The 54,313-nt window shown below is 69.5% G+C and carries 60 protein-coding genes, 1 tRNA gene and 1 pseudogene (2 of these 62 running past the window's edge); 40 read left to right on the forward strand and 22 right to left on the reverse strand.

The window, feature by feature from the left end:
* A pseudogene (locus tag GGR88_RS11115) lies at window positions 1-1,206 on the reverse strand (flagellin N-terminal helical domain-containing protein); its annotated part reaches 18 nt to the left of the window's first position; the annotation flags it as partial.
* Between the two features lie 269 nt (window positions 1,207-1,475).
* Between GGR88_RS11115 and GGR88_RS11120 the strand changes: the two are divergent.
* From GGR88_RS11120 to GGR88_RS11215, 20 genes are all read left to right on the forward strand, one after another.
* Window positions 1,476-2,762, forward strand: a complete 1,287-nt coding sequence (locus GGR88_RS11120) for a sigma-54 interaction domain-containing protein (protein ID WP_167954962.1) — start codon at window positions 1,476-1,478, stop codon at window positions 2,760-2,762.
* A complete protein-coding gene (gene fliE / locus GGR88_RS11125) occupies window positions 2,759-3,133 on the forward strand; it encodes a flagellar hook-basal body complex protein FliE (RefSeq protein ID WP_209023379.1) in 375 nt (124 codons plus the stop codon). The genes GGR88_RS11120 and fliE overlap by 4 nt, the downstream gene beginning before the upstream one ends.
* A gap of 3 nt (window positions 3,134-3,136) precedes the next feature.
* On the forward strand, window positions 3,137-4,858 hold the full coding sequence (fliF, locus tag GGR88_RS11130; protein ID WP_167954964.1) for a flagellar basal-body MS-ring/collar protein FliF: 1,722 nt from the start codon (window positions 3,137-3,139) through the stop codon (window positions 4,856-4,858).
* On the forward strand, window positions 4,858-5,871 hold the full coding sequence (gene fliG / locus GGR88_RS11135; RefSeq protein ID WP_167954966.1) for a flagellar motor switch protein FliG: 1,014 nt from the start codon (window positions 4,858-4,860) through the stop codon (window positions 5,869-5,871). The genes fliF and fliG overlap by 1 nt, the downstream gene beginning before the upstream one ends.
* Window positions 5,864-6,595 carry a FliH/SctL family protein gene (locus GGR88_RS11140; protein ID WP_167954968.1) on the forward strand — a complete coding sequence of 244 codons (732 nt, stop codon included), beginning with the start codon at window positions 5,864-5,866 and terminating at the stop codon, window positions 6,593-6,595. Before fliG ends, GGR88_RS11140 begins: the two co-directional genes overlap by 8 nt.
* Window positions 6,589-7,914, forward strand: a complete 1,326-nt coding sequence (locus GGR88_RS11145) for a FliI/YscN family ATPase (protein ID WP_167954970.1) — start codon at window positions 6,589-6,591, stop codon at window positions 7,912-7,914. The genes GGR88_RS11140 and GGR88_RS11145 overlap by 7 nt, the downstream gene beginning before the upstream one ends.
* Complete coding sequence (locus tag GGR88_RS11150) at window positions 7,911-8,351, forward strand: hypothetical protein (RefSeq protein ID WP_167954972.1); 441 nt, start codon at window positions 7,911-7,913, stop codon at window positions 8,349-8,351. Before GGR88_RS11145 ends, GGR88_RS11150 begins: the two co-directional genes overlap by 4 nt.
* Window positions 8,352-8,377: 26 nt before the next feature.
* Window positions 8,378-10,297, forward strand: a complete 1,920-nt coding sequence (locus tag GGR88_RS11155; protein WP_167954975.1) for a flagellar hook-length control protein FliK — start codon at window positions 8,378-8,380, stop codon at window positions 10,295-10,297.
* Between the two features lie 26 nt (window positions 10,298-10,323).
* Window positions 10,324-10,869 (forward strand): flagellar basal body-associated FliL family protein, encoded by a 546-nt coding sequence (locus tag GGR88_RS11160; protein ID WP_167954977.1) that lies wholly within the window; start codon window positions 10,324-10,326, stop codon window positions 10,867-10,869.
* Between the two features lie 30 nt (window positions 10,870-10,899).
* Window positions 10,900-11,832, forward strand: coding sequence for a flagellar motor switch protein FliM (locus GGR88_RS11165; protein ID WP_245196873.1), 933 nt, complete (start codon window positions 10,900-10,902; stop codon window positions 11,830-11,832).
* Entirely contained in the window at window positions 11,829-12,128 is a 300-nt protein-coding gene (gene fliN, locus GGR88_RS11170; protein ID WP_167954981.1) for a flagellar motor switch protein FliN, read from the forward strand. Before GGR88_RS11165 ends, fliN begins: the two co-directional genes overlap by 4 nt.
* Window positions 12,125-12,391 carry a flagellar biosynthetic protein FliO gene (locus GGR88_RS11175; protein WP_167954983.1) on the forward strand — a complete coding sequence of 89 codons (267 nt, stop codon included), beginning with the start codon at window positions 12,125-12,127 and terminating at the stop codon, window positions 12,389-12,391. The genes fliN and GGR88_RS11175 overlap by 4 nt, the downstream gene beginning before the upstream one ends.
* Window positions 12,381-13,214: a flagellar type III secretion system pore protein FliP gene (gene fliP / locus GGR88_RS11180; protein WP_167954985.1), complete on the forward strand. Its 834-nt coding sequence runs from the start codon at window positions 12,381-12,383 to the stop codon at window positions 13,212-13,214. The genes GGR88_RS11175 and fliP overlap by 11 nt, the downstream gene beginning before the upstream one ends.
* A 6-nt stretch (window positions 13,215-13,220) precedes the next feature.
* Complete coding sequence (locus GGR88_RS11185; RefSeq protein WP_167954987.1) at window positions 13,221-13,490, forward strand: flagellar biosynthetic protein FliQ; 270 nt, start codon at window positions 13,221-13,223, stop codon at window positions 13,488-13,490.
* A gap of 19 nt (window positions 13,491-13,509) precedes the next feature.
* The gene (gene fliR, locus GGR88_RS11190; RefSeq protein ID WP_167954989.1) at window positions 13,510-14,289 is read left to right on the forward strand and encodes a flagellar biosynthetic protein FliR; all 780 of its coding nucleotides are present in this window, start codon (window positions 13,510-13,512) and stop codon (window positions 14,287-14,289) included.
* The gene (locus GGR88_RS11195) at window positions 14,289-15,419 is read left to right on the forward strand and encodes an EscU/YscU/HrcU family type III secretion system export apparatus switch protein (RefSeq protein WP_167954991.1); all 1,131 of its coding nucleotides are present in this window, start codon (window positions 14,289-14,291) and stop codon (window positions 15,417-15,419) included. The genes fliR and GGR88_RS11195 overlap by 1 nt, the downstream gene beginning before the upstream one ends.
* Before the next feature lie 50 nt (window positions 15,420-15,469).
* On the forward strand, window positions 15,470-17,464 hold the full coding sequence (fliD, locus tag GGR88_RS11200) for a flagellar filament capping protein FliD (RefSeq protein WP_167954993.1): 1,995 nt from the start codon (window positions 15,470-15,472) through the stop codon (window positions 17,462-17,464).
* Window positions 17,464-17,859: a flagellar export chaperone FliS gene (locus tag GGR88_RS11205; protein ID WP_245196875.1), complete on the forward strand. Its 396-nt coding sequence runs from the start codon at window positions 17,464-17,466 to the stop codon at window positions 17,857-17,859. Before fliD ends, GGR88_RS11205 begins: the two co-directional genes overlap by 1 nt.
* A gap of 68 nt (window positions 17,860-17,927) precedes the next feature.
* Window positions 17,928-18,215, forward strand: a complete 288-nt coding sequence (locus GGR88_RS11210; RefSeq protein WP_167954484.1) for a hypothetical protein — start codon at window positions 17,928-17,930, stop codon at window positions 18,213-18,215.
* Window positions 18,216-18,219: 4 nt separating this feature from the next.
* Window positions 18,220-19,365 (forward strand): serine hydrolase domain-containing protein, encoded by a 1,146-nt coding sequence (locus GGR88_RS11215; protein ID WP_245196877.1) that lies wholly within the window; start codon window positions 18,220-18,222, stop codon window positions 19,363-19,365.
* Here GGR88_RS11215 and GGR88_RS11220 read toward each other — a convergent pair.
* Window positions 19,288-19,866, reverse strand: a complete 579-nt coding sequence (locus GGR88_RS11220) for a TetR family transcriptional regulator (RefSeq protein WP_167954997.1) — start codon at window positions 19,864-19,866, stop codon at window positions 19,288-19,290. The two genes, GGR88_RS11215 and GGR88_RS11220, sit on opposite strands and share 78 nt — an antisense overlap.
* A gap of 48 nt (window positions 19,867-19,914) precedes the next feature.
* Here GGR88_RS11220 and GGR88_RS11225 point away from each other — a divergent pair, with 48 nt between their 5' ends.
* Window positions 19,915-20,811, forward strand: coding sequence for a metal-dependent hydrolase (locus GGR88_RS11225; protein ID WP_167954999.1), 897 nt, complete (start codon window positions 19,915-19,917; stop codon window positions 20,809-20,811).
* Window positions 20,812-20,817: 6 nt separating this feature from the next.
* Here the strand turns inward: GGR88_RS11225 and GGR88_RS11230 are convergent, their stop codons facing one another.
* The 3 genes from GGR88_RS11230 to rplU all read right to left on the reverse strand — a co-directional run bounded on the left by GGR88_RS11230 (window position 20,818) and on the right by rplU (window position 22,432).
* On the reverse strand, window positions 20,818-21,624 hold the full coding sequence (locus GGR88_RS11230) for a DUF1206 domain-containing protein (RefSeq protein ID WP_167955001.1): 807 nt from the start codon (window positions 21,622-21,624) through the stop codon (window positions 20,818-20,820).
* A 103-nt stretch (window positions 21,625-21,727) separates the two neighbouring features.
* Complete coding sequence (rpmA, locus tag GGR88_RS11235; RefSeq protein ID WP_167955003.1) at window positions 21,728-21,997, reverse strand: 50S ribosomal protein L27; 270 nt, start codon at window positions 21,995-21,997, stop codon at window positions 21,728-21,730.
* A 6-nt stretch (window positions 21,998-22,003) separates the two neighbouring features.
* On the reverse strand, window positions 22,004-22,432 hold the full coding sequence (gene rplU / locus GGR88_RS11240; RefSeq protein WP_167956166.1) for a 50S ribosomal protein L21: 429 nt from the start codon (window positions 22,430-22,432) through the stop codon (window positions 22,004-22,006).
* Between the two features lie 186 nt (window positions 22,433-22,618).
* Here rplU and GGR88_RS11245 point away from each other — a divergent pair, with 186 nt between their 5' ends.
* Window positions 22,619-23,026 carry a DUF2147 domain-containing protein gene (locus GGR88_RS11245; RefSeq protein ID WP_167955005.1) on the forward strand — a complete coding sequence of 136 codons (408 nt, stop codon included), beginning with the start codon at window positions 22,619-22,621 and terminating at the stop codon, window positions 23,024-23,026.
* A gap of 132 nt (window positions 23,027-23,158) precedes the next feature.
* Window positions 23,159-25,792 (forward strand): TonB-dependent receptor plug domain-containing protein, encoded by a 2,634-nt coding sequence (locus GGR88_RS11250; RefSeq protein ID WP_167955008.1) that lies wholly within the window; start codon window positions 23,159-23,161, stop codon window positions 25,790-25,792.
* A 44-nt stretch (window positions 25,793-25,836) separates the two neighbouring features.
* Here GGR88_RS11250 and hspQ read toward each other — a convergent pair whose 3' ends face one another.
* Window positions 25,837-26,229, reverse strand: coding sequence for a heat shock protein HspQ (hspQ, locus tag GGR88_RS11255; protein WP_167955017.1), 393 nt, complete (start codon window positions 26,227-26,229; stop codon window positions 25,837-25,839).
* An 89-nt stretch (window positions 26,230-26,318) separates the two neighbouring features.
* Between hspQ and GGR88_RS11260 the strand changes: the two genes are divergently transcribed.
* Window positions 26,319-26,408, forward strand: a tRNA-Ser gene (locus GGR88_RS11260).
* Window positions 26,409-26,508: 100 nt separating this feature from the next.
* Window positions 26,509-26,871 (forward strand): thiol-disulfide oxidoreductase DCC family protein, encoded by a 363-nt coding sequence (locus GGR88_RS11265; protein ID WP_167955019.1) that lies wholly within the window; start codon window positions 26,509-26,511, stop codon window positions 26,869-26,871.
* A 21-nt stretch (window positions 26,872-26,892) separates the two neighbouring features.
* Here the strand turns inward: GGR88_RS11265 and GGR88_RS11270 are convergent, their stop codons facing one another.
* The 8 genes from GGR88_RS11270 to GGR88_RS11305 form a co-directional block, all read right to left on the reverse strand.
* On the reverse strand, window positions 26,893-27,639 hold the full coding sequence (locus tag GGR88_RS11270; protein ID WP_245196879.1) for a sigma-70 family RNA polymerase sigma factor: 747 nt from the start codon (window positions 27,637-27,639) through the stop codon (window positions 26,893-26,895).
* Between the two features lie 26 nt (window positions 27,640-27,665).
* Window positions 27,666-29,756, reverse strand: coding sequence for a flagellar biosynthesis protein FlhA (gene flhA, locus GGR88_RS11275; protein WP_167955023.1), 2,091 nt, complete (start codon window positions 29,754-29,756; stop codon window positions 27,666-27,668).
* Between the two features lie 3 nt (window positions 29,757-29,759).
* Window positions 29,760-30,566, reverse strand: coding sequence for a lytic transglycosylase domain-containing protein (locus tag GGR88_RS11280; RefSeq protein WP_167955025.1), 807 nt, complete (start codon window positions 30,564-30,566; stop codon window positions 29,760-29,762).
* 78 nt (window positions 30,567-30,644) lie between these two features.
* A complete protein-coding gene (locus GGR88_RS11285; RefSeq protein WP_167955027.1) occupies window positions 30,645-30,959 on the reverse strand; it encodes a flagellar protein FlgN in 315 nt (104 codons plus the stop codon).
* Window positions 30,956-31,264: a flagellar biosynthesis anti-sigma factor FlgM gene (flgM, locus tag GGR88_RS11290; RefSeq protein ID WP_167955029.1), complete on the reverse strand. Its 309-nt coding sequence runs from the start codon at window positions 31,262-31,264 to the stop codon at window positions 30,956-30,958. The genes GGR88_RS11285 and flgM overlap by 4 nt, the downstream gene beginning before the upstream one ends.
* 78 nt (window positions 31,265-31,342) lie before the next feature.
* Complete coding sequence (locus GGR88_RS11295; protein ID WP_167955031.1) at window positions 31,343-31,852, reverse strand: flagella basal body P-ring formation protein FlgA; 510 nt, start codon at window positions 31,850-31,852, stop codon at window positions 31,343-31,345.
* 3 nt (window positions 31,853-31,855) lie between these two features.
* On the reverse strand, window positions 31,856-32,320 hold the full coding sequence (locus GGR88_RS11300) for a flagellar motor protein MotB (protein WP_167955033.1): 465 nt from the start codon (window positions 32,318-32,320) through the stop codon (window positions 31,856-31,858).
* Window positions 32,317-33,000: a motility protein A gene (locus tag GGR88_RS11305; RefSeq protein WP_167955035.1), complete on the reverse strand. Its 684-nt coding sequence runs from the start codon at window positions 32,998-33,000 to the stop codon at window positions 32,317-32,319. The genes GGR88_RS11300 and GGR88_RS11305 overlap by 4 nt, the downstream gene beginning before the upstream one ends.
* A 263-nt stretch (window positions 33,001-33,263) precedes the next feature.
* Here GGR88_RS11305 and GGR88_RS11310 point away from each other — a divergent pair, with 263 nt between their 5' ends.
* The 11 genes from GGR88_RS11310 (at window position 33,264) to GGR88_RS11360 (ending at window position 42,343) form a co-directional block, all read left to right on the forward strand.
* Window positions 33,264-33,620, forward strand: coding sequence for a flagellar basal body rod protein FlgB (locus GGR88_RS11310; RefSeq protein WP_167955037.1), 357 nt, complete (start codon window positions 33,264-33,266; stop codon window positions 33,618-33,620).
* On the forward strand, window positions 33,617-34,030 hold the full coding sequence (gene flgC / locus GGR88_RS11315) for a flagellar basal body rod protein FlgC (RefSeq protein ID WP_167955039.1): 414 nt from the start codon (window positions 33,617-33,619) through the stop codon (window positions 34,028-34,030). The genes GGR88_RS11310 and flgC overlap by 4 nt, the downstream gene beginning before the upstream one ends.
* A complete protein-coding gene (locus GGR88_RS11320; RefSeq protein ID WP_342449787.1) occupies window positions 34,027-34,725 on the forward strand; it encodes a flagellar hook assembly protein FlgD in 699 nt (232 codons plus the stop codon). Before flgC ends, GGR88_RS11320 begins: the two co-directional genes overlap by 4 nt.
* Before the next feature lie 23 nt (window positions 34,726-34,748).
* Window positions 34,749-36,029 carry a flagellar hook protein FlgE gene (locus GGR88_RS11325; protein ID WP_167955041.1) on the forward strand — a complete coding sequence of 427 codons (1,281 nt, stop codon included), beginning with the start codon at window positions 34,749-34,751 and terminating at the stop codon, window positions 36,027-36,029.
* 23 nt (window positions 36,030-36,052) lie between these two features.
* A complete protein-coding gene (flgF, locus tag GGR88_RS11330) occupies window positions 36,053-36,796 on the forward strand; it encodes a flagellar basal-body rod protein FlgF (RefSeq protein WP_167955044.1) in 744 nt (247 codons plus the stop codon).
* A 12-nt stretch (window positions 36,797-36,808) separates the two neighbouring features.
* Entirely contained in the window at window positions 36,809-37,597 is a 789-nt protein-coding gene (gene flgG / locus GGR88_RS11335; protein WP_167955046.1) for a flagellar basal-body rod protein FlgG, read from the forward strand.
* A gap of 77 nt (window positions 37,598-37,674) precedes the next feature.
* Complete coding sequence (locus GGR88_RS11340) at window positions 37,675-38,364, forward strand: flagellar basal body L-ring protein FlgH (protein WP_425338492.1); 690 nt, start codon at window positions 37,675-37,677, stop codon at window positions 38,362-38,364.
* Window positions 38,365-38,374: 10 nt separating this feature from the next.
* A complete protein-coding gene (locus GGR88_RS11345) occupies window positions 38,375-39,469 on the forward strand; it encodes a flagellar basal body P-ring protein FlgI (protein ID WP_167955048.1) in 1,095 nt (364 codons plus the stop codon).
* A complete protein-coding gene (locus tag GGR88_RS11350; protein WP_342449788.1) occupies window positions 39,466-39,795 on the forward strand; it encodes a rod-binding protein in 330 nt (109 codons plus the stop codon). Before GGR88_RS11345 ends, GGR88_RS11350 begins: the two co-directional genes overlap by 4 nt.
* Window positions 39,792-41,402, forward strand: a complete 1,611-nt coding sequence (locus tag GGR88_RS11355; RefSeq protein WP_167955050.1) for a flagellar hook-associated protein FlgK — start codon at window positions 39,792-39,794, stop codon at window positions 41,400-41,402. Before GGR88_RS11350 ends, GGR88_RS11355 begins: the two co-directional genes overlap by 4 nt.
* Window positions 41,402-42,343: a flagellin N-terminal helical domain-containing protein gene (locus GGR88_RS11360; RefSeq protein ID WP_167955052.1), complete on the forward strand. Its 942-nt coding sequence runs from the start codon at window positions 41,402-41,404 to the stop codon at window positions 42,341-42,343. Before GGR88_RS11355 ends, GGR88_RS11360 begins: the two co-directional genes overlap by 1 nt.
* Here GGR88_RS11360 and GGR88_RS11365 read toward each other — a convergent pair.
* Window positions 42,340-44,427, reverse strand: a complete 2,088-nt coding sequence (locus tag GGR88_RS11365) for a prolyl oligopeptidase family serine peptidase (RefSeq protein WP_167955054.1) — start codon at window positions 44,425-44,427, stop codon at window positions 42,340-42,342. The genes GGR88_RS11360 and GGR88_RS11365 overlap by 4 nt on opposite strands.
* Before the next feature lie 229 nt (window positions 44,428-44,656).
* Between GGR88_RS11365 and motA the strand changes: the two genes are divergently transcribed.
* The gene (gene motA / locus GGR88_RS11370; protein WP_167955056.1) at window positions 44,657-45,520 is read left to right on the forward strand and encodes a flagellar motor stator protein MotA; all 864 of its coding nucleotides are present in this window, start codon (window positions 44,657-44,659) and stop codon (window positions 45,518-45,520) included.
* Window positions 45,521-45,524: 4 nt separating this feature from the next.
* Complete coding sequence (locus GGR88_RS11375; protein WP_167955058.1) at window positions 45,525-46,577, forward strand: flagellar motor protein MotB; 1,053 nt, start codon at window positions 45,525-45,527, stop codon at window positions 46,575-46,577.
* Here GGR88_RS11375 and GGR88_RS11380 read toward each other — a convergent pair.
* Together GGR88_RS11380 and GGR88_RS11385 are read right to left on the reverse strand one after the other, a co-directional pair.
* Window positions 46,484-47,539: an LLM class flavin-dependent oxidoreductase gene (locus GGR88_RS11380; protein WP_167955060.1), complete on the reverse strand. Its 1,056-nt coding sequence runs from the start codon at window positions 47,537-47,539 to the stop codon at window positions 46,484-46,486. The genes GGR88_RS11375 and GGR88_RS11380 overlap by 94 nt on opposite strands.
* A complete protein-coding gene (locus GGR88_RS11385) occupies window positions 47,487-47,888 on the reverse strand; it encodes an Mpo1-like protein (RefSeq protein WP_167955062.1) in 402 nt (133 codons plus the stop codon). Before GGR88_RS11385 ends, GGR88_RS11380 begins: the two co-directional genes overlap by 53 nt.
* A 53-nt stretch (window positions 47,889-47,941) precedes the next feature.
* Here GGR88_RS11385 and GGR88_RS11390 point away from each other — a divergent pair, with 53 nt between their 5' ends.
* Window positions 47,942-48,223: a hypothetical protein gene (locus GGR88_RS11390; protein WP_167955064.1), complete on the forward strand. Its 282-nt coding sequence runs from the start codon at window positions 47,942-47,944 to the stop codon at window positions 48,221-48,223.
* Between the two features lie 3 nt (window positions 48,224-48,226).
* Here GGR88_RS11390 and murA read toward each other — a convergent pair whose 3' ends face one another.
* Window positions 48,227-49,510, reverse strand: a complete 1,284-nt coding sequence (gene murA / locus GGR88_RS11395) for a UDP-N-acetylglucosamine 1-carboxyvinyltransferase (protein ID WP_167955066.1) — start codon at window positions 49,508-49,510, stop codon at window positions 48,227-48,229.
* Between the two features lie 177 nt (window positions 49,511-49,687).
* Here murA and GGR88_RS11400 point away from each other — a divergent pair, with 177 nt between their 5' ends.
* Entirely contained in the window at window positions 49,688-50,392 is a 705-nt protein-coding gene (locus tag GGR88_RS11400; protein WP_167955068.1) for a Crp/Fnr family transcriptional regulator, read from the forward strand.
* A 36-nt stretch (window positions 50,393-50,428) separates the two neighbouring features.
* Here GGR88_RS11400 and clpS read toward each other — a convergent pair whose 3' ends face one another.
* The 4 genes from clpS to GGR88_RS11420 form a co-directional block, all read right to left on the reverse strand.
* A complete protein-coding gene (clpS, locus tag GGR88_RS11405) occupies window positions 50,429-50,764 on the reverse strand; it encodes an ATP-dependent Clp protease adapter ClpS (RefSeq protein ID WP_245197067.1) in 336 nt (111 codons plus the stop codon).
* Window positions 50,765-50,939: 175 nt separating this feature from the next.
* A complete protein-coding gene (locus GGR88_RS15370; protein WP_245196881.1) occupies window positions 50,940-51,761 on the reverse strand; it encodes a phasin family protein in 822 nt (273 codons plus the stop codon).
* Window positions 51,762-51,853: 92 nt separating this feature from the next.
* Window positions 51,854-53,515, reverse strand: coding sequence for an ATP-binding protein (locus GGR88_RS11415; RefSeq protein WP_167955082.1), 1,662 nt, complete (start codon window positions 53,513-53,515; stop codon window positions 51,854-51,856).
* A 77-nt stretch (window positions 53,516-53,592) separates the two neighbouring features.
* Window positions 53,593-54,313, reverse strand: partial view of a TIGR02186 family protein gene (locus tag GGR88_RS11420; RefSeq protein WP_167955084.1) — the 3' portion only. It continues 32 nt past the right edge of the window; the window shows 721 of its 753 coding nt (coding positions 33-753); its start codon lies off the right edge, out of view — the gene reads right to left on this strand; its stop codon occupies window positions 53,593-53,595.

Here is a 54,313-nt window from a genome sequence, read left to right on the forward strand (position 1 = left end):
GGCGTCGTCCAGGACGGACGCCGACACGCCGGTTTCGGCCGACTTGGCGTTGATCGCAGCGGCGAATGCCGTGGCGTTCTGCGCCGCGGTGCCGGCATCGGCGATCGCGCCGATGTTGACGCCGTTGATGGTCAGCTGGCCATCGGTGACCGCGGAGGCATCGGTGAGCGCCGCGCCGACATAGCCGGCGCCGTTATACTCGGTGAGGCCGGTGTTGGTGAGCGTGCCGCCGACGGTGAAGTTCTTGCCGTCGCTGCTCTTCAGCGAGACATAGCCGTCGGTCGATGCGATCGTCGAGAAGCCGGTCGTCGAGATGGCTTCACCGGTCTTGTTGGCGAAGCTGATCTTGTTGTCCGTGCCGAGCGAAGCCGTGACGCCATATTCGGCGGAGTTGCGGTTGACGAGGTCGACGAACTCAGCCGCAGTTGCCGCAGAACCGACAGCCTTGCCGTTGATGGTGCCGCCAACGACGGCGCCGGTGAAGGCGGCCGAGGTGGTGACGCTGTTGAACGCGGTGGCGGTGATGCCGGTGCGCGAGCTGTTGCCGTTGACGAGCGAGGCGAGCTCCTTGGCATTGTTCCAGCTGACGTTGGCGGTGCCGGCGAACGCCGCAACGCCGTTCAGCGTGACCGAATTCGGAGCAACGGGCCCGCCGTCACCGACGCGACCGGACACGACGCCGCCGGTGCCGGTGGTCAGGCCCAAATCATCGGCCGACATGCTGGTGAGGTTCACGGCGATCGTGTCGCCCGAGTTCACGCCGGTCTGCAGGTTCAGCGACTTCACCGAACCGTCGAGCAGCTTCAGGCCGTTAAAGTTGGTGGTCTTCGAAATGTCGTTGATCTGCTCGACCAGCTGGTTGGTCTCGGCCTGCAGAGCGCTGCGCTCCGACGTGCCGAGCGTGGCGTTGGCCGACTGCACCGCCAGCTCCTTGACGCGCTGGAGCATGTTGGTGACTTCGCCGAGCGCGCCTTCTGCGGTCTGCGTCATCGAGATGCCGTCAGACGCGTTGCGGACCGCGACAGCGAGGCCGCGGATCTGGCTGGTCATGCGGCTCGAGATGGCGAGGCCGGCGGCGTCGTCCTTGGCCGAGTTGATGCGCTGGCCGGTCGACAGGCGCTCCATCGCCGTCTGCAGCTGGGTCTGTGCCGTGCGCGAGCCCGCCTGGGCGCGCAGTGCGGCGACGTTGGTTCCGATCATGGTCATCTTTGGGGTCTCCGTTCAGATCTGGCTGCCGCTCCTTCCTCGCCTCGTTTCCGAAACCGGAACGGAGCCAGAGCCGCCACAGCCTGAAACGGCCGTCGACCCGGCGACTTAAGCCCGATTTTGACTGCCCCTCACGTGGGCGTGCCCGCGTCGCGCGCGATCTTTTTGACCGTGCGGTCAGGATCGGGCGGGGCCTTAACCCGTCGTTTACTCCGTTAACCAGATAAGCGCCGGACCGGCCGAGGCTTTGCCGGTGACACGGGGGTTCGATGCCGACGATTCACACCAGCAAGACGGCCCAGGCGCGCTACCCGCTGCTGGGATCGTGGCTGCGGGGCCTCGGCCTCGACGTCGCCCCCGCCGGCACCGCGCGGGCGGAGGCCGGGGACATCCACCTCCATGCCGACGACGAGCCGATGCCCGCCGCGCGCGGTGTCGTCGCGCTCGGCGACACGGCCACCCGCATCGTGCAGACCGGCGGCGACGGCATTGCCGCGCGCCTCGCCTTCGGGGCGGACGACATGCTGTTCGGCCACGCCTTTGCCGCCGCGCTGGTGCGCGGTGCCGATCGCCCGACCGCGGCCGACCCCGCCAGCCTGGCGCTGCTCGCCCTGGCCGAGCGCGTTGCGGCCAGCGACATCACCGTGCTGGTGAACGGCCCGACCGGCACCGGCAAGGAAGTGCTCGCCCGCCACATCCACATCCATTCGTCGCGCGCCGCCGGGCCGTTCGTGGCCGTGAACTGCGCCGCCTTGCCCGAAGCGATGCTGGAAGCGCTGCTGTTCGGCCACACCAAGGGTGCCTTCACGGGCGCGACCGGCGCCGCGCAGGGCTTCTTCCGCGCGGCCAACGGCGGCACGCTGCTCTTGGACGAGATCGCGGAAATGCCGCTGGCGCTGCAGGCGAAGCTCCTTCGCGTGCTGCAGGAGCGGGAGGTCGTTCCGCTGGGCGCGACCGCGCCGGAGTCGGTCGACGTTCGCGTCATCGCCTGCGCCAACCGCGACCTGCCGGGCGAGGTGGCCGAGGGCCGCTTCCGCGCCGATCTCTACTACCGCCTGTCCGTGTTCCCGCTGTCCACCGTGGCGCTTGCCGATCGGCGGCAGGATGTCGCCGCGCTCACCGCAGCGATGATCCTGCGTCATGCGCCCGCCGGCAAGCCGGCGCCGTGGCCGACGCTCGACGCGCTCGACAAGCTCTTGGCCCATGACTGGCCGGGCAATGTCCGCGAGCTGGAGAATGTGGTTCAGCGCGCGCTGCTGCTCGCCCCCGGCGACCGCATCGATGCCGACCACATCCTGTTCGACCAGGCCGCGCGCATCCCCGTGCAGCCGACCACCGTCACGCCGATCGACGCCGGGCTCGACCCCTCGCTCGGCGGGCGCGTCAGGATGACCGAATATCAGGCGATCCGCGACACGCTGGCGGCGTGCGGCGGCAACCGCCTGGAAACTGCACGCCGGCTCGGCATCTCGGAGCGCACGCTCCGTTATCGCCTCGCCCGCATCCGCGCCGACGGCGGTGAGCTGCCGGCGCCCACTCGGAGCATGTTCGGATGAGCATTTCTGGCATCGGCGGCGGCGGCGCGATGGGCGTCGACCGTGTCATGGCGCTGCGCGCCCAGATCCTGGAGCGCAACGAAGCGCTGCAGCGCGCCAACAGCGTCCAGCCCGGCGGCACTGCGGGCGTCCAGCCGCAGGCCCCGCGCGAGGGCGGCTTTGCTGCCACGATGGAGGCCGCGCTCGCCAAGGTGAACGACAGCCAGAACGCCGCGCAGGCGGCGTCCGCCGCCTATGAGCGCGGCGAGACGATCGACGTCGCCCGCGTGATGCTGGCGCGTCAGGAAGCCTCGATCGGGTTCGAGGCGACCTTGCAGGTCAGGAACAAGCTGCTGACCGCGTACAAGGACATCATGAGCATGCCGGTCTAATCCATGGCATCCCAGGCCCTCACCCCGGCGGACGGAACCGCCCTTGTCGCCCAGCCCGCGCCGGCCGCACCGGCGCGTTTCGGCGCGCTTGCGCCCTTGCAGGGCTTTCTGAAGCAGCCGGCGGTGAAGCGCAGCCTGCCGCTGCTCGCCGCCCTGGCGCTGCTCGGCATCGCCGCGCTCGCCTGGTCGATGCTGGCCTCGCCGCCGCAGAAGATCCTGTTCTCCGGCCTCGCGGATGCGGACAAGGCCGCCGTCAGCGAGGCGCTGACGCAGGGCGGTATCGCCAACACGGTTGATCCGTCCACCGGCACGCTCACGGTGGCCGAGGACGATTATTACCGCGCCCGCATGCTGATGGCGCAGCAGGACCTGCCCAAGGCGGCGCCCGGCGGCTATGCGATCCTCGATCAGCTGCCGATGGGCGTCAGCCGCGCGGTGGAAGGCGAGCGCCTCCGCCAGGCGCGCGAAACCGAGCTCGCCCGGTCGATCGAGGAGATCGATTCGGTTGCGGACGCGCGCGTCCACCTCGCGATGCCGGAAGCCAGCGTCTTCGTGCGCGAGGCCGCCGCGCCATCCGCGTCCGTGATCGTGCGGCTGAATGCCGGACGCTCGCTGACGGAGGCGCAGGTCCGCTCCATCGTCAACCTGGTCGCGTCGTCCGTGCCGGGCATGCAGCCCGATGCCGTCACCATCGTGGACGGCGCGGGCCAGCTGCTGACCCGCCGCGCGGGCGATCCGGCCGCAGGTGCCAGCGACGAGCGCATCGAGTTCCAGGCCCGCGTGGAGGACAAATATCGCGCCCAGCTGACCCAGCTGCTGACACCGCTGGTCGGCGCCGGTAACTTCACCGCGGAGGTTCAGGCCGACGTCAATCTCGACCAGAGCGAGTTGGCGCGCGAAAGCTTTCAGCCCCAGGGCACGGTGCGGGCTGAGCAGGAAAGCTGGACCGCGAACGGCCAGGGCGACCCGAGCGGCATGGGCATCCCCGGCACGCTCGCCAACCAGCCGCCAACCGCGACCCAGGTGCGTGCCGACGGCGGCGCCGTGACCCCGACCGCACCGGGTGCGGAAGGCGCCGCGCAGGCGGCAGCCGGCGGTCGCACCTCCAGCCAGATGTCGCGCAACTACGAGGTCGGAAAGGAAGTCAGCGTCACCCGGGCCGCACCCGGCGGTGTCCGCCGCGTGTCCGTCGCGGTGGTGCTCCGCGATCCGGAAGGCGCCAAGCCGCGGAGCGCGCAGGAACTGCAGCAGCTTACCAATCTGGTTCGTGCAGCCGTCGGCTTCGATCCGGCCCGCAACGATCAGGTGACGGTGATCTCCAGGCCCTTCCAGGGTGCCGCCGCCGCCGAGGAGAACGCTGCGCCTTGGTACGAGGCCGGCTGGGTGCCGCTTGTCGCGCGCAACGCCACCGCGCTCGTCATCGCGCTGCTGATCCTGTTCCTGGGCATCCGGCCGCTGGTCAAGTCCATGACCCGCAAGAAGGATCCTGCGGCCATGACTGTCGGCGCAAACGAATCGATCCGGCTGGAGGACGGCACCGTGGTTCCCGCGGCCGCCTTTGCCGGTGGCGAGCGTCCGCCGGTCAGCATCGAGATGCTCGACAGCGCCCGCGGCTATGACGACAAGGTGTCGCTGGTCCGCGACTTCACCCGCGACAACCCGGCGCGCGCCGCGCTTGCCGTGCGCGACATGATCCAGAACGCGCAGCCCACGGGAGCCCGCTGATGGACGCCGCAGCCGAGGTGAAGCCGATGAGCGGCGTCGAGCGCGCCGCCGTGCTGATGATGCTGGTGGGCGAGGAGGAGGCCGCCGCCATCCTCCAGAAGCTTGAGCCCGATGAGGTCCGCCAGCTCGGCACCGCCATGTTCGCGGTGGCCGATGTGGCCGAGCCGCAGGTGGCGGGCGTGCTCGACGATTTCGTCGCCAAGGCCAAGGATCGCACCGCGATTGGCTTCGATCCGCGCCCGAAGATCCAGGGCATGATGACCCGCGCGCTGGGGCCGGACAAGGCGGACAGCGTGCTCGCCCGCATCACCCCGCGCGAGGAGGCGTGCGCGATCGACCTGCTCGACTGGATGGAGGCCGGCGAGATCGCGGCCATCGTCGCGGCCGAACATCCGCAGGTCGCCGCCGTGATCGTCGCCAACCTCGATCCGGCAGTCGCCGCCGACGTGCTGCAGGCACTGCCGGACGCGCAACAGCCCGACATCCTCCACCGGGTGGCAAAGCTCGGCCCCGTGCCGAACGACGCGATCGACCTTTTGAAGACCGTGCTGGCCGGACGTGCGGGCCAGGCGCGCACCCCGGCGGCGATCCCGCTGGGCGGCACGCGCGAGGCGGCGGCGATCATGAACAACGCGCGCCGCGCGACCGAGCAGAAGGTGATGCCCAAGCTCCACAAGCTGGACAAGGACGTCGCCCGGGCGATCGAGGAGGAGATGTTCGTGTTCGAGAACCTGCTCGACATGGACGACAAGAATCTCGGCACGCTCATCCGCGGCATCTCCGCCGACACGCTCGGCCTCGCGCTCAAGGGCGTGGAGGAAGCGCAGCGCGGCCGGTTCCTGGGCTGCATGTCGGCGCGCGCCGCCGACGGCATCCGCGACGAGATGGAAGCGCGCGGTCCGGTCCGCCTGTCCGAAGCGCTGGAAGCGCAGAAGGCGATCCTCGTCACTGCCCGCCAGATGGCGAAGGACGGGCTGATCATGCTGTCTTCGAAGGACGACGATTTTGTCTAAGGGGTTTGCGGCGGGGCTTGCCGCCCGCACGGTCGACGCGTCCACCATCGGGCAGATCATGGCCGGCATGCGCGGCTTCGCGCCCGTGTCGCCCGGCGGATCCGCGCCAGCTACCGCGGCCGAGCCGCGCCACTTCCAGCCGGCCGCGCCGGGCACCAACCCGACAGCGGGCTGGGACATGTTCGATGCCGACGCCGACGGTCATGCCGTCGAGATGCCGGACGCCGCGGAGATCGCGATCGAGGCCGCGCGCGCCGAGGGCTATGCGCTCGGCATCGCCGCCGGCGAGGCCGCCGCGCACGCCGCGCATAGCGCGAACGACGAGGCGACCGCCATGCTGACGGCAGCGCTGTCCCGCCTGCGCCCGTTCGACCAGGAACAGCTGGCGCAGCGGCTCGGCCGCACCGTGCTCCATCTGGTCAGGCAGATGGTGGGCGAAGCCGCGGTCGATGCCGATCGGCTGGCGGCGCGCATCAAGGCGGCGGCGGCGCTGCTGTCCGACAGCGCCGGCGCCGGCATCCTCCACCTCAACCCGGCGGACCTGCCGCTGGTGGAGGGCCTGGTGCCCGAGCCGCTGTTCGCGATCGCCGATCCGGCCCTGCCGCGCGGCGGCCTGCTGCTCGAAAGCCGCGACGCGGTGATCGAGGACGGGCCGGAGCAGTGGCTCCAGCAGCTTTCCGCCGCGCTCGACCGTGTTCCGTTGCCGGACGTGCCGGCGTGCTGAAGGGGTTCGCCGACGATTATCTCGACGCGCTCTGCGTCACCGTTCCGCCGCTGCCGGAGGTCACCGGCCGGCTCGCCTCCTATGACGGGCTGCTGATGGAGGCGGTGGGCCTGTCCGTTCCGGTCGGCACGCTGTGCCGGGTGGGATCGGGCGCCGGCGCGATCGAGGCCGAGGTGATCGGCTTCCGGTCCGGCCGCACGCTGATGATGAACCTGGGCGGCCCCGCGCCGCTCCTCCCCGACGCGCCGGTGAAGCCGGTCGGCGGGCCGGGTGAGGCGCAGGTCGGCGCCGCGCTGCTCGGCCGCGTGGTCGACGGTGCAGGCCGCCCGATCGACAATCAGGGGCCGATACGGGGCGCAAAGAGCTGGCCGATCGCCGGCCGTCACCAGAACCCGCTGGATCGCGGCCGCGTGCTGGAACCGCTCGATGTCGGCGTCCGCGCGATCAACGGCCTGCTCACCGTGGGCAAGGGGCAGCGCATCGGCATCATGGCCGGCTCCGGCGTCGGCAAGTCGGTGCTGCTGGGCATGATCGTGCGATCGGTGAAGGCCGATGTGGTGGTGGTCGGCCTGATCGGCGAACGCAGCCGCGAGGTCACCGATTTCCTCGAAACCAAGATCTCGGGCGAGGCACGCGCCCGCTCCGTCGTGGTGGCGGTGCCCGCCAACCATTCGCCCGTGCTCCGCATCCGCGGCGCCATGCGCGCCACGGCGATCGCGGAGGGTTTCCGCGCGGAAGGCAAGAACGTCCTCCTGATCCTCGATTCGCTCACCCGCGTCGCCCATGCCGGGCGCGAGATCGGCCTGGCGCTGGGCGAGCCGGCATCCGCGCGCGGCTATCCGCCGTCCGCCATCGCCATGCTCCCCAACCTGATCGAGCGGGCAGGCGTCGACGCGCATAGCGGCGGATCGATCACCGCCATCTACACCGTGCTCGCCGACGGCGACGACGGGTCGGACCCGGTTGTGGATTCGGCCCGCTCCATCCTCGACGGGCACATCGTGCTGTCGCGCGCGCTTGCCGAACGCGCGGTCTATCCCGCGATCGACATCGGCCCCTCGGTCAGCCGCGTGATGACGGACATCGCCGACAAGCCCCATGTCCGCGCCGCCCGCGTGCTGCGCCGGCATCTCGCGACCTATGAGGAAAACCGCGACCTGATCCTGATGGGCGCCTATCGCGGCGGAGCGGACCCGGCGATCGACAAGGCGCTCGCCTGCCACCCGGCGATCATGGACTATATCCGCCAGGACGAGGACGAGGCGATCCCGATCGAGGCCGCCGTGGCCGAGCTCACCGGCGTGTTCGGCGACGCGTGAGCCGCGGGCGCTCCGCCGACCGGTTGCGCCGCGTGCTGAAGGTGCGCGGGCTGCAGCTCGACCTCGCCCGCGCCGAGGAGGCCGCCGCCGCGACCGCGCATGGCAGCGCGCAGGCGCTTCGCGACCGCATCAACGCGCTCGGCCGCGACGTCGCGCCCGCCGCCGGTGGCAACAACGGGCTGAACCTGCTCGCCGCCGCGCATTATCGCTCCCGCCTGCAGCGATCGAGCGAGGAAGCGATCCGGCGCGTGCAGATGGCCGGGCAGAAGCTCGATCTCGCCCGCGCCGCCACCGGTGCCGCCAAGCGTGATCATGGCGCGGTGGAAAAGCTGGTCGATCGCGCGCTGGACGTTGAGGCCGCCGCCGCCCGCCGCGCGATGGAAGATGCACCCCAACCCGTGCGGCCGCTGGCACGCTCATTGCAACGCGACGGCTGACCTTACCTCAGCCACGGGCACATGCCTTGCAGACGATCTCCCTGCCAAGCCTTCCGACCGACCTGAACGCCCTCTCCATCCTGGTGGCGGAGGCACCGGCACCGGTCGGCACGGGTGACATCGCCCTCGACTTCGACGCCCTACTGAGGGCGGACGCAGGGCCGGACATGCCGGCGGGCGGAGCGATCGTGCCGGTCGGGCGGCAAGATCTTGCCGCCACCGCGCCGCTCCCGAAGGCGCCGGCGCCCGCGGACAGCAACGAGGATCCGCTCGCCTGGCTCGGCGTCGCGGAGGACGCCGCACCCGAGGACGAGGATGCGGAGCCGGCGCCCGCCGACTTGTCGACCGCCCCTGCCCAGCCCATCGCACCGCCGCCCCTTGCCGCCGCCCCGCCCCGCGACCTGCGGTGGCGCCCGGCCGCGGCGCCGGTCGCGCCCGTGATCGTCGCGGTCGATCCCGCAGCCGCTGCACCCGCCATCGTCCGCGCGACGACGCCGGCGCCCAACCGCGGGATCACGCCGGAGGCGGTGCATGGTGCCGCGCCGGTGGCGATCCTTCCGGCTGACGGGCCATCTGTGGCGCGCCCTGAGCCGCCACGGGTCGATCTGACGGCGGTGAGCCCCCGGGCGCTGACCCAGGCGGCCAAGGCAGACACGCCCGAACAAGCGACGCGCCCGGTTGCGCTGGACGAGGCGCCGACAGCGTCGGCACCGGCGCCCGTTCCAGCCGCCGCAGCGCCGATCGCGGCCCTTCAACCGAGCGGCCAGCCGGGCGCGACACTGAAGGCCGGTGCCTCGCTCCGCGCCGTCGCGGCCGCGATGCCGCGCGCGATCGCGCCGGCACCGGCCGAGGAGTCCTTAGACACGCCGGTCGCCGCGCCGGGCAGCATCGAAGACGAAGCGCCCCGTCCAGACATCAGGCGCCCAGCGGCGCCCGCGGCGGTGAAAAAGGACGCGCCGGTCACGATGACGGCGCCCGCCGCCTTGCCGGTGGCCGCGCCCGCTCCGTCGCCTGCGACAGCGCGGCCAGATGAAGCGAGGTCCGCTGCCCCGATGTCGACGGCACCCGCGACACCCGGCGCACCGCCCGCGAACGTGGCAGCGGCGCCCCCAGCCCTGGCGGCCGCGCCCGCGGCCGGGCCGGTCGCGTCGGAGCCGCCGAAGATCGCAGCTTGGGCGCAGCCGACCGCGCCTGCGCCCGCAGCCGCTCCGATCTCCCACGGGAACGATGATCAGGTGAGCCCGCTGCAGCCGGCCGTCGCACCCGCGCCCGCTGCTCCGTCTGGCGGAACGGCACCGATCGCGACGCCGTCGCTGCCGACGCCCGCCGCAGCCGCCCCCACGCGCACGCCTTCCGTTCCGGCCGAGGCGGCGCAGTCGGCGGTCGCCGTGCCGCTGCCGGCAGCCCCGCTGGCGACGGCGGCGCCGCTGCCTGCCGCCTTTGTCCCGGAAATGCGCCCGGTCGACACCGGACGCGCCGATTGGGTGGAGAGTTTCGTCGAGCGCATCGACCAGGCGCGCGAGGCGCTGGGCGCCCGCACCTCCACCATCCGCCTCGCGCCCGATGCGCTGGGCATGGTCGAGATCCGCATCCGCGAGGATGCCGGCATGCTCCGCGTCGCGCTGACGGCGGAGACCGCCGCCGCCCGGACGCTGCTGTCCGACGCGGCGCCCCGCCTTGCCGAACAGGCGGAAACGCGCGGGCTGCGCATCGCCGAAACCAGCATCACAGCGCCGTCGCGCGCGGCCGATGCCGGCAGCGCGCGTGACGGCAGTCAGGGCCGCCCGAGCGATGCCGGTGCCGGCAGCCGTGGCGCGGAGGCGGACACCGGGCGTGACCGGCGGCCCGATCGGCCCGACCGCCAGATCCCGGACGCGCCGGCCTCCGCCTTCGGAGGTGAGGAGCACGCGGCCCTCGCCGCCGACGCCGCAGCCCGCATCGCCTGATCCCCATTTGACCAAGGACCAAGACCATGAGTGACGCACCTGAAACACCGAAGAAGAAGAAGAAGGGCAAGCTCGGCCGCTTGCTGATCCTCGGCTTCGGCGCGGTGCTGCTGCTTGGCGGCGGCATCGGCGCGGGCCTGTTCTTTTCCGGCGCGCTCGGCAGCAGCAAGGCGCATGCGGAGGAAGTCGACCCGAACAAGCCGCAGCTCGTGCCCCGCGGCGGCGAGCATGGCGAGGGCGGCGAAGGCGACGAGTATGAATCCTCCTACCAGCCGCTGGAAAAGGAGTTCACCTCCAACCTCAAGGACAGCACCCATTTCGTGCAGATGGGGATCGCCGTCGGCACCAATTACGATGCCCGCGTGCTGGAGAACGTGACCAAGCACGAACTCGCGATCCGCTCCGCCGTGCTGATGACCATCAGCGAGACGGAAGAGGACCAGGTGTTCACCACCGAGGGCAAGGAGCAGCTGCAGCGTCGCCTCGTCCAGACAATCAACCATGTTCTGGAGGAAAAGACGGGTTTCGGCGGGGTTGGTAACGTCTACTTTACCAATTTCATTGTTCAGTAACCATGAAAGATGGTTACCGAATCATCCCCGATGGCCGACCGGGCCGGCGCCTCACGCGGCGCCCAGAACAGCGCTCAGCATAGCGCTGCGCTGGGCGCGCCGTCGGCCAACCTGCTGGGTGACCTCCACGCGCTCCAGATGATGGGCGAGCATCTCGCCCGGTCGATGCGCACCCTGTTCGAGCCTGTTTTGCGCCGCCCGGTGAAGCTTGCCGCCGAGCCGATCAAGATCGTCCGGTTCGAGGATTATGCCGACGGCCGGGGCGAGCGGCTGGGCGCGCACATGCTGCTCACCATGGCACCGCTTGCCGGTCAGGCGCTGGTCGCGCTCGACGGCGCGCTGGTGCTGGAGCTGACGGACCTGTTCTTCGGCGGCACCGGCCAGGTGCCCTCCCCTCTGCCGGCCGAGTTCGCGCCATCAAGCGAGGCGATCGCACAGCGCATCACCGCCGGCCTGGCCGACCGCATGGCGGCGGCGTGGCGGGACCTGAGCGACATCCGCTTCGTGCCCGGCCGGCTTGAAGGGCATATCGGCATGCTGAGCCATGTCGAGCCGGATGACCGGCTGGTGCTCACCCGCTTCCAGCTGCAGCTGACCGAGACGCGCCGCAGCGCGGTCGACATCCTTTATCCGGTCGCCAGCCTGAAGCCGATCGCGCCCGCGCTCTGCGCAAAGGTGCAGGGCAAGAAGGCCGGCGGCGACCCGGCCTGGATGGCGTCCCTGACCCGCGCCGTGATGGACGTGCCGCTGCCCGTTCGCTCCGTGCTGGCGGAGCCGGTCATTCCGCTGTCGCGCCTAATGGCGCTGCAGCCGGGCGACATCATCCCGATCAGCTTCGGCACCGACGTGCCGCTGATCGTGGCCGACAACCGCTTCGCGGTCGGCGCGGTGGGGGCGGCCAATGGCCATGCCGCCGTTCGCGTTTCCCGCATCGCCACCCCTGACACCGAGGACCTTCGATGAACGACATGAGCGGCGGCTTTCCCGTGGACGCGGGGCTCGCCAACAATTTCAGGCTGCTCCAGGATGTCGACGTCCGCCTGTCGGTGGAGGTGGGCGCGACCCGGCTGAAGCTGCGCGAGCTGCTGGCGCTGGGCGAAAGCTCCGTGGTCGAGCTCGACCGTCAGGCGAACGAGCTTCTGGACGTGCTGGTCAACGGCACGCTCATCGGCCGCGGCGAGGTGGTGACGGTGGGCGACCGCTTTGGCATCCGCATCACCGAACTGGCCGACCCGAAGGCGGGGGCCGCCCTCTCGTGATCTGGTCCTATGTCCTGAAGCTGGTGATCCTGCTGCCGCTCGTCTGCGGCCTGCTGGTCGGCTGCCTTTACCTCTGGCGCAAGCTGGAGGCGCGTCTGCCCGGCGCGCCCACCACCCGCTCCATTGCCGTGCGGGAGACCATGATGGTTTCCGCCGGCACCCGCCTGGCCGTGATCGAGTTCGAGGGCGCCAAGCTCCTCGTGTCGGTCGGCCGCGGCGGCGTCTCGCTTCTCGACAAGGTCGACCGCCCCCATGTTCGCTAGGTCCTCCGTTCAGCGGCAGGCGCGACGCCCGTGGCTGGCGCTCCTTGCCGTCCTGCTGATCGCGCTTCTCTGCGCCGCGCCAGCCTTTGCGCAGGCCGCGGCCCCTGTCGCCCCGCCCGTCGCGGCGCCGGCTGCGCCCAACGTCGGTGACGGCCTTGATCGCGCGCTGAACGAGCTTGGCGGCGGCGAGCAGCCGCTGGCGCTGTCGCTCCAGGTGCTGATCCTGATGGCGCTGCTGACGGTGTTGCCGTCGCTGCTCCTCATGATGACGAGCTTCACCCGCATCATCATCGTGCTGTCGATCCTCAGGCAGGCGCTGGGCCTTCAGCAGACCCCGCCGAACCAGGTGCTGGTTGGCCTGAGCTTCTTCCTCACGCTGTTCGTGATGGCGCCCACCATCTCGACCCTCAACGCCCAGGCGGTGGCACCCTATTCGGCCAGCCAGATCGGCGCGACCGAGGCGATCGAGCGCGGCGGCAACGTCATGCACGGCTTCATGATCAAGCAGACGCGCAAGACCGACATCGCGATGTTCTCCAAGATCGCGAACACCGGCCCCTATGCCAACGCCAACGACGTGCCCTTCTCCGTCCTCCTCCCCTCCTTCGTCACGTCGGAGCTGAAGACGGCGTTCCAGATCGGCTTCCTGATCTTCCTGCCCTTCATCGTCATCGACCTGGTCGTCGCATCCGTGCTGATGGCGCTGGGCATGATGATGCTGTCGCCGACGATCATCTCGCTTCCCTTCAAGCTCCTGCTGTTCGTCTTGGTCGACGGGTGGGCGCTGACGATGGGGTCCCTCGCTTCCTCCTTTGCGAGCTGACGACACATGGACGGTAGCTATTTCCTGGGCGTCGGCCGCGACGCGCTGTGGGTGCTGGCGCTGGCATCGGCGCCCATTCTGATCCCCGCTCTCCTGTCGGGCCTGCTGCTCGGCATGGTGCAGGCGGCGACCTCGATCAACGAGGCGACCCTGTCGTTCGTGCCGAAGCTGGCGGTGGTGGGCATCTCGCTCGTCATCTTCGGCGCGCTGATCCTGGGGCTGCTCACCGACTTCACCATCTCGATCTTCGAGCGCATTCCCGATCTGGTCCGCTAAGGGCAGGTCGTCAGGCGCCATGTCCTTCGGCCTCGGCCTCCCGTCCGTTGAACCGGCGCTCTGGGCGCTGATCTTCGTCATGGTGCGGATCGGCGCGACCTTCGTGGCCGCGCCGGTGTTCGGCGCGGTGTCGATCCCGCTCCCCGTGCGGCTGGTGCTGTCGGGCGGGATCGGCGTGCTGGTGGTGAACAACGCGCCCGTCGCGGCGCCGGGCGAGATCTTCACCTTCTCGACGATCCTGGCGGTCATGCAGGAGGCTTTGGTTGGCCTCGCCCTCGGCTTCGTGCTGCAGATCGCGTTCGCCGCACCGCTCCTGGCGGCGGAGGCGATCGGCGGCGGCATGGGGCTGGGCTTCGCGCAGGCCGTGGACCCTCAGAACGGCGCCTCCACCCCCGCGCTCGGCCAGTTCCTGTCGATCGTCACCACGCTGCTGTTCCTGGCCGTGGACGGGCACCTCGTCCTCGTCGACCTGCTGGTGCGCTCCTATGACGCGCTGCCACCGGGCGAAGCGTGGCTGTCGCCGGATCGGCTGCGCGGCATCGCCATGTTCGGCGGCTATGCCTTTGCCGCAGGGCTGCTGCTCGCGCTGCCGGTCGGCTTCATCCTTCTGGTGCTCAACATGATCGTCGGCATGCTCAGCCGCTCGGCCCCCGCGCTCAACCTGTTCGCGGTGGGCCTGCCGGCCAGCCTGGTGGTCGGCATCATCGCGCTGGCGATCGCATTCCCGGCGATGGGCGATTACCTCGCCATCATCATCCAGGAAGGGCTCGCCGCCGCCGACCGGCTGGTGCTCGGCTGATGTCGGAGAGCGCGGGCGAAAAGACCGAGGCGCCAACCCCGAAGCGGCGCAAGGACGCCGCCGACAAGGGTGAGATCCTCCGATCCAAGGAATTCGCGACCGCCGCCGTGGTGCTGGCGGGCGTGATCTGGCTGGCGATGGCCGGCCCCATGCTGATGGGCGCGTTCAAGGCGCTGCTGACCGAAAGCCTGCAGTTCGACGCGCGCGACGTGAACGACTTCCAGCCGCTCCGCCCGATCCTGGCGGTTGGCGCGTTGCTGGGCCCTGCCATCGCCACGCTGTTCGCGATCACCATCCTGGCCGCCGTCGCCAGCCAGGCCGGGCTCGGCTCCGCGCGCTTCAACGCCAAGATGTTCGAGTTCAAGGGGTCGCGCATCAACCCCGGCGCGGGGCTGAAGCGCATGTTCGGCATGCAGGGCCTGATCGAGCTCGGCAAGTCGCTGTTGAAGGTGGTGCTGCTCGCCGCGATCGGCACCTGGCTGCTGTGGTCGATCGCCGACGATTCGCTGGGGCTGGCGGCGGGCGACCTCCATGCGTCGATCGGCACGATGGGCCATCACTTCATCACCATCCTGCTGGTGATGGCCGGCGGGCTGCTGCTGATCGCCGGCATCGACGTGCCGATCCAGCTCGTCCGGCTGCTCGGCAAGCTGCGCATGACCAAGCAGGAAGTGCTGGACGAGCACAAGGAAGCTGAAGGTCGGCCCGAGATGAAGGCCGCGCAGCGCCGTCGGCAGCACGAGATCACCAAGGGCGGCATGCGCAAGGCCCTGGAGGGCGCGCAGGTCGTGCTGACCAACCCGACGCACTTCGCCGTCGCGCTCCGCTACGATCGCGGGCGCGACGAGGTGCCGGTGGTGGTGGCCAAGGGCCGCGGCGCCACGGCACTCGCCATCCGCGAGGTCGCGGGCGAGAAGCAGATCCCGGTGCTGGAATATCCGGCGCTCGCGCGCGCGGTCTACTATACCAGCCGCGAAGGGCAGCAGGTCCGCGACGACCTGTATCTTGCGATCGCGACCGTGCTTGCCTTCGTGTTCGGCGTGAACCGCGACGCGGGCGGGCAGCAGCCGCATATCCTGGTGCCGGACACCGCGCTGTTCGACGAAAACGGCAAGCGGCAGACGCGGTGAGATGATGCGCGCTTCGCTAAACTCCCGCCGCGCACGGTCGCTTTAGGATCATGGCGACATCCATCACCTCGGCGCTCGGCGGCGGCTCCGGCATCGACACCAAGGCGCTGGTGACGGATCTGGTCGCGGCGCAGTTCGACACCAAGGCGAAGGCGCTGACCGCGCGTGAGGAAAAGCTCACGGCGCAGATCTCCTCGCTGGGGCAGCTGAAAAGCGGCCTCAACGGCTTCGCCACCGCATTGTCCAGCCTGATCTCCGGCGGGACGCTGTCGACCCAGCCGGTCAGCGGCGACAGCAGCCTGTTCACCGCCCGCACCGCCACCGGCGCCACGATCGGCACGCTTTCCCGCGAGCTTGAGGTGCGGCGCCTTGCCGCCGGACAGTCGCTCAGCTCCGCGCCCATCTCCGGCGGTCCCTCGGCCGAAACCGGCACCGGCGCGCTGGTGATCCGCTTCGGGACGCCGACGGTCGACGGCACCGGCGCGATCACCGGCTTCACCGACAAGGCGGGCGCCACCCCCGTCCGGATCCAGATCGAGCCGGGGCAGAACAGCCTCGTCGGGCTTGCCGCCGCCATCAACGCATCGGGCGCGGGTCTTTCCGCCAGCGTGATCGGCGATGGCCAGTCCGCACGGCTGTCGGTGCGCGGCCCGACGGGCGCGGTCAACGGCTTCACGATCACCGCCGAAGAAGGCGCCGTGCCGGGCCTGTCCCGCTTCGAATATCGCAGCGGCGCGCAGGCCATGACGTCCGGCCGCGCCGCCACCGACGCCCTCGTCGCGCTCGACGGGATAGAACAGGCGCGGCCGACCAACAGCATCACCGATCTTGTCGACGGCGTCGTCATCGACCTGGTGAAGGCGGAGGCCGGACGCACCGTGTCGCTGTCCTCCAGCCGCCCGACGGCTGCGATCGGCACGGCCGTCAACGACTTCGTCGCTGCCTTCAACGAACTCCGCACCATCATCCGCACGGAGACCGATCCGGTGACGGGCGCGCTCGGCGGCGACACGGCGGCGCGCGCGCTCTCGCGCCAGCTGGGCAGCCTCACTTCCACCGCGCTTGTCTCCGGGGCTGCGCCGGGCGCGCCGCGGACGCTTGCGGAAATCGGCGTCAGCACCAATCGTGACGGGTCGCTCGCGGTCGACAGCGCAAAGCTGAACGCCGCCATCGCGCGCTGGCCGGACGTGGTGGAGGCGATGTTCAGCCCGCGCCAGGATTCGTCCAGCCCGCTCCTGTCGGTGACCAGCAGCGCCGGCCGCACCGTGCCCGGCAGCTACACGGTCGAAAACCTCGTGCCCGCGACATCGGGCGCCCTGGTCGGCGCGGCGGCGCCCAACGCCTTCGACACGCCGGTGGTGATCGATGCCAGCAACAAGGCGATCACGGTCGTGCTGAACGACGGCTCGCCCATCGAACTCACGCTGGCGGAGGGCAGCTACGACAGCGGCGCTGCGCTGGCCGCCGCCTTCAACCAGGCGGTTGCGGCGAACGTGTCGGCCGCGGGCCGCGTCAGCGCCAGCTGGTCCGACAACCGCTTCACGCTCCGCTCCGCGCTTGAGGGCACCGCGTCAACGGTGGCCGTGACCGGCGGCGACGGCGCGCTTGCCGTCCGGCTCGGCCTGGCGTCGGCCACCGCGACGCGCGGCACGGCGGCATCCGGCAGCATCGCCGGCAAGCCCGCGCTCTATTCGAACGGCATCTTCACCGCAGCCAGCGACAGCCCCGCTGCCGGCCTGTCGCTGCGCGCGTCGGGATCGGTCGCATCCGCGACCATCCGCATTGACCTGGGTCTCGGTGCGGCGCTTACCTCGCTGGCGGCGCGGCTGACGGGGACGACGTCCAGCCTCGCGTCGGCCGAATCGCGCTACGCCGCGGCGCGCAAGGATGTGGCCGAAAGCCAGGAAAAGGTCGCCGAGGCGGCCGAGCGCATGACCACGCAGCTCACCAAGACCTATGCCAGCATGGAAGCCCGCGTCAGCGCCTACAAGGCGACGCAGAGCTTCCTTGAACAGCAGATCGCCGTCTGGACGAAGGACAGCTGATGTACGCTTCCCGCCTGCGCGGCGATCCCGGCGAGATGTACCGGCAGGTCGACGCCAATGGCCGTGTCGGCCAGGCGAGCCCGCACGCCCTCGTCACCGTGCTCTATGACGATCTGCTCCGCGCGCTGCGGCTGGCGGCGCTCGCGTGCGACCGCGGCGACGTGGCCGACCGCAGCGCGCGCGTCACCAAGGCGCTGGCGCTCCTGTTCGCGCTGGAGGCGGGGCTGGACTTCACCCGTGGCGGCGGCGTGGCGGATGCGCTCAGCCGCTTTTATCGCGGTGCGCGGGACAGCATCATGCGGGCAAGCCTGGCGGGCGACGGACAGGGCCTGCGCGATGCCGCCTCCTCCATCGGCGAGATCGCCGACAGCTGGCGCCAGATCGGCCCCGCCTGACCGCAGGAGCCGGGAACGCCGGCCCTTTCCCGCTGGTTTAGGTCGGCAACCCCAAGGTGGAGGATGCCATGACCGACGACCGCAACATCTCAACCGAGCACCAGAAGGACGGCGATGCCAAGCATCCGTCGGATACGCTCAATCGCGACCAGGGCGGTGGCGAGCTGACGCCCAAGGCGCCGTCCCCGTCGCAGGGCACCGACACCGGAATCGGCCAGACCGACGACGCGCGTGCGCCGAAGCCCGGCGACTTCGACCCCGAAAAGGATGCCGGCCGCAACCACAGCGAAGGTCGGCAGATGGACAGCAAGACCGCTGCCCAGGCCAACGAATCGGACACGCCCGATTACAGCTGACCGATTGCGCATCATCGCCGCCGCCGGCGCCGCCCTGATCGGCACGGCGGCGTGCGGCGAGGCACCGGGCGCGCAGGTCGCCGAGCCCGTCCGCGCCGCGCCCGTCGCCACGCGCGGGATTGCGCCAGCCGGGCTCGCGGCGCTCAGGGCGGAGGCAGCGTCGCTGCCGCGGCTCCATGCCGTCATCGTCGCGCGTGATGGCGATGTTGAGCTGGCCGAGGCGTTTCGCGGCCCGGCGCTCGACCGCCCCGTGAACATCAAGTCCGCCTCGAAGACGATTCTGGCGACGCTGACCGGTATCGCCATCGACCGTGGCGTGCTCAGCGGCACCGACCAGAAGATCGCGCCGATTCTGTCCGCCTCGCTGCCGGCCGACCCCGATCCGCGGATCGCCGAAGTCGATGTCGGGCACCTCCTGTCGATGCGGGCGGGCCTCGGCCCCACCTCCGGCGCGAACTACGGCGCCTGGGTGTCCAGCCCCAACTGGGTGCGCGCGGCGCTGGCCCGCCCGTTCGAGGACGTGCCGGGCGGCCGCATGATCTATTCCACCGGCTCGTCGCACCTGATGTCGGCGGTGCTCACCCGCGCATCGGGCCGATCGACGCTGGCCCTCGCGCGCGACTGGCTGGGCGAGCCGCTCGGCATCGAAATCCCGTCCTGGCCCGCCGACCCGCAGGGCATCTATTTCGGCGGCAACGAGATGCGGATGAGCCCGCAGGCGCTGCTCGCTTTCGGGGAGATGATCCGCCGCGGCGGCACCGCCGCCGACGGCACCCGCGTCGTTCCCGCCGCCTGGATCGCCGACAGCTTCCGCGCGCGCGGCACGTCGCCGTGGAGCGGCAACGGCTATGGCTATGGCTGGTTCACGCGGGAGTCCAACGGCCATCCGGTGCATTTCGCCTGGGGCTATGGCGGGCAGATGCTGTTCCTGGTGCCGAGCCTGAACCTGACGGTGGTGATGACGTCAGATCCGTCGCCTCGACCGCGCGACGATCATGTCGGGCGGCTGCAGGGCCTGCTCGACCGCCACATCGTGCCTGCCGCGATCGCCGGTCGGCTGAGGCGCCGAGGCTCAGCCGACCGGCAGGCCGCGGGCGCGCGCCAGCGTCTCCGCCGCCATCCGCCGTGCCGTTTCGCGCGGCAGCCCTAGCGCGCTCGCCATCGCGCGCCCCAGAAGCGCATCGCCCAGCGCCGCCATGACGAGCTGCAGCGTCAGCTGCGGGATGTCGGCCTCCCCGGTCGCGCCCAGCTCGTCAACCAGCCGGTGAATCGCCTCCAGGATCGGATCCAGCGCATCCTCGTTGCCCGACAGGATCATCCAGGACGCCAGCGCGCCCGCGCCCTCCTTGTCGAAGGCATCGAAGGTCAGGTCGACAACGTCGCGCGCCGATCCCTGGCCGCTCCTCGCCTTGACCACCGCCGCGCCGATGCTGGCGGTGATCGTCTCCGCCATTGTTTCGGCCAGCGCGCGCTGCAGGCCCGCGGCCGAACCGAAATGGTGGAGCAGATTGGCGTGCGTCCGCCCGATACGCCCGGCCACCGCCTTCAGCGTGACGGCGCCGGGACCCGCCTCGATCAGCAGCTCGCGCGCCGCGGCCAGGGCGCGCGCGCGGCTTTCGTCAGGCGACAGACGGCGTGCCGCTATTGACATTTGTGTAAGCAGGTGGCATCAGGCATCGATAGCATGGAGCATGTTCCGATGAGCTTGGCAAAGCCCGACGCGCCGATCCGCACCCACAGCAAGACGCCCGCCGATCTGGCGATCACGCCGCGCGACGTGCGCTTCGGCCGCGGCAAGACCCCGGCAAAGTGGTGGGCGAAGGGCGATCCCATCGCCACCGCCGTCTACAACGCGCTGTCCGTAACCTTTCCGAAGGGCGAGGCCTATTTCTGCGAAAGCGTGAAGGCGCACCGCGACGGCACGCCGCCCCGGCTGGAGGCCGAGATCAACGCCTTCGTGAAGCAGGAGGTGATCCACAGCCGCGAGCATGTCGCGCTCAACCGCCATGTCGCCGACCATTACGACCTCAAGCCGCTGGAGGATCATGTCGACGCGGCGCTCGCCCTGACCAAGGGCCGGCCGCCGATCGCCAACCTCGCCGCGACCATGGCGCTGGAGCATTACACCGCGATCCTCGCGCACGAGCTTCTGGCCGATCCCCGCCACCTGGACGGGTCCGACCCCGAGATCGCCGCGCTGTGGCGCTGGCACGCCATCGAGGAGATCGAGCACAAGGGCGTCGCGTTCGACACCTGGATGCATGCCACCCGCACCTGGTCGCGCTGGCGCCGGTGGAAGGTGAAGTCGCTGGTGATGCTGATCACCACCAAGCGATTCATCGACGGCCGCTGGAAGGGCATCACGGAGCTGCTGCGTCAGGACGGGCTGACCGGCTGGCGCGTGAAGCTGGCCGTGCTGCGCTACCTGTTTGTGTCGCCGGGCATGGCGCGCAAGGTGTTCGCCGCCTGGGCATCCTATTTCCTGCCGGGCTTCCACCCGTGGAACCACGACGACCGCGAGCTGATCAAGCTGGCCGACAGCGACTATCAGGATGCGATCCTGCCGCGCGCCAAGCAGGCCGCGGCCGCCGCATAAGGCCGCTCAGGACGGCGTGAAGCGCTTCAGCCTGTCGAGCACCTCCGGGTCGTGGATCCGGCGGTAGATGGCCTCGACCAGGCTGAAGGCGCCGAAGATCAGCAGCCCGGCGGCGACGAGCAGGCGGATCGTCTCCGGAAAGCTGTCGAGCGCCTGCTCCGTCCCGCCGGCCGCGCGTGCGCTGTCCAGCCATGCCGCACGGCCGATCAGGAGGCCGGTGGCAACGAAGACCACGCCGCGGGCCAGGTAGCCGAGCCGCCCGGCCCACAGGACCCAGGCCTTTGCGGCGATGTGCGGATCCAGGAACCGCAGGAACGCGCATTTGACGGCACGGGCCAGCTGGACGACGCCGGCGGCCAGCAACACGGCCGCGCCGAGGTAGAGGAGGGCGACGCCGCCAGGCATGGACATGGCCAGGGCGGCAGCCCGCTCGGCCGAGGCCGCATCGCCGGATGGCTCCAGCCCGGACGCCAGGCGCGCGGCGATCCAGCACAGGCCGAGGTGGATCAGACCGGATCCTGCGCCACCGACCCGCGCCAGGATGCCGGCCGCGCCGCTGCCATGTCCCTCCGTATCGGTCACCGCCTCGAACAGGCGCCACGCGCCATAGCCAAGAAATCCGACCGCCATCGTGCCGAGCAGCACGCCGCCGAAGCTGCTGTCGAGGAACCGGAGCGCGCCGAGATTGTCCTCGGTCCGGCCCAGCCGCAGGATCAGGAAGCCGGTTGCCGCATACATCAACGCGCGCGAGGCGAAGCCCAGGCGCGTGAGTGTGTCGAACGGCGTGCGCTCTCCAGCCGCGCTGTGGCTCATGCCCGGACGATCATGGCGTGCGTCGGCGTGTCGCGCGGGCATGAAAAAAGGAGAGGAAGGGCCTCGCCCCGCCTCTCCTCCTCATGATCCGATCGGATCGGAATTACTCGGCGGCCAGCGCCTGACCGTCGACCGAGCAGTACTTCCGGCCGAGCTTGCCCGAATGGAAGCGGACACGGCCGTCGGTCAGCGCGAACAGCGTGTGGTCCTTGCCCATGCCGACGCCGGTGCCCGGATACACCTTGGTGCCGCGCTGGCGGATGATGATGTTGCCGCCGACGACCTCTTCGCCACCGAACTTCTTCACGCCAAGCCGGCGTCCCGCCGAGTCGCGACCGTTGCGGGATGAACCGCCTGCCTTCTTATGTGCCATGGATGGTTACTCCTGCGGCTGGGCGTCGGTGGCCGGGGCCGCCTTGGTCGCCGCGTTCTTCTCGGGGGCGGCCTTGACCGCCGTGGTGTCGCTGTTCGCGTCCGTCGCCCGCACGGTCGACGCCTGCTCGCCCTTGTCGTCGCCGACGTTCAGGATGCGCAGGATCGTGTGCTGCTGACGATGGCCGTTCTTGCGGCGATAGTTGTGGCGGCGGCGCTTCTTGAAGACGATGACCTTCTCGCCCTTCGCCTGCGCGATGATCTCGGCACCGACGGTCAGGCCGCCGACGTCCTTCAGGTCGCCGCCGTCACCCGCGATCAGCACGTCGCCCAGCGACACGCGGTCGCCGGCCTCGCCCGCGATCTTCTCGACGACGATCTTGTCTCCGGCGGCGACGCGATATTGCTTGCCGCCCGTGCGCACGACTGCGAACATGGTCCTCATCACTCTCTAAAGCTGATCCCGCACAAGCGGGGCCGCGAAAGGCAATGCCCCACGCGGGAAAGCACGGCAGCTAGGCAAAGTGCGCCGCTCTGTCAACCGCGCCGTGCCCGAGAAGCGGGACGGAGCGCGGCGCGCCTGCATCTTCCACTTGCGGCCGGGACGCCATATGCCGGTGCCATGACCCGTCTCATTCCCCTCGCCCTGCTGCTGTCGGCGACGACCGCCCACGCAGCGCAGCCCATCAACGGCCGCTGGATCACGCAGGAGGGGGACGCGCTGGTGGAGATCGGCGCGTGCGGCGCCAGCACCTGCGGGCGGATCGCCCGCGTGCTCCGCGCCCGCCCGAACGCCCCCACCACCGACGTCAACAATGGCGACGCGGCGCTCCGCCGCCGGCCGATCGTTGGCCTGCCGGTGCTGACCGACTTCCGGGAGGACGGCGATGCCTGGCGGGGCCGGATCTACGATCCGCGCAGCGGGCGGACCTACCGATCGGTGGTCCGGCGCAACGCGGACGGGACGCTGCGCGTGCAAGGCTGCATCGCGGTCATCTGCCGCACCCAGACATGGCGGGCCGCGCGCTGAACCTGTCACATGATCGACACAGTGCGGACATGAAGCGACAAGTTTTACGCCCGTAAAGGCGAACTATCTTCCCCGGACTGGTGCTGCGGCGCATCATCCTTGCTAATACGTTAACGCAAGGGGTGGTCAGATATGCGTCGTTCAACGGGCCGGTTCGGTCTTGTCTCCAGCATCGCCGTTGCCGCCGCGCTGCTGCCTGCATCGGCGATGGCGCAGGACCTGCCGCCGCAGGACGTCGCGACCGAGGCTGCGCCGGACGCAGACCCCGGGAGCGAGATCATCATCACCGGCACCCGCCGCGCGGACCGCACCGTGGCCGACAGCCCGGTGCCCATCGACGTGATCAGCGCCGAATCGCTTCAGACCACCGGCTTCACCGAAACGAATCGCGTCCTCAACCAGCTGGTGCCGTCCTTCAACTTCCCGCAGCCGTCGATCACGGACGGCACGGATACGGTACGCCCGGCCACGCTGCGCGGCCTCAGCCCGGATCAGACGCTTGTGCTGGTGAATGGCAAGCGGCGGCACACCACCGCGCTGCTCAACATCAACGGCTCGGTTGGTCGCGGATCGGCCGCCGTCGACATCAACATGATTCCGTCGATCGCGCTGCAGCGGGTGGAGGTGCTGCGCGACGGTGCGGCGGCGCAGTACGGATCGGATGCGATCGCCGGCGTCATCAACTTCCAGCTGTCTGACGCGCGGGAAGGCGGCCGGATCACCGTCAACTACGGCCAGTATGAAACCAGCGTGCAGGGCATCCCGCGCGCGACGGGCGTCGCCACGGGCGCCAACGGACAGCCGCTGCTGGCGCCCGACGGCACCTATCAGTTGCTGACCGACGGCGACCGCGACGCATCCGACGGCGAGACCATCACGGTCGCCGGCATCGTCGGACTGCCGCTCGGGGCCGAAGGGCATCTGACGATCGCCGCCGAATATCAGGATCGCGGGCTCACCAACCGCACCGGCTATGACCCGCGCCGCCAGTATAATCTGGTGGGCGGCCTCGCCGACCCGCGCGAGCTCACCTTCGACCGCCTCAGCCACCGCTACGGCGACGCCGCCACGCAGGACATGAAGCTGTTCGTCAACGCCGGGCTGCCGATCACCGATGCGGTCGAGCTTTATGCCTTTGGCAGCTACAATTACCGCGACGGGCAGAGCGGCGCCTTCTACCGGCTGGCGAACGACAGCCGCAACGTCCCCGCCATCTATCCGGACGGCTTCCTGCCGCTGATCAACACCGATCTGGAGGACGCCGCCGGCACCGTGGGCATCAGGGGCGAGGTGGGCGACGGCTTCCGCTACGACCTGTCGGGCGGCACCGCGAAGAACCGCTTCGACTTCCTCATCTCCAATACGCTCAACCGCTCCTACGGCGCCCTTCCGACACAGCGGCTCGCCTATGATTCGGGCGGCCTGCGCTACACGCAGACGGTTGCCAACCTCGACCTCAGCAAGGATCTGGCGGTCGGCTTCCTGTCCGACCTGACCGTGTCCGGCGGCCTCGAATATCGCCGGGAAACCTTCCAGCTGCGCGCCGGCGACCCGCAGAGCTACAACCAGGGGCCGATCGCCGGTCCGTCGGGCGCGCAGGGCTTTCCGGGCATCGCGCCGGTGATCGGCGGGCAGCGCGTCGATCAGCTCCGGTCGCGCGACAACTGGTCCGCCTATGTGGAGCTGGACGCCGACGTCTCCGACATCCTCTCCGTCCAGCTCGCCGGCCGGTACGAGGATTATTCCGATTTCGGCTCCGACTGGAACGGCAAGGTGGCCGCCCGGTTCGAGCCGATCCAGGGCATCGCCATCCGCGGCGCCGCCTCCACCGGCTTCCGCGCGCCGTCGCTGCAGCAGCAGTTCTTTGCCGCGTCGGCGACCAACAATGTCGGCGGCATCCTCCTGGAAACGGTGACGCTGCCGGTCGACAACCCGATCGCCATTGCGCTGGGGGCCACCCCGCTCGATGCCGAGACGTCGGTTTCCTATTCGGCGGGCGTCGTGTTCAGCGCGATCCCCCGCCTCAACGTCACCGTCGACGTCTACCAGGTGTCGATCGACGATCGCATCGTTGTCACCGACAACTTGACCGCCAACCGCGCGGCGACCGCCACCAACCCGGGCCGCGCGATCGCGCAGATCCTGGATGCCGCCGGATTCACGGCGACAAACGCCGCCCGCTTTTTCGTGAACGGTGTCGACACCCGCACCCGCGGCCTTGATGCCGTCGCCACCTATCGTCTCGATATCGGCCGCGCGCGGGTCAACGCCACGGCTGGCTACAACTACAACGAGACCCGCATCGACAACGTCCTGGCCGCGCCCGGTCCGCTCGCCAACGTGCCCGGGCTCGTGCTGTTCGGCCGGCAGGAATCGCTCCGCCTGACCGACGGGCAGCCTCGCTCCAAGATCAACCTGGGCCTGGATGTCGATGTCGACTGGATCGGCATCACCGCGCGCACCAACCGCTATGGCCGCGTGCTGGCGGCGGGCGCCGACCAGTTCGGCGACGTCGAGCTGGAGCCGAAGTGGATCACCGACCTGGAGGTCCGCGCCAACCTGATCGACCGGGTCACGCTGGCGGTCGGCGCGAACAACCTGTTCGATGAATATCCCACCAACCTGCCGGTCGGCGTCGGGGTCGACCCGGTCACGGGCGCGGCCCGCAACTACCCGGCGACCAACTATGTGGCGACCTTCTCGAACTTCTCGCCATTCGGCTTCAACGGCCGCTTCGTCTACGCGCGCGCCGCACTGACTTTCTGATCCGGGGAGCCGGCGCGCGTCATCGTGCGCCGGCTCACCCGCCGCTAGTGACGGTGTTCCCGCTTCAAGCGATATCGGCCGTCGCGATAGCCGTCGAAGATGCCGGCGATGGCGGGATGGTCGACCGGCTCTTCGCTGTCGTCACGCAGCAGGTTCTGCTGGCTGACATAAGCGATGTAGCTCGAGTCGGCATTCTCGGCGAGCAGGTGGTAGAAGGGCTGGTCGCGCGCCGGGCGCACTTCCTCAGGAATGGCCTCGTACCAGTCCTCGCTGTTGGCGAAGATCGGATCGACATCGAACACCACGCCGCGAAAATCGAACATCCGATGCCGCACCACGTCGCCGATGGCGAAGCTGGCATGCGACACGGGCGGCAGCTGGTGAAGGCGATCAACAATGTCGAACGGAATCGAACCGGTGGCGGACAGGGACTGCATGGGCTTCATGTAAGCCGCCGCGCGTGGCTCGCAAGCGCGGCTTGCGTCCCACGCGACGAGCGGCTAACCGCCGGTTCCCACCAGCGGTGGGAGAGGTGGCTGAGTGGTCGAAAGCACCGCACTCGAAATGCGGCGTGCCGGCAACGGTACCGTGGGTTCGAATCCCACCCTCTCCGCCAACCATCACGGGTTCGGGCCCGGCGGCGCGACGGAAGCTCCCCTCCCGCCTGAAGCGGGTAGCAGGAATTCGGCTGGTTCTGCCGCAAGCGAGGCTTTCCGATGACCCGCGTGTCGGTCTGGCATGATGGCAACTGCCCGCTTTGTCAGCGTGAGGTCGCACTGATGCGTCGCTTGGACCGGCGTGGTGCCATCGAGTTCATCGACGCGACCGGATCGCAATCCTGTCCGCTCAGCCAGGCCGAAATGCTGGCGCGCTTGCATGCGCGCGAGGCGGATGGTCCCCTGCTCTCCGGCGCGGCCGCCTTTGCGGCGATGTGGCGCGCTATCCCGCTGCTGCGCCCGTTGGGCGAGGCGGCGCGCAACCGCTTCGTCCTGGCGCTGCTGGAGCGATGCTACCTCGCCTTCCTGCGCGTGCGGCCGATCCTGCAAAAGCGGCTGGCGGGGCGTTCCCCGAACGGCTGAGAGCCGGCAGGCTCGCGCGGCTCAGTCGATGCGCTTGGCGAGTGCCTTCTTCAGCTTGTCGTGCGCGGCCTTCTTGATCTGGCACACGCGGGCGGCGCCGACGCCGAGCACCTGGCCGATCTCCTCCAGGTTCAATTCCTCGACATAATAGAGCTGAATGACCTGCGCCTCGCGCTCGGCCAGCTCCCCGATCGCCTCCACCAGCGTGCGGCGAAGGTCCTCGCTCTCGAGGATCTCGAAAGGATTGGGATCGTCCGACATGAACCAGGGACTGTCGTCGGTGTAGACGCCGTCGATCGGCTCGAACCGGACGGGCTGCGCGGCGCTATATTCGAGCCGCAGCCGTTCCGGCGTGACGCCGAGATGGCCTGCAATCTCCTCCTCTGATGCCGCGCGCCCGAGCTGCGCGGCAAGCGTCGCCTGCGCCTCGCCGAAGGCGCGCTTGCGCCGCATGGCGCCGCGCGTGAGCGTCGCCTGACGCCGCAGCTCATCGATCATCGCGCCGCGCAGGCGCATGGAAAGATACTGGGAGAAGCTGACCTGCCCGCGATCCTCGAAGCTGGCAGCCGCCTCCACGAGCGCGACGAGGCCGGTCTGCACCAGATCCTCAACCTCGACCGCGGAGGAGACGCTGCCATAGACGTGCCACGCGACCTTCTTGACGAGCGGAAGGTGCTGGCGGACCAGCGCGGCGCCGTCCGGCTGGGGCCGGCTGGTGCGCGTGTAGACGGGTTCCGCGGCAAGCGCTTGGGCGCTGGCAGGCGTCATGGCGTCGATCCTCTTGGGCTGGAATGTCATGCGGCGAGCTGCTCGGGCGCGCCGATCACGGCGACGACCTCGACCGCCTTGCTGTCGGGGACTTCGTAGAAGCTCATCACCGGCGTATCGGGCAGCGCCACGCGGACAAGCTTGCGGATGGCCGGGCGGATCGTCGGCTGGACGACCAATGCGAAGGGCTTGCCCGCGGCGATGAGCGGACCCGCGGCGTGGCCCAGGGCATCGACGATGCGACGACCGAGGTCGGGCTCAATCGTGTTGGCGCGCGCCGGGTCCGACCGCACCGCCTGCCCAAGGATCGCCTCCAGCCCGCCATCGAGGGTCATCACGCGCAGCGGCTCATGATGGCCGCACAGCCGCGCGATGATGAGCGGACCGAGGGTGGGGCGGATCGCCTCCACCAGCTCAACCGGATCATGGGTGCGCTGCGCCGCCACGGTGATCGCCGACGCGATGCGACGGAATTCCTTCAGCGGAATGTTCTCCGCCAGGAGCGCGCGGAGCACCTCGGTGAGGCAAGTGATGGTGAGCGGCTGCGGGCAGAGTGCGGCGATCAGCGACGCCGCCTTTTCCTTCAGCCCGTCAAGCAGCCCCTGCACCTCGTCCGGGCCGAGCAGGTCGGCGGCGTTCTGGCCGAGCACATGGTTGAGGTGGGTGGCAATGACGGTGCCGGCGTCGACCACCACGAAACCCTGCGCGGTGGCGGCATCGGCGTCTGCGCTGGCGATCCAGGTGGCGGGAAGCCCGAATGTCGGATCCTTGCAGGCCTTTCCGAACAGGGTGCCGACCGCGCCGCCGGTGTCGAGCGCGAGCATCTCGTCGGGCGAGACGCTGTCCTCGCCCAGGCACACGCCCGACACGACGATGCGGTAGGCGTAGGGGGCGAGGTTGATCTCGTCGCGCACGCGCACCTGCGGCACGATGAAGCCAAGTTCCTTCGACAGTTGGCGTCGCACCCCGGTGATCCGCGCCATCAGCGGCGCGCCGACACGCTCGTCCACCAGAGGCACCAGGCCGTAGCCGATCTCAAGATTGACCTGCATGTGGTCGGACACGTCGGCCCAGTCGATGCGGCTGGGATCGACGGGCGCGGCGTCTGCCTCCGCCTCGATCGGCGCGGCGACGGGGGCGGGTGCCTTGTGCAGCCGCCAGGCGACGAAGCCCGCGAGCGCCGCGGCGGGAAGCAGGATCATGTGCGGCATGCCGGGCAGGATGCCGAGCAGCGCGAGAATGCCGGCGACGGGCGTCCAGGTGCGCGGCGATGCGAACTGCGACCCGATCTGCCCGGACAGGTCCTTGGCGTGGCTGACGCGGGTGACGATCGCGGCGGCGGCGATCGACAGCAGCAGCCCGGGGACCTGCGCCACCAGCGCGTCGCCGACCGCGAGCATGATGTAGGTGCGGGCGGCGTCAGCGATGCCGAGGCCGTGGCTCGCCACGCCGAGGATGAGGCCGCCGACGATGTTGACGCCGAGGATGAGCAGCGCGGCGACGGCATCACCCTTCACGAACTTCGACGAACCATCCATCGCGCCGTAGAAGTCGGCTTCCGTCGCGACCTCGACGCGGCGGGCCTTCGCCTCCGCTGGCGTCATCAGCCCCGCGTTCAGGTCCGCATCGATCGCCATCTGCTTGCCGGGCAATGCATCGAGCGTGAAGCGCGCGGACACCTCCGACACGCGGCCGGCGCCCTTGGTGATCACCACCATGTTGATGATGACAAGGATCGCGAACACCAGCAGGCCGACGACATAGTCGCCGCCGATGATGAAGGTGCCGAACGCCTCAATCACATGGCCGGCAGCCGCCCCGCCCTCGTGCCCATGCACCAGCACGACGCGGGTCGACGCGACGTTCAGCGCGAGGCGGAACAGCGTGGTGAGCAGCAGCACGGTCGGGAAGGCCGAGAAGTCGAGCGGCTTTTCCGCGTTCAGCGCCACCATCAGCACGGCGATCGACACCATGATGTTGGCCACGAAGAACACGTCGAGCAGCATCGCCGGGATCGGCACGACCATCAGAAGCACGAGCAGCAGGATGCCCGCGGGCAGCGCCGCCAGGCGGGCGCCGCGTCCGGCAGCGGCGGGGGTGAGTGCGAGCGTTGCCATCGATCAGGCCCCCATGCTCGCGAGCATCATGTAGGCGAGGCGTGCATTGTCGGGGCGCGGGCGCATCAGCGCTTCCGCGTCCATGCCCGCGCTGGCGCCCAGCTGCTGCAGGGTGGAGGTGAACTCGGCCGGCAGAACATCGGCAATGGCCGGCAAAGCATTGCCGGTTGCCGCCGGCACGCTTGCCGCGCCTGCCCCGGCCCCGCCGATCTTCTCGGCGAAGCGATCATAGACCTGGGCGAGGCTGCGCGGCTGACCGGCCGGCGTGTAGAAAACGTTGCGGTTGGCGGCGGCGGCCGCCGGGAACAGCGCCGCGGCCGACTGACCGGGTGCGTCCGCCATGCGGGTGAGGAAGCGCTTGGCCCCGCCCAGCCCCAGGAAATGGGCCATGTAGAGGTCGGTGCCACCCACCTCGCGGCCGAGATGGCCTTCAAGCGCGGCCTTGTTGTCGGCGGCGTGCGCGCCCGCCATCAGCGAGGCCGCCGTGGCGTCGTTGCGCAGGTTCATCACCGCCTGGCGCAGGGTAGGATCGACCGAAAAGCGCCCGTTCGCACCCTGCCGGATGGCGCCGGCCGCCCAGCCGAGACCATGAACGGCCCCGTGCTGCTTGACGACGCCGAGCCAGCTCTGATCGACGAACTGGAACAGGCCGGACGCGCTGGAGGTGGACGCACGCGCATCGGGGCGCAGGCCGCTTTCGACCCGGGCCTGGCCCAGAAGATAGCCGAAGTCGACGCCGGTGCGCTGGCTCGCCAGCTGAATGGCCGCCTCGACCCGTGTCGTTCCCGTGGCAATGCTGCCGACCGTCATCGCTACCCTCTGCAACGTCCCTGTTCGAGATCGTCACAGCAAGGTGCGTGCCAGATGGTTAAGGACGTCGGCGGAGGATCAGGCGACCGCGGCCTGTGGCCGGTAGAGAGGCGCCTGCGTTCCGGTCAGCGCATCAAGGCGACGACGGACATTGGCACTCATCAGGTTGACGTAGATGCGGCTGGTCTCGTTGAGGCGCGCGGCCTGTTCGGCGAGCATCCGGACCTCGTCCGTGATCGGCTCGTCGCCCCAAGCACCGGCGACCTGGCTGCAGCCGGCCGACTTGGCCTCGGTTGCCTGGGCGAGCGCATCGACGTCGAAGCGCTTCAGCGCGGCGACCTCGTCCTCCAGCACCGCCACCAGCGCCCGGAGTGCCTCCACCCTACTCGTCATCCGGCCTGCTCGTCACTGCGCACCCACTCCATCTGCGCCGCGATCAGCCGGTCGGCGATGCGGGCCGGCACGATCGGGAAGCGACCTTCCGCGATCGCACGCTTGATCTGCTGCACCCGCTCATGGTCGACGGGTGGCTTCACCGACATCTCACGGGCAAGCGCCCGGGCACCGGTCGCCGCAACCTGCGACTGCGTCGTCGCCGACTTCGGCTGGGCGGCGGCCGCCACGGCGTCAACCGCGTCCTTCACCGATGACCGGCGTTCAACGGCAAAGCCGGACCGCAAACTGATTGGATCAACCACCGCCCGTCTCCTTTCCGTTCAACGCTGGGCTTCGAACGAGAAAACGGCCGCCGGACGGGAAGCTTTAAAAGATTCTTTTCAGCGGCCCGGGATCGTTGCGCGGCCGGGCGCAACAGCGACCGCCTGTACCGGATTGCGGCGCCCTTCCACCCGCACCTGAATGCGGGCACCGGGCGCGGCATCGGCAATGGCGACACCGTCGGTGCTGACGGAGAAGCCCGCCTGTTCGGCCACGATACTGACGGGATCGCCGCGCCGGATGACCGGGTCCGGCCGGGCTGCCGGTATGGCGATCCCCGGCGCTGGCGCTGGCGCTGGCGCAGCGGCCGCCATCCTGACGGCCACGTAGAGCCGCCAGCCAGCCGGATCGGGACACTGGATCACGATGGCGTCGCGGCGCGCGCTGCGCCAGCTGAGCGTCGGATCAGCAGAACAAGGTGTCAGCCGCAAGCGTGCGTCGATGGGTGCCAGCGGCCCACCCTCCGCCCCGACCGGCGCACCCGCAAAGGCCGCGGCGGCGGCATCAAGCGCCGCGGTGTCGGTGAAGGTCGGCGCTGCGGCCGCCGCCAGCAGGAAGGATGCGATCATCGCTTATTCTCCGAAGGAAACAGACAAGGTGACCTGGCGCCTGGCCGGCGACAGTCGGGTATCGAGGCGAAGCCGATCGGCCGCGACGCGGCCGTCCGCCTGGATGGCGTCGGCCATCGCAGCGGCGCGCCGGGCGGCGAGCGCCAGTCCTTCAGTCGGATCGGCTTCGCCGGTGATGACGAGCCGGCTGCGCGGGTCTCGGGTCGCCTCGGCCGCCCAGTCCAGAAGCGGGGTGGGATCGATCGGCAGCGACGCGTCCCCCGGCGCGAAGCCGGCAAGGCCGTTCACGTCGAGCGGAATCTCCGTGGCGGGCGCCGGTGCGCCGCCAAACGCTTCGCGGATCCCATCACCGATCGCATCCTTTCCAGACGGTCCCTGCCCGACCGAATGCACAAGGATCATGAAGCCGAGCAGCAGCAGCGCGAGATCGGCAAGCGTCATCAGCCAGAGCGGGCGCGTCGGCGTCATGCCGCGGTCCGTGGACGCTTCACGACGATCGGCACCGGGGCGAACCGTCGTGCGAAGTCGATCAGAGCTGGCCTGACGGCATTGCGAGCGGCCGCCTCCTGTGTGGAAAGCCGTGCCAGGCGCGCCGCGATCGGGGCGGCAACCAGATTGGCGAGGATCGCGCCATAGAGCGTCGTCAGCAACGCCACGGCCATCGCGCCGCCGATCGCCGTGGGATCGTCCATCCGGCTGAACATGCGCACCAGACCGACCAAGGTGCCGATCATGCCCATGGCCGGTGCAGCCTCCGCCGCCGCCATCCACACGGCATGGATCACGCGGTGACGGGTGTCGCGGGCGTGGTCCTGATCATCGATCAGGCGCGTGACCTGATCCGGCCCGGCGCCGTCGACCACTGCACGCACGACATCGGCGATGCATCGGTCGGCAATGCCGTCCGCATCGACGTTGAGCAGCCCGCGCGTGACCGCCACGCGCTCGGTGCGCGCGATTTCCGCCCGCAGGCGCTCGGCATCGAAGCCGCGCCGGCCGAGACGCGGGAGCGCGCGCACCGCGGCAAGCGCATCGGCTGCCGGCCCGCGCAGCAGCGTTGCCAGCGCCGTGCCCCCCACCACGATGGCGATGGCGAGCGGGTCGACGAAGGTCGGCCAGCTTGAGAGCGGGATGCTGTGCACGGTCATGCGCGACCTTGGAGCAAGAGGCGGGCCAGTCGCGAAGCGGGGTGGAGCAACAGCAGAGCCGGCGCCCCCGCTTGCCGGCCGGCGGCAGAATCTTGCCGGGCGTTGCCGGCTGCGCTGCCGGCCGATCGATCCTGTGCTGCGCCGACGAAGCTTTTGAACGAGCCTCCCGCCAGCGGGAAGAACCGGATGAGCATCCTGCCGGAACCAGTTGGCACGGGCTTTGCTGATTACCGACCGGACCAAAAGCTCGTGGAAGGTGAGCGATGTCGTTCGGTGATGATCTGTTCGGTGTGCATGGACGGGCGCTGGCCTTGCGGGGCCAGCGGCTGGGCATGCTCGCGTCGAACATCGCGAATGCGGCGACGCCCGGGTACAAGGCACGCGACATCGACTTCCAGGCGGCGCTGGCCGCGGCCGAGGGGCCCGGCGGGTCTGTCGACGCGGCCGGCACCAGCGCCACCAAGTTCCGTGTGCCGCTGCAGCCTTCGCTCGACGGCAACACCGTCGAACTCGCGACCGAACAGACGGCCTTCGCGGAGAATGCGGTCGCCTACCAGACGACGCTGTCGTTCCTGAACGGCCGCATCTCCACCCTCACGCGCGCGCTTCGGGGAGAATGACGATGACGCAGCCGATGAACATCTTCGGGGTCGCGGGGCGCGCCATGTCGGCGCAGCTCGTGCGGCTGAACGCGACGGCCTCCAACCTCGCCAATGCCGGCGGCGTGTCGGGCACGGCCGAGGGCGCGTATCGTTCGATGCGCCCCGTGTTCAAGACGAGCTACGATCAGGCGTCCGGCCTTTCCACGGTGGACGTGCAGCGGGTGATGACCGCAGGTGCGGAGCCTACCCGCCGCCACGATCCGTCGCATCCGCTCGCCGACGCAGAAGGCTTCGTCTACGAGAATGCGGTCGACGAGACGGCCGAGCTCGTCGACATGATGGAAAGCGCCCGCCACTACCAGAACAACGTGGAGGTGCTGCAGACCGCGAAGTCTCTGATCGCCGAAACGCTGAGGCTCGGCCAGTGACCGCCGTCACCGCCGCCACCAGCAACTTCGACAATGTGATGTCGAAGCTCGGCGTCACCCGCCCCGGTGCCAGCACCGCCGCCGCGGCGAAGTCTTCCGACACGCTGGATCAGTCCGCCTTCCTGAAGCTTATGACCACGCAGCTGAAGAACCAGGATCCATTCAAGCCCGTCGAGAACACCGAGATGGTCGCGCAGATGGCGCAGATGAGCCAGGTGTCAGGCATCGCGGAAATGAACCAGAGCCTGAAGGCGCTCGCCGACCGTATGGGAACGAGCGAGAATGCGGCCGCCATGTCCTATGTCGGGCGTACGGTGCAGGTGGAGGGCAACACGGCCTATCCTGGTCAGGACGGCTCAATCGATCTTCAGGTGCCGCTCGATCGGTCGGCAAACGGCCTGCTCGTCAGCATCACCGACGCGAGCGGCGCCCCCGTTCGAACCCTTCAGCTCGGCCAGCAGGCCGCCGGCACGGCCGACGTCCATTGGGACGGAAAGGACGACGGCGGCAATGCCGTCACCGGCGGGCCCTTCAAGGTCCGGGTCGTGGCCCAGCGCGCCGATGGCGCGACCGAGGTGAAGCCGCTCGTCTGGGCGCCGGTCACATCCGTTCGCGTCGAAACCGGCCAGTCACCCAAGCTTTCCGTCGCCGGTCTCGGCGACATCGCCCTCAGCGCCGTCCGCCAGGTCGGCTGAACCCCTTTTCAGGAGCGTAACACATGTCCTTCTATACCTCGCTGACCGGCCTGCAGGGCGCCACCAAGGACCTTGCCGTCATCTCGAACAACGTCGCGAACGTCGGTTCGACGGGCTTCAAAAAGAGCCGCATCGAGTTCGGTGACATCATCTCAACCGCGCCGACTCTGTCGCCGACGCAGCTGATCGGTTCCGGCACCGCGGTTAAGAACGTGCGCCAGCAGTTCAGCCAAGGTGCCACGCAGCAGTCGGCCAACGGCCTCGACATGGCGATCACCGGCGAAGGCTTCTTCGTCGTGAAGCCGTCGCTGACCAGCTCGCAGGTGTCGTTCACCCGCAACGGCAGCTTCACGGTCAATGCCGACCGGTACGTCGTCGATTCGACGGGCGCGAACCTCCAGATCTATCCGGTGGACGGATCGGGCACCGTGGTCGCGACCGGCATCGACAGCGCACGCAACCTGCAGCTGCCGCTGACGTCGGGCAGCCCCAAGGGCACCGAAGCGGTGACGCTGGCGCTAAACCTGCCGGCCGCCGACGACGTGCTGCCGTCGCGCCCGATCTACGACGCCAACAATCCGTACGTCTTCGACCGCTTCGACAACAAGACGTACAACCAGTCGTCGACGACCACGATCTACGACTCGCTCGGCTCGCCGGTCACCATGACCAACTATTATGTGAAGACGCAGGCCACCCCCACGCCGCAGTGGACGGTGCACACCTTCGTCGGCGACACCGAGATCATGCCGACCGGCCAAACCGATCCGCTGGTGCTGAATTTCGATACGAGCGGCTCGCTGACGTCGCCGACCACGGCCATCACCTATGAGCAGTTCACGCCGTCGTCGGCGGGGCCGCAGATCATCTCGCAGGACTTCGGCAACGACACCACGCAGCGCGCGGGCGTGTTCCAGATCCTGTCCGGGTCGCAGGACGGCTATCCGGTCGGTCAGCTGGAAGGCGTGACCGTCGATGCCAAGGGCGTCGTTTCCGCCAGCTTCACCAACGGCACCACCCAGGCGCTGGGCAAGGTGATGATGGCCGCCTTTTCCAACCCGTCCGGCCTGAAGCAGACCGGCAACGCGCACTGGACGGTGACCGGCCTGTCCGGAAATCCGCGCCTGGGCGAGGCCGGCGCCGGCGATTTCGGCTCGATCCAGGCCGGTGCGCTGGAGCGCGCCAACGTCGACCTGACCGAGGAGCTGGTCGACCTGATCGTCGCCCAGCGCAATTTCCAGGCGAACGCCAAGGCGATCGAGACGGCCAACACGCTGTCGCAGACGATCATCAACATCCGCTGATCGGATCGTAAGGGGCCGCACCGATGGATCGCGTCGTCTACACCGCCTATTCGGGTCTGCGCGGGCACATGGCCGCGCAGGCCGCGATCGCCAACAACATGGCGAACGTGTCGACGACCGGGTTCAAGGCGGATCGCGTCGCGTTCGAGCGGCTGTCCCTGGTCGGCCCCACCTTCCAGACCCGCGCGCCGACATCGGAAGAGGTGCTGGACGCCGAACGGCGCGCCGGCACCGTGCAGCAGACCGGACGGCAGCTGGACGTCGCGATCAACGGCGATGCCTGGCTGGCCGTGCAGGCGGCCGACGGCAGCGAAGCCTATACCCGTCGCGGCGACCTGACGATCAATCCGTCGGGCGTGCTTGAGACGGGCGAAGGCAACATCGTGCTTGGCGAGAGCGGCCCGATCACCATTCCGCCGTCGGCCAGCGTGTCAATCGCGGCGGACGGGTCGGTGCTGGCCGTGCCGATCGGCGGCACCGCCGACCAGCCGCAGACGGTGGGGCGGCTGAAGCTGGTCAACCCGCGCGGCACCGACACGGTGAAGGGTCTCGACAACCTCCTGAAGGTGCGGGCCGGCGGCACGCTGCCGCAGGACATGGACGCGACGCTGACGTCCGGCGCGCTGGAGGGATCGAACGTCAACATGACGCAGACGCTGGTCGACATGATCGAGAACCAGCGCAGCTACGAGGTGTCGGCCAAGCTGCTGACCACCGCCAAGGAAATGGACGAAGGCGGCGCGTCCCTGATGCGCCTGCCGGGATAAGAGGACCACGACATGACCACTGCCGCGATGCACATCGCCCGCACCGGGCTGGACGCGCAGGACACCCGGATGCGGGTGATCTCGAACAACCTGGCCAACGTGAACACCACGGGGTTCAAGCGCGACCGGGCCGCGTTCGAGACGCTTGCCTACCAAGTTGTCACTGCCAGCGGTGCGCCGTCGACGTCCGAAAGTCGTTTCGCAACCGGATTGAACCTGGGCACCGGCGTGCGCGTGGCGGGAACCGCGCGGATCGAGACGCAAGGATCGCTGCAGACCACGGACGCCGCGCTCGACCTGGCGGTCGACGGCGGCGGATATTTCCAGATCCAGATGCCAGGCGGCCAGCTGGGCTACACCCGCGCCGGCAATTTTTCGAAGACGGCCGAGGGCATGATGGTGACGGCCGAGGGCTATCAGGTGATGCCCGGCATCACCATTCCGCCCGAGGCGACCAGCATCACCATCGGCATGGACGGCACCGTGTCCGCGACCATCCCGGGGCAGACCGAAGCCACCGAGCTGGGCCAGATCCAGATCGCGACCTTCGCCAACCCGGCGGGGCTGCAGTCGGTCGGCGGCAACTACCTGACGGAGACGGCGGGCAGCGGACCGGCGGCGCTGGGCGCCGCGGGCCTCGAAGGGCGCGGCAACATCCGGCAGGGCATGCTGGAGGGATCGAACGTCAACGTCGTCGAGGAACTGGTCGACATGATCGAGACGCAGCGCGCGTACGAGGTCAATTCCAAGATGATCTCCGCCACCGACGAGATGCTACAATACGTTAACCAGAATCTGTGATGGTGATCGCCATGGTTACCGTCCCCGCTTCCGCCGCCGCTTTCCGGCGCCCCCGATCTGCACTGAAATTGTTCGAAATCGTGCAGGTTGTGCGCGATTTCGGTCGTGTCGAGCGGCTGTTTGGCGTGGCGCTAGCGCTCACCATCGCCGCGCCCGCGCAGGCCGGGGAGCGGCGGCGCGATGCCGAGTGGGCGCCCGCGCGCCCGCCGGTCGCCGCACCGGCGCCGGTCGCCAACGGATCGATCTTCCAGGCGGCGAACGGCTATGCCCCGCTCTACCTGGGCAACCGGGCGCGCAGCGTGGGCGATCCGCTGACCATCCTGCTGGTGGAGCGCACCAGCGCGAGCAAGGACGTCGATTCGCAGACCGACCGCGAGGGCAATATCGGCCTGACGCCGCCGGCGACCGGCCCCCTGTCGCTGTTCGCGCCGAGCGATGTCCGTGCGAGCGGAAGCCAGGGCTTCAACGGCGGCGGGCAGGCAAGCCAGTCCAACCGCCTGTCGGGCGAGGTCAGCGTCACCGTGCAGGAGATCTACCCCAACGGCACCATGCTGGTGTCGGGGCAGAAGCAGCTGGAGCTCAACCGCGGCGAGGAATGGGTGCGGATCGCCGGCATCGTCCGCTTCGTCGATGTGGATGCCGAGAACCGCGTCCTGTCCACCCGCGTGGCGGATGCGCGCATCTCCTATGCCGGGCGCGGCGATTTCCACCGGTCGTCGCGACCGGGCTGGCTGCAGCGCTTCTTCTCCTTCGTGAGCCCGTTCTGAGGTGTCCGGCATGATCCGCCTTCTCACCATCGTCTCGGCGATCCTGCTGATCGTGGCGCCGGCGCATGCCGAGCGCATCAAGGACCTGGGCCAGTTCCAGGGCATCCGATCGAACCAGCTGGTCGGGTACGGCATCGTCGTCGGCCTGGCGGGCACGGGCGACGACAACCTGGAATATACGGTCGCCTCCATGCGCGGCACCGCCGCCCGGTTCGGCCTCACCCTGCCGCAGGGCGTGAACCCGGCGCTGAAGAACGCCGCAGCCGTGATGGTCACGGCGGAGCTGCCCGCCTTCGCCAAGCCCGGGCAGCGCGTCGACGTGACCGTGTCTGCGATCGGACGGGCGAAGTCGCTTCGCGGCGGCAGCCTGATCATGACGCCGCTGCAGGGTGCGGACGGCCAGATCTATGCCATGGCGCAGGGATCGCTGGCGGTGGGCGGGCTGGGCGCGGAAGGCGCCGACGGCAGCCGCGTGATCGTCAACGTGCCGTCCACCGGCCGCATCCCGGAAGGCGCAAGCGTGGAGCGCGAGGTCGCCACCGGCTTTGGCGAGACACCGGGCCTGACCTTCAACCTTTCGCGCGCCGACTTCACCACCGCCGGCCGCGTCGCCGGTGCGATCAACGCCCGGCTGGGCGCCGGCACGGCACGCGCCGTCGATGCATCGTCGATCTTCATCCAGGCAGCGCCCGGACAGGATGTGCGGTCCGTGCTGGTCGGCGAGATCGAGAACCTGGAGGTGCAGGTCGCCGAGGCCCCTGCCCGCGTGATCGTGAATGCGCGCACCGGCACCGTCGTCATCAATTCCGCCGTGCGGGTCGGCCCGGCCGCGGTCACCCACGGGCGCCTGACCGTGCGTGTCGACGAAAGCCCGCGCGTGGTGCAGCCGCGCCCGTTCGCCAACGGGCAGACGGCGACTGAGGAGAGCAGCGCCGTGTCCGTCGAGGAGCAGCGCAACCCGATGTTCGTGCTCGATCCCGGCCCGCGCCTGTCCGACATCGTCGACGCGGTGAACCAGATCGGCGCCACGCCCGCGGACCTGGTGGCGATCCTGGAGGCATTGAAGCAGGCCGGTGCGCTGAGTGCCGAGCTGGTGATCCTGTGACGCAGATCGCGCCCGCAGCCTCCACGCTGCCGCCGATCGCAAGACTGTCGACGGCGGCGCCGGACGACAGCCGGGTCGCGACGGCGGAGAACCTGGAGGAAGCGGGCCAACGGTTCGAAGCGCTGTTCGTCAGCATGATGCTGTCGTCGATGCGCAAGGCCAAGCTGGGCGACGATCTGTTCGACAGCCAGGCGCTGGATCAGTTCCGCGACATGCAGGACACTAAAACTTCCGAAACCATGGCCGTGCATATGCCATTGGGAATCGGACGGGCGATGACGGAGTTTCTGTCGCAGAACCGGCCGGAGCTTGGGACGCCTGAATGAGCGATATTCTCTCCATCGGTGCCAGCGGCGTTCGCGCCTATCAGACGGCGCTGGGCGTCGTCGGCGAGAACATCGCCAATGCCGGCACCGCGGGCTATGTCCGCCGCGACGTGGTCCTGAAGGAGGCGGCGGCCGGCAAGCCCGGTTTCCTGACGGAGATCGACCGCACCATCCTGGGCGGCGTGAGCGCGACCGGCGTGTCGCGCGCGTGGGACCAGTTCCGCGCGGCCGAGGTGCGCCGCGGCAGCGCCGATGCGGCCGGCACCGAGACCGCGATCCCTTTTCTGCAGCGCATCGAGACGAGCCTGGACAAGGGCGGGATCACCACCGCGCTGACCGGCTTCTTCAACAGCGCGACCGCGCTGGCGGCCGACCCGACGGGCGCGGGCCCGCGCGCGGCGATGCTGGAGGCCGCCGCGGGCGCCGCATCCGCATTCCGATCGACGGCCGAAGGGCTGGGGCAGGTCGCCGGCGACGTGTCGCTGGCCGCGACCACGACGGCCGGTGAGTTTTCGCGCCTCGCCAAGGGCCTGGCCGAGCTGAACGCCGGCATCGTGCGTGCACGGCCGGGCAGCAACGGACAGGCGCAGCTGCTGGACCAGCGCGACGCGCTGCTCGACCAGATGGCGCAGATCGCCAAGATCGACGTGACGATCGCCGACACGGGCGCGGCCACGGTGGCGATGGGCGGACCGGGCGGACCGACGCTGGTCGACAGCAAGGGCGCCGGATCGGTCACCATCGACATCGCCGCCGACGGGCGCATGAGCTTCTTCCTGCACCGGGACGGGCAGCGCGAGACGGTGGCGATCGGATCGGGCGCGCTGGCAGGCCTGGCCGAGGCTTCCGTCCGAACGGCGCAGGCGCGGAGCGAAGTGGACCGGGTAGCGACCGCGTTCGCCGACGGCGTGAACGCCGTGCAGGCCGCCGGCATCGATCAGGACGGCGCGGTCGGCACCGACCTGTTCGACGCGACGGGCGGCGCGGCGGGGCTTGCCATGCTCGCCACCAGCGGGCGCGCGATCGCGGCCGCCGGCCCCTTCACGGTGGCGAGCGGCGCGACCAATCGCGGCAGCGGCGTGCTGTCCGCCGCGGTCGACCCCAATGCCGGGACACCGGCGGCCCCGCCCGTGCGCCTGGCCGTCGACGGCAGCGATCTGGTGGCGCGCGACCCTGTCACCGATGTGGAGATCGCGCGCACCACGCTGGTCGCGGGTGCGCCCACGACAATCGCCGGCATGACGGTGACATTGGCGGGAAGCCCGCAGGACGGCGACAGCTTCACCGTTCGCGCGACGGGTGCGGCCAGCCGCGACAACAGCAACCTGGCCGGTCTTGCGACGCTGCGCACGGCCGACGGGCCGGAGCGCAGCTTTGCCGCGCTGGTGACGGGCAACGCCAGCCAGCTTGCCGCCAAGCGCACCATCGCCGAGGCGCAGGTCGCCATCCGCGACGGCGCCGTGTCCGCCCGCGATGCGATCAGCGGCGTCAACCTCGACACGGAAGCGGTGGAGCTGTTGCGGTTCCAGCAGGCCTATTCGGCGTCGAGCCGGGTGATCCAGGTGGCGCGCGAGATGTTCGATTCGATCCTGCAGGCGACGCGCTGATGACCGTGTCCATCAAGTCCGGCACCGCGCATTTCTTCCAGCGCTCCACCCAGCAGCTGACGGGGCTGCAGGCCAAGGCCGACCGGCTGAACACCGAGATCGCGACCGGCGTGCGGGTGACCGCGCCGTCCGTCGACCCGGTGGCATCGAGCCGGGCCGCGATGCTGGAGCGGCTGGCGGCGGACGACGGCCAGTATCTGGCGAACGTGAAGCTCGCCTCCTCGCTGCTCGACCAGTCGGACGCCGCGCTCTCCACCATGGAGATCAACGTGCAGCGCGCGCGCGAGCTGGCGATCCGCGGCGCGTCCGAGACGCTGACGCCGGTCGACCGGCGCGCGATCGCGACCGAGCTGCGGGCGATCGTCGACGACATCTATGCCACCGCGAACCTGTCGGACGCGCGCGGTGCCCCGCTGTTCGGCGGCGCCGCGGACGGCCCGGCCTACACGCGGGCGGCGGACGGCACGATCAGCTATGCCGGGGCGGGCGAGCCGGCACCGCTGCCGATCGGCGACAGCAGCAGCATCGCGGCGGCCGACAGCGGGCAGCGGCTGTTCGGCGCGATCGACACGGACGCGAACGGCGACCCGCGCGACATGTTCAAGGTGCTGGGCGACCTCGTCGCCGTGCTGGAAAACGACGCCCTGCCCGAGGCTGATCGCCGCACCGCAATGACGGACGGCCTGGACGGGCTGGGCGCGATCACCGACCGGCTGGCGGGCGCGCGTGCGTCGATCGGCGCGCGCGGGGCACGGCTGCAGGTGGAGCAGGGCCGGATCGAGGACCTGGCGGCCGAGCGGACGAGCGAGGCCAAGGCGCTGACCGGCGCCGACCTGCAGCAGTCGATCGCCGAGCTTCAGCAGACCATGCTGATCCTGCAGGCCGCGCAGGCGAGCTTCACCAAGGTCAGCCAGCTGAGCCTGTTCGACTATATCCGCTAGCGCGGGGTCGCGCGGTCCCACGCCCAGGCATAGACATCGGCAAACTCGGCCACCTGCGTGTCGGTAGCCGACCCGATGCCATGCCCCTGATCGGCATCGGCGCGCACCAGCACCTGATCCGCCCCGAAGCGGCTGGCCGCGCGCGCGGCGAACTTCGCGCCCATCCACGGCACCACGCGCGTGTCGTTGAGGCCGACGGTGACCAGCGTCGGCGGCATGCGGGCGGCATCGGCCAGCTGCAGGTACGCGTCCTGCGTCATCAACCCTTCATAGCCGTCGCGGGTTCGCGGATCGCCCATTTCCCCGAACTGGTTGGGGCCGTTGGGCGCGGCGCCGAGGCGGGTGGCGTTCAGCACCGCGACGCGCGGAACAAGGCCGGCGAACAGCTCCGGATGCTCGATCGCCGTTGATGGCGCGAGCAGGCCGCCCGCGCTCGTCCCGGTGACGATCGTGGTGGCGGGGGTCGCGATCCCCAGCGTCTGGATCCGCTCGGCACAGGCGGCGAGATCGTCATGGGCATTGTGCTTGTTGGCGGCGCGGCCGGCCTCGTGCCAGGCGCGGCCGCGCTCGCCCCCGCCGCGCGTGCCGCAAAAGGCAAAGGCGCCGCCGCGCTCGACCCAGGGCGCGAAGAAGGGCGAATAGAAAGGCGAGGTGGTGAGGACGCCGTAGCTGCCATAGCCTTCCAGGATGGTCGGCACGGGGCCGGCGGGGTCCGGGCGGCTGAGGATCACCAGCGGCACGCGCGTGCCGTCGCGGCTGATCGCCTCCTCCCTACGGGTGCGGAAGGCGCGCGCAGGCGCCCACATCGCCGAGTCGAGGCCGAGCGATTGGAGCTGGCCGCCCGTCGCCCGGAAGCTCGCCTGCGCATTGGTCCAGCCGCGCAGGCCGAACACCACGGACCGGCCGTCCGTGTCGCGCTTCAGCCCGTCCAGCTCGCTTTCGAACGGCAGCGCCACCTCACGCGGCTGTTCGCCCGGCGGCATGAACAGGAGGTGCGAGACGCCGTCGCGCGTGCCGACCAGGTAGAGGCCGTCAGCCGTGGCGACGAGACTGCTGAGCGCAAGGTCGCCGCCCGGCAGCACCATCTGCGCCGGACCGAGCCGCCTGCCCGCAAGGCTGCGGCGATACAGCGCGCCGTTCGAGGCGTCGCGGGTGGAGATGTAGTAGAGCTGGTCGCCCGCGACGTCTGCGTCCTGGAGCTGATCGGCATAGTCGGCGACGGGTACCCAGTCCGGCCGGCCGGCGAGCAACTTATCGCGCGTGGTGAACCACATGCGCGCGTCCGCGCGGGCGCCGAAGGCGAAGCCGAACACGACCGGGCTGTCGGCATCGCCGAGGATGGCGGGGAATTCCTGCGGCTGAAAGGTTGGGCCGCCCGTCGCCTGCGTGCCGAGCAGAATACGCTCGACCGGCGCCGCGCCGCCCAGGCGGACCAGCGTCGCCTGCGTGTTCAGAAGCGGATCGGCGCCCGGCGTCTCTGGCGCGGTCGCCTGCGTGTAGGTGACAAGGTCGGAGCCGAGCCAGGTGAGTTCGAAATCTCCGAAGGTGCGGCCGGAAAGCTGGCCGGTCACCTGCCCCGTCTCCACATCCATGAACTGGAAGCGGCCAAGCTCCGCACCGCCTTCGCTGACGAGGAGGGCGACGGCGCGCCCGTCGGGAGACGGCGCGAAGCTGTCCACCGTGCGGGTCGCCGCGGTGCCGGCGCCCGGATCGAGCAGCACCCGCTCAGGGCCCGTGCCGTCGCGCACCACCAGCTTTGGCACGCGCGCGCCCGGATCGCGGCGCATGTAGAACAGCCGCCCGCCGGCGGATTGCACGCGCGAATAGCCGACCCCCGCCTGCGTGGCATCGCGCAGCAGCGTCGCGAACCGCTCCCGCTCCGGCAGGGCGCGCAGCCGCCGCACGGTTGCGTCGCTGGCGGTGGCAAGCCACGCGCGCATGTCCGCCGCGCGCGCCGGATCCTCCATCCAGCGATAGGGATCGTCGACCCGGTGGCCGAACACCTCCTCAGAAAAGGGTTCGGCGGGCGCCGGCGGATAGAAGGGCGCGGGCTGCGCCCATGCAGCGGCGGTGGACGCAAGCATCACGGCGCAAAACATTGATCGCATCAGACTTCCCCCCGGACAGCCCAGCCGATCCCGCGTCGGCGGATCCGCATGTCCGGTAGCAAAAGGACGCGCCGGCGGATTGGACAGCATGGTTTCCATGCCGTTCACCACGAAAAGCGGGTCAAGCGCGCGGGATGGTAGCCGTTCTTAAGGATGTTCGGGGCATGGATGCCCTTCTCAGGCATTCCGAGGGCCCTTCTTTCCCATGTTTCCAGCGATCGGCCTTGTTGTCCTCCTGCTGATGGTGTTCGGCGGCTTCGCCATCACCGGCGGCGCGCTGGGCCCCGTCATGCACGCGCTGCCGCACGAGATGCTGATCATCGGCGGCGCAGCGGTGGGCGCGCTGATCATCGGCAATTCGGGCAAGCAGCTGAAGGCGCTGGGCGGCGGGTTCGTCAAGGCGTTCAAGGGACCGTCCTACAAGAAGCAGGACTTCCTGGACGTGATGTTCCTGGTGTCACGGCTGATGAAGATGCTGCGCACCGACGGTCCCGTCGCGCTGGAGCCGCATGTCGAGGATCCGAACTCGTCGAGCGTTTTCGCCGAATATCCGCGGCTCCTGAAGGACAAGACGCTGATCCACCTGATCTGCGACACGCTGCGGCTGGTGGTGGTGTCGTCTGGCAACCTGGACGTGCACGCGGTCGAGGAGGTCGTCGACAATTCGCTGAAGACCCACCACCACGAGGCGATGGGGCCGGCGGACAACCTGCAGACCCTGGCCGACGCGCTCCCCGCACTCGGCATCGTCGCGGCCGTGCTGGGCGTGGTGAAGACGATGGGATCGATCGACCAGCCGCCGGCCATCCTGGGCGGCATGATCGGGTCCGCGCTGGTCGGCACCTTCCTGGGCGTGCTGCTCGCCTATGGCATCGTGGGCCCGCTCGCGACGCGGCTGAAGGCCGTGATCGATGCGGACGCCGCCATCTACCACACGGTGAAGCAGATCATCATCGCATCGCTGCACGGCCATCCGCAGCCGCTGGTCATCGAGGCGGCGCGGTCCGGCATCGCGCACGTCAACCAGCCGAGCTTTGCCGAGGTGTTCGACGGAATGCGGGGCCGCTGACGCCATGGCGAAGTCCGCGGCGCCGGCGAAGGCCGGACATAACGAGCCGCCCAAGATCATCATCGTCAAGAAGATCGTCGGCGATGGCCATGGCGGGCATCATGGCGGTGCGTGGAAGGTCGCCTATGCCGATTTCGTGACGGCGATGATGGCGTTCTTCCTGCTGATGTGGCTGCTGGGCGCGACCGACGAGAAGGCGCGCAAGGGCATCGCCGATTATTTCGCGCCCACGCTGATCGAGTTCAAGCAGAACTCCGCCGGGTCGAACGGCCTGTTGGGTGGATCATCGCTGATCGATGCGGAGAATTACCCGCATGCAAAGGGCCAGACCGGCACACGCGCGCTGACGGTTCCGGTCACGGCCACCGGCGGCATCGAGGTGGGCGCCGGCCCCGACGGAGCGATCCGATCGGCCGAGGAGACGGCGAGCCAGCAACGCGCGTTCGAGGCGCTGCGCGCCGAACTCACCCGGCGCATCAAGCAGGACGTGCAGATCCGGCGCCTGGAAAAGAACGTCCGCTACACCCCGACGCGCGACGGCCTGCAGATCGACCTGATCGACGACGCCGACTTTTCGATGTTCGCATCGGGCACCACCGCGCTGCGCCCGGAAGCGGCGCGGCTGGTGGACGAGATCGCACGGTCGATCCGCCCGCTGCCCAACCAGGCCACCATCCGCGGGCACACGGACAGCATGCCCTATGGCGATCCGCTGCGCATGAACAACTGGATGCTGTCGAGCGGGCGGGCGGAAGCCACGCGGCGGCGGCTTGCGTCCGGCGGGATCGGCGACATGCGGTTCGACCGGATCGAAGGCGTCGCCGACCGCGAACCCTTCGTGCCGGAAGACTCGCTCGATCCGCGCAACCGCCGCGTGTCGATCACGCTGCTTTACCGCAGCGGGCAGCGGCCGCGGATGGCCGGTGGCCGCGAGCCGGCGCCGCGCGCGGGCACGGCACCGCGTCAGGCGGCGACGGCCCCGCGCATCTCGCTGCCGCCGCGGCCGGCGGAGCTGTCCGCCGACGACAGGCCGAACGCGCGCGCGACCCGATCGTAGCTGTCCACGCGCGGGGCGTGTTCGGGCAGGATGTTGACCAGCATCACCTCGTCCGCGTCATATTCGGCTGCCAAGAGCTCGATCTCCGCCCGCACCTCGTCACCGCTGCCGAGGATCGAGCGGCGACGCCGCTCCGCCGGCGGGTTGGCGAGCGCCCAGTCGGCCGCTTCGGCAAAGGACGGCACCGGGATCAGCCGCCCCTGGAACAGCGCGGCGAACATCATCCGCGACGGATTGGCGAGGTGCTGTGCCGCCTCCTTGTTCTCCGCAGCGATCGCCCAGGCGGCGACGACCAGCTTCGGCTCCGCCAGCCGCGCGGAGGGCCGGAAGTTGCGCCGGTAGAGATTGGCGAGCGGCGCCGCATCGGAGTTGATGAAGTCGGCGATGCAATAAGGAAGCCCGCGTTCGGCCGCCCACAGCGCGCTGTCCGGCGAGCTGCCGAGCAACCAGGGCGCCACCGTGCCGCCGCCCGCCGGAAGCGTTTCAGCCAGCGCCGCAAAGGCGTGGTCGGGCGCGATGGTGCCTTCCAGATAGCCGATCAGCTCGTCCAGCATGTCGGGAAAGTCGGTCGCCTGGATGACGCGGCTGCGATCGCGCTGAAGCGCATAGGCCGTGCGCCGGTCGCTGCCCGGCGCACGGCCGAGGCCCAGGTCGATCCGGTCGGGCGCCATGGCGGCGAGCAGCGAGAAGGTCTCCGCAACCTTGAACGGCGAATAATGCGGCAGCATCACTCCGCCGGAGCCGAGGCGGATCCGGTCGGTCGCCTGAGCGGCGGCGCCGATCAGCACCTCCGGCGAGACGCCGGCGAGCGCGGGCGAGGCGTGATGTTCGGCGAACCAGATGCGCTTGAAGCCCAGCCGCTCCCCGCGCACGGCGAGGTCGACGGAATTTCGGACAGCGTCGCCGGCGTTACCCGCGGCGGGGATCGGCGACTGATCGAGGATCGAGAGAGGAAGGGTCATGCGGACCGATATGGGGTCCGCCGCCGCCGACGCCAGCGCGCGCGAGATGCGGCGTCAACCGGCCGGACACCCACAGGAAATACATGCGGAAGTCGCCAACCAGCGACCAGAGCGGGTGCTTGAACGTCGCCGGCCGGTTCTTCTCGACGGCGAAATGCGCAACCCACGCGAAGAAATATCCGGCGATCGGCATCGCCCACAACAGCCACCATGTGCGCGTCGCGATCGCCACGGCCGCGACCACGAACACCAGGGTGGTGCCGATATAGTGGAGCGCGCGGGTCGACGGCCTGGCATGTTCGCGCAGGTAGAAGAGCCAGAAGGCGTCGAAGTTGCCGGGCCGGTCCATCGGAGGCAGACTGCGCCCGGATGGCGGTGCTGGCAAGAGAAAGGACCGGATCGATGATGTGGGCGCTGCTGGCGATCATCCTGGCGGTGACGGCCGCCATGATCCTGGGCACGCGGTCGCCCAACCGCATGCCGCCGCGCGCCGGCGACGAGCGCTTCGACCCCGGCGTTGCGGACGACGCCCCGCCCGAGGAGCCGACGATCGCGGCGCTGATCCGCGACAATCCGGTGGAGGCGCTGCGCCGGTACGGCACCAGCGACGATGCCGCCCGGCTGATCGAAGAGGGGCGCGGCGACGAGCTGAAGGGGCTGGGCTGGCGCGACCCGAACGGCTGAGCCTCAGCCGCTCGACACGCGCTCCACGTCGGCGCCGATCGCCTGCAGCTTCGATTCGAGCTGCTCATAGCCGCGGTCGAGATGGTAGATGCGCGACACCTCCGTGGTGCCCGACGCGGCGAGCCCGGCGATGATCAGGCTCATCGACGCGCGCAGGTCGGTCGCCATCACGGGCGCGCCGCTCAAGCCCTTTACGCCGTGGACGGTGGCGGTGCGGCCGTTCACGCGGATGTCGGCGCCCATGCGGGCAAGCTCGGGCACGTGCATGTAGCGGTTCTCGAAGATCGTCTCCGTGAGCACGCTTTCCCCGGCCGCAAGCGTCAGCATCGCCATGAACTGCGCCTGCATGTCGGTCGCGAAATCGGGAAACGGCGCGGTGGAGAGCGTGATCGGATTGATCGGGCCATCCGCCGTCACGCGGACGAAATCGCGACCCTGCTCCACCGCCAGCCCGGCGGCGATCAGCGCATCCAGGGTGGCGGCCATGTCGGCCGGCTCCGCGCCCGCCAGCTCCACCGATCCGCCGGCGATGCCGACGGCGCAGGCGTAGCTGCCCGCCTCGATCCGATCGGGCATGACGCGGTAGGTGGCGCCGTGCAGCTCCGCCACGCCGTCGATGGTGAGCGTGGCGCTGCCGATGCCGTCGATGCGCGCGCCCATCGCCTGCAGCAGCCGGCACAGGTCGACGATCTCCGGCTCCCGCGCGACATTGTCGAGGACGGAGCGGCCGGACGCGAGCACGGCGGCCATGACCGCATTTTCCGTGGCGCCGACCGAAACCACTGGAAACGCGAAATCGCCGCCGGGAAGCCGGCCGCCGGGAGCAACCGCGCGGACATAGCCCGCCGCCAGCTCGATCTCCGCGCCCAGCGCCTCCAGCGCCTTCAGGTGAAGGTCGATCGGGCGGTTGCCGATCGCGCAGCCGCCGGGCAGCGACACCGTCGCCTCCCCCGCGCGGCCGACCAGCGGGCCGAGCACGAGGATGGACGCGCGCATCTTGCGCACGATGTCATAGGGGGCGACGGTTGACGTGAGGCGGTTGGCACGCAGCGTCATCACGCGGCCGATGTCGCCGGGCGACGCACCTTCCACGGTGGTTGACACGCCCAGCTCGTTCAGGAGGTGGCCGAACGCGTCGACGTCGGCCAGGCGCGGCAGGTTGCGCAGCGTCAGCGGCTCGTCCGTGAGGATGCAGCAGGGCAGAAGCGTGAGCGCCGCGTTCTTCGCGCCGGAGATCGGCAAGCGCCCTTCGAGGCGGCGTCCGCCATTGATGATGATACGGTCCATCTCGCGCTTCTAGCGACCGCCCGGTGCGGTGCAAGCACACCCATTTCGACCAGTGATGCGAACTAATTGCACCGGTCTGATCCAAGATAATGCCGCGCTTTCCCGTCTTGCCCACATTGCGTGTAACGAAACGGGTCTCGAGGGTTGACTTTGAAGGGGATTGGACTGGTCGCGCGAATGTCGCGGCTGTCACCGCTTGCGCCAGAGGAGGCCAAGGCGGTGGAGCGTCTTGAAAGCCGGCAGCGGAGCTGGCGGCGTGGCGCCTATATACAGCGCGAGAATGACCAGGCCGAAGAGCTTGTCATCCTGTCCGAAGGATGGGTGATCGCCGCCACGCTGATGAACGACGGCAGCCGCCAGATCGTGCAGGTTCACCTGCCGGGCGAGCTGATGGGAAGCGCCAACCTGATGGTCCCGCGCGTCCCGATGTCGCTGTGCGCGATCACGGAGGTGACGGCGGCGATGATCGATCGCGGCGCCATGGCGCGCCTGCTGGCCGACCACCCGCGGCTGGCATCCCACCTGCTGGCGATGGCGGAGCTGGAGCGGCTGACGCTGGCCGACCGGATCGCGTCCCTGGGCCGGGGATCGGGGCGGGCGCGGCTGGCGGCATTCCTGCTCGACCTGCTCAACCGCCTGCGGCGGCTGGACCCCAGCGTGACCGACCAGTTCTCCATGCGGCTGACGCAGGAGCAGATCGGCGATGCGACCGGGCTGACGGCGGTGCACGTCAACCGGATGATGCGCGCGCTGGTGGAGGAAGGATCGATCACCCGCGACGGAAGCATGGTGACGGTGCTGGACGAGCCGAAGCTGATGCGGCTGGCGCACTATGTCGAGCGCGAGACGATCGACACGAGCTGGATCCCGGAGCACGCCTGACCCGACGGCCCGACGAGCGCGCCTACGCGCCTGCCGTCACGCCTTTTCGAGCGTGCACTGCAGCGGGTGCTGGTTCTGGCGCGCGAAATCGATGACCTGGGTCACCTTCGACTCGGCGACCTCGTAGCTGAACACGCCGCACACCCCGACGCCGCGCTGATGGACGTGGAGCATGACGCGGGTGGCGTCCTCCATCGTCATGCGAAACACCTGCTGGAGGACGAGCACGACGAACTCCATCGGCGTGTAGTCGTCGTTCAGCATCAGCACCTTGTAGAGCGACGGCTTCTTGGCTTTGGCACGGGTGCGCGTCGCAACGCCGAGACCGGTGCCGGCGTCGTCGCCATTCTTGTCGTCCGCCATGCGGATCATGTCGATGAGGGTGGCCATGCGTGGTGCAGAATATGGCATCCGACCCGCCGAGGGCAAGGCGAGCCGCGGCAATTTACCCTGCTTTTCCGCGCCGTGCGGCCCTTTCCAGACAGGAACGGCCGCCCCCCAGAGGGAGCGGCCGCCCGATACGCAACGCTTTACGCGACGGCCGGCGTCAGCCGCCGATCTTCATCTTCTCGGCCGCGACCGCGAAGCGGTTGGACAGCGGCTGGAACACGTCGCCGGCAGCCTTGAGCATCGCTTCGCTGTTGCGCGAGCTCTCCGCGACCAGCTGGTCGAACGCGTTCTTGGCGAACTCGCTCTGCAGGCGGAACAGGTCGGTCGGCGACTTCACCGACGCCATCTCCTTGATGGCGGCGGAGGTCTGCTCGAACGTCTTGCGGCCGAACTCGGCAGTCTGCTGGCTCAGCGCCTCGGCATGACGCGCGGCGGCCTTGGACGACTCGACCAGCGCCTCGATGTTGCCCTTCGAGAAGTCGTTGAAGTCCTCAACCAGACGGGCCGAACGCTCCATCGCCTGCTTGGCGCGGTCGTTGATCTCGCCGGCGGCGGCCTGGGCGTTGCCGGCAGCCTGGGCGGTGGCGTTGCTGATCTGCTCGTTCATCTTGTTGACGTCGGTCATGGTGCTCTCCGAAACAGGGTTGGGCGCAGCCTCAGAGGCCGTCGCCGGGGTGTCCGCCGCCGGAGCCTGGACCTGCGATGCGGCGGAAGCGACATCGGACGTCAGCTCGGGAGCGTTTTTGGTCTCGTCCGCCGAGCCACTGGCATCGGCGGAAACGGGTGCGACCGGGGGGATCGATGCCGCAACGACCGCACGATCGGTCGTCGTCTCCACCGCGTCCGCGATGGACACGCCGGCAGCGTCAGCCGCCTGTGCGTTCACGAACGGCACGGTCACGTCGCCGGTCGCGGGCGTCACGGCGGCATTGCGGGTCGACTTACGCGATCCGGCGGGTTTGCTCGGCTTGGCGGTCATCTGCACTCCATACAACTGCGTCCATGTTGCGGCGCAGCAAATAGAGTGTGTTCAATCAGGTTTCAAGGGTTTTTGTGCAGTGCACAAAACTGTCATTTTCCCTGCCCGCGCCAGCGCTTAACCACACGCGGGATGATCTCTTCCTCCCCCCCGCTGTGCTTCCACAGCTCGGAGAAAAGCGGGTCGCTGGAGGCCGGCCGCTTGTGCTCCTCAAGCGTGTCGAGCGCAACGCGGATCGGGATGGGAACGCCCTCGCCGCACACGATGCACTCCCGATTGCGGAGCGACGGGATCGAGTCGAGGAAGCCCCGGGCGCCTTCCGGCATGGCAGCGCGCACGAAGGCCTGGTCGCGGTCGTTGTTGAGGCGCATCGCGATGATGGTGCCGCACTGCGACAGCACGCCTTCCGCCAGATCCGACGGACGTTGCGTGATGAGGCCGAGGGACACGCCGTACTTACGGCCTTCCTTGGCGATCCGCTCCAGCACCTTGCGCACTGCCCGGCCGCTGGTGTCGCGATCGGAGGGCACGTAGCGGTGCGCTTCCTCGCACACGAGCAGCACGGGGCGCTGCGGCTCGTTGCGTGACCAGATGGCGTAGTCGAACACCATGCGGCTGAGCACGGCGACCACGACGGCCGTGATGTCGGACGGCACGCCCGACACGTCGATGATCGAGATGGGCTTGCCGTCGCCGGGAAGCCGGAAGATGCGCGACAGGAATTCCGCCATCGTGTCCGCGACGAGCATGCCGGAGAACATGAAGCCGTAGCGCGGGTCCGACTTGATCTCGTCGATCTTGGTCTTGAGCCGCAGATAGGGCGCGGTGTCGCCGGCGCGGTCCATCTTGCCCATTTCCTGCTGCAGGATGTTGGACAGATCGGACAGCAGGTAGGGCACGGGCGAATCGACGGTGATCTTGCCGATCTCGGTCGCGAGCTTGTTCTTGCTGCGCGCGGCCATCAGGCATTTGGCCAGGATGTCGGCGTCGATCTGCCGTTCGCGCCCGGACGCGGTGACGAACACCTCGCAATGTTCTTCGAAGTTCATCAGCCAATAGGGCATCTGAAGGTTCGAGACGTCGTAGATCATGCCGGTGGTGCGAAAGGCGGCGGAATATTCCCCGTGCGGGTCGATCATCACGATGTGACCCTCCGGCGCGAGCTCGCAGATGCGGTGGAGGATGAGCGCGGTGGACGTCGACTTGCCGGTGCCGGTGGAGCCGAGCAGCGCGAAATGCTTGCCGAGCAGCGCATCCACGAACAGCGCGCCGCGAACGTCGCGGGTCGGGTAGATCGTGCCGATCTCCACATGCGGACGCTCGTTCGCGCTGAAGATCTCGCGCATGTCGGCGCCCGTGACGGCGTAGGCACGCGCGCCCGGCATCGGGTAGCGCGTCACGCCGCGGCGGAAATTGTAGATGCGGCCGGTCAGCCGTTCCTCATCGCCTTCGCCCAGGAAGTCGATTTCTGCGAGGACATGAAGCGGGCTGTCCGGATCGCGGCGGAGCGAGCGCACGCTGGCGATGAGCCAGGTGCCGCCGATCCTGAGCTTCAGCTGCGCGCCGACCTGACCGGACATGGCGATGCTGGGATCCGGATCGCCGACCAGCAATTCGAGCGCGGCCAGATCCATCCGCACGACCGACCGTGCGCCTGCGGTCTCGGTCAGCTCGCCGAGATCGCGGGCGGCCAGCAGGCCGGGGCCGACTGGAAGAGCGTTGGCGAACCCTGCCACGCCGGTCATCTGATTCATCGTCGGTCGTCCCCGCTGCGTCTCCGTCCAGAGGCTTAGCGGCCACGAGGTAAAGAATTCGTCGGCGGCGGAGGAACTCAGCCGCGGCGGAACAGCGCGCCTGCCATCCAGCCGAGCAGCAGCGACACGCCCACCGCGACGAGCCCGTAGAGCAGCGCATGCTGGTTGGCGGCGGCGGCCACGAAGCGTTCAAAGCCGGACTTGCGGATGACGATCTCCCGCACCGCGGCCGCGACCACGCGCCCGTCCTGGATCAGGAAGGTTTCGGCCGTGTAGCGCCCGACGACGACACGCGCCGGCACGTCGATGCGCGCGCGGTAGAGCACGTCGTCGCTGATCTCCACCGGGCGGGCATCCTCCACATAGAGGCCGCCGCGGCGGCGCAGGTCGACCAGGCCGTTCTCAAAGCGCACGGCTTCCCCCGGGGTGCCGGCGGTGGTCGGTGACAGCTGCAGGCTGTTGATGCCGAGTTCGTAGATGGCGGCGGTGCGTTCATCGACGATCTGGTCGAGCGGGCGGGAGGAGGCGACGGCGTAGAAGGTGGGCGCGGATCGGAAGCGCGCGCTGTCGGCGTTGACCCAGATGCCGGCGACCTTCTGCTTTTCGCGCACCGTGATCGATTCGGTCGGCCCCTTCAGCACCACCACGACATCGGCCGGCGAATCGGGAACGCGACCGCCGGGATAGAGGATCGCGCCGAACACCAGCAGCTGCGCGCCGGTAAAGCTGTAGATGATGTCGATCGAGCGCTGCGACACGTCCGGCACCAGCCGCGGCGACCCCTGCGCCATCAACAGC

The organism is Sphingomonas jejuensis, from assembly GCF_011927695.1.
Lineage (GTDB): Bacteria > Pseudomonadota > Alphaproteobacteria > Sphingomonadales > Sphingomonadaceae > Sphingomonas_K > Sphingomonas_K jejuensis.

Coding starts and splice junctions, on each gene's coding strand:
- GGR88_RS11120 (WP_167954962.1), top strand. CDS start 1,476: ATGCCGACGATTCACACCAGCAAGACGGCCCAGGCGCGCTACCCGCTG.
- fliE (WP_209023379.1), top strand. CDS start 2,759: ATGAGCATTTCTGGCATCGGCGGCGGCGGCGCGATGGGCGTCGACCGT.
- fliF (WP_167954964.1), top strand. CDS start 3,137: ATGGCATCCCAGGCCCTCACCCCGGCGGACGGAACCGCCCTTGTCGCC.
- fliG (WP_167954966.1), top strand. CDS start 4,858: ATGGACGCCGCAGCCGAGGTGAAGCCGATGAGCGGCGTCGAGCGCGCC.
- GGR88_RS11160 (WP_167954977.1), top strand. CDS start 10,324: ATGAGTGACGCACCTGAAACACCGAAGAAGAAGAAGAAGGGCAAGCTC.
- GGR88_RS11165 (WP_245196873.1), top strand. CDS start 10,900: ATGGCCGACCGGGCCGGCGCCTCACGCGGCGCCCAGAACAGCGCTCAG.
- fliN (WP_167954981.1), top strand. CDS start 11,829: ATGAACGACATGAGCGGCGGCTTTCCCGTGGACGCGGGGCTCGCCAAC.
- fliP (WP_167954985.1), top strand. CDS start 12,381: ATGTTCGCTAGGTCCTCCGTTCAGCGGCAGGCGCGACGCCCGTGGCTG.
- GGR88_RS11185 (WP_167954987.1), top strand. CDS start 13,221: ATGGACGGTAGCTATTTCCTGGGCGTCGGCCGCGACGCGCTGTGGGTG.
- fliR (WP_167954989.1), top strand. CDS start 13,510: ATGTCCTTCGGCCTCGGCCTCCCGTCCGTTGAACCGGCGCTCTGGGCG.
- GGR88_RS11195 (WP_167954991.1), top strand. CDS start 14,289: ATGTCGGAGAGCGCGGGCGAAAAGACCGAGGCGCCAACCCCGAAGCGG.
- fliD (WP_167954993.1), top strand. CDS start 15,470: ATGGCGACATCCATCACCTCGGCGCTCGGCGGCGGCTCCGGCATCGAC.
- GGR88_RS11205 (WP_245196875.1), top strand. CDS start 17,464: ATGTACGCTTCCCGCCTGCGCGGCGATCCCGGCGAGATGTACCGGCAG.
- GGR88_RS11210 (WP_167954484.1), top strand. CDS start 17,928: ATGACCGACGACCGCAACATCTCAACCGAGCACCAGAAGGACGGCGAT.
- GGR88_RS11220 (WP_167954997.1), bottom strand. CDS start 19,866: ATGTCAATAGCGGCACGCCGTCTGTCGCCTGACGAAAGCCGCGCGCGC.
- GGR88_RS11225 (WP_167954999.1), top strand. CDS start 19,915: ATGAGCTTGGCAAAGCCCGACGCGCCGATCCGCACCCACAGCAAGACG.
- GGR88_RS11230 (WP_167955001.1), bottom strand. CDS start 21,624: ATGAGCCACAGCGCGGCTGGAGAGCGCACGCCGTTCGACACACTCACG.
- rpmA (WP_167955003.1), bottom strand. CDS start 21,997: ATGGCACATAAGAAGGCAGGCGGTTCATCCCGCAACGGTCGCGACTCG.
- rplU (WP_167956166.1), bottom strand. CDS start 22,432: ATGTTCGCAGTCGTGCGCACGGGCGGCAAGCAATATCGCGTCGCCGCC.
- GGR88_RS11245 (WP_167955005.1), top strand. CDS start 22,619: ATGACCCGTCTCATTCCCCTCGCCCTGCTGCTGTCGGCGACGACCGCC.
- GGR88_RS11250 (WP_167955008.1), top strand. CDS start 23,159: ATGCGTCGTTCAACGGGCCGGTTCGGTCTTGTCTCCAGCATCGCCGTT.
- hspQ (WP_167955017.1), bottom strand. CDS start 26,229: ATGCAGTCCCTGTCCGCCACCGGTTCGATTCCGTTCGACATTGTTGAT.
- GGR88_RS11265 (WP_167955019.1), top strand. CDS start 26,509: ATGACCCGCGTGTCGGTCTGGCATGATGGCAACTGCCCGCTTTGTCAG.
- GGR88_RS11270 (WP_245196879.1), bottom strand. CDS start 27,639: ATGACGCCTGCCAGCGCCCAAGCGCTTGCCGCGGAACCCGTCTACACG.
- flhA (WP_167955023.1), bottom strand. CDS start 29,756: ATGGCAACGCTCGCACTCACCCCCGCCGCTGCCGGACGCGGCGCCCGC.
- GGR88_RS11280 (WP_167955025.1), bottom strand. CDS start 30,566: ATGACGGTCGGCAGCATTGCCACGGGAACGACACGGGTCGAGGCGGCC.
- GGR88_RS11285 (WP_167955027.1), bottom strand. CDS start 30,959: ATGACGAGTAGGGTGGAGGCACTCCGGGCGCTGGTGGCGGTGCTGGAG.
- GGR88_RS11295 (WP_167955031.1), bottom strand. CDS start 31,852: ATGATCGCATCCTTCCTGCTGGCGGCGGCCGCAGCGCCGACCTTCACC.
- GGR88_RS11300 (WP_167955033.1), bottom strand. CDS start 32,320: ATGACGCCGACGCGCCCGCTCTGGCTGATGACGCTTGCCGATCTCGCG.
- GGR88_RS11305 (WP_167955035.1), bottom strand. CDS start 33,000: ATGACCGTGCACAGCATCCCGCTCTCAAGCTGGCCGACCTTCGTCGAC.
- GGR88_RS11310 (WP_167955037.1), top strand. CDS start 33,264: ATGTCGTTCGGTGATGATCTGTTCGGTGTGCATGGACGGGCGCTGGCC.
- flgC (WP_167955039.1), top strand. CDS start 33,617: ATGACGATGACGCAGCCGATGAACATCTTCGGGGTCGCGGGGCGCGCC.
- GGR88_RS11325 (WP_167955041.1), top strand. CDS start 34,749: ATGTCCTTCTATACCTCGCTGACCGGCCTGCAGGGCGCCACCAAGGAC.
- flgF (WP_167955044.1), top strand. CDS start 36,053: ATGGATCGCGTCGTCTACACCGCCTATTCGGGTCTGCGCGGGCACATG.
- flgG (WP_167955046.1), top strand. CDS start 36,809: ATGACCACTGCCGCGATGCACATCGCCCGCACCGGGCTGGACGCGCAG.
- GGR88_RS11345 (WP_167955048.1), top strand. CDS start 38,375: ATGATCCGCCTTCTCACCATCGTCTCGGCGATCCTGCTGATCGTGGCG.
- GGR88_RS11355 (WP_167955050.1), top strand. CDS start 39,792: ATGAGCGATATTCTCTCCATCGGTGCCAGCGGCGTTCGCGCCTATCAG.
- GGR88_RS11360 (WP_167955052.1), top strand. CDS start 41,402: ATGACCGTGTCCATCAAGTCCGGCACCGCGCATTTCTTCCAGCGCTCC.
- GGR88_RS11365 (WP_167955054.1), bottom strand. CDS start 44,427: ATGCTTGCGTCCACCGCCGCTGCATGGGCGCAGCCCGCGCCCTTCTAT.
- motA (WP_167955056.1), top strand. CDS start 44,657: ATGTTTCCAGCGATCGGCCTTGTTGTCCTCCTGCTGATGGTGTTCGGC.
- GGR88_RS11375 (WP_167955058.1), top strand. CDS start 45,525: ATGGCGAAGTCCGCGGCGCCGGCGAAGGCCGGACATAACGAGCCGCCC.
- GGR88_RS11380 (WP_167955060.1), bottom strand. CDS start 47,539: ATGACCCTTCCTCTCTCGATCCTCGATCAGTCGCCGATCCCCGCCGCG.
- GGR88_RS11385 (WP_167955062.1), bottom strand. CDS start 47,888: ATGGACCGGCCCGGCAACTTCGACGCCTTCTGGCTCTTCTACCTGCGC.
- GGR88_RS11390 (WP_167955064.1), top strand. CDS start 47,942: ATGATGTGGGCGCTGCTGGCGATCATCCTGGCGGTGACGGCCGCCATG.
- murA (WP_167955066.1), bottom strand. CDS start 49,510: ATGGACCGTATCATCATCAATGGCGGACGCCGCCTCGAAGGGCGCTTG.
- GGR88_RS11400 (WP_167955068.1), top strand. CDS start 49,688: ATGTCGCGGCTGTCACCGCTTGCGCCAGAGGAGGCCAAGGCGGTGGAG.
- clpS (WP_245197067.1), bottom strand. CDS start 50,764: ATGATCCGCATGGCGGACGACAAGAATGGCGACGACGCCGGCACCGGT.
- GGR88_RS15370 (WP_245196881.1), bottom strand. CDS start 51,761: ATGACCGCCAAGCCGAGCAAACCCGCCGGATCGCGTAAGTCGACCCGC.
- GGR88_RS11415 (WP_167955082.1), bottom strand. CDS start 53,515: ATGAATCAGATGACCGGCGTGGCAGGGTTCGCCAACGCTCTTCCAGTC.